This window comes from Arsenicicoccus sp. UBA7492 (assembly GCF_002479615.1).
Lineage (GTDB): Bacteria > Actinomycetota > Actinomycetes > Actinomycetales > Dermatophilaceae > Arsenicicoccus > Arsenicicoccus bolidensis.
Map to the genome: position 1 here is coordinate 39,919 of NZ_DLOE01000025.1, position 55,262 is coordinate 95,180.

56 protein-coding genes, 1 tRNA gene and 1 riboswitch (1 of these 58 running past the window's edge) are annotated in these 55,262 nt (G+C 72.7%); of the genes, 47 read left to right on the forward strand and 10 right to left on the reverse strand.

Going from position 1 to position 55,262, the window contains the following annotated elements:
* The 22 genes from B4E97_RS06870 to B4E97_RS06975 all read left to right on the forward strand — a co-directional run.
* A partial coding sequence (locus B4E97_RS06870; protein WP_286959175.1) for a UDP-glucose dehydrogenase family protein occupies positions 1 to 1,093 on the forward strand: 1,093 nt, incomplete at its 5' end.
* Between the two features lie 206 nt (positions 1,094 to 1,299).
* Positions 1,300 to 1,995: a 50S ribosomal protein L25/general stress protein Ctc gene (locus tag B4E97_RS06875; protein WP_019285465.1), complete on the forward strand. Its 696-nt coding sequence runs from the start codon at positions 1,300 to 1,302 to the stop codon at positions 1,993 to 1,995.
* Between the two features lie 117 nt (positions 1,996 to 2,112).
* The gene (gene pth / locus B4E97_RS06880) at positions 2,113 to 2,712 is read left to right on the forward strand and encodes an aminoacyl-tRNA hydrolase (protein ID WP_286959176.1); all 600 of its coding nucleotides are present in this window, start codon (positions 2,113 to 2,115) and stop codon (positions 2,710 to 2,712) included.
* Between the two features lie 118 nt (positions 2,713 to 2,830).
* The gene (gene mfd / locus B4E97_RS06885) at positions 2,831 to 6,430 is read left to right on the forward strand and encodes a transcription-repair coupling factor (RefSeq protein WP_286959178.1); all 3,600 of its coding nucleotides are present in this window, start codon (positions 2,831 to 2,833) and stop codon (positions 6,428 to 6,430) included.
* Positions 6,431 to 6,616: 186 nt separating this feature from the next.
* The gene (locus tag B4E97_RS06890; protein WP_019285468.1) at positions 6,617 to 6,871 is read left to right on the forward strand and encodes an acyl carrier protein; all 255 of its coding nucleotides are present in this window, start codon (positions 6,617 to 6,619) and stop codon (positions 6,869 to 6,871) included.
* Entirely contained in the window at positions 6,871 to 8,079 is a 1,209-nt protein-coding gene (locus B4E97_RS06895; protein ID WP_029211338.1) for an acyl-CoA dehydrogenase family protein, read from the forward strand. The genes B4E97_RS06890 and B4E97_RS06895 overlap by 1 nt, the downstream gene beginning before the upstream one ends.
* Before the next feature lie 12 nt (positions 8,080 to 8,091).
* Entirely contained in the window at positions 8,092 to 9,021 is a 930-nt protein-coding gene (locus B4E97_RS06900) for a hypothetical protein (RefSeq protein WP_286957866.1), read from the forward strand.
* A 6-nt stretch (positions 9,022 to 9,027) separates the two neighbouring features.
* Positions 9,028 to 10,035, forward strand: a complete 1,008-nt coding sequence (locus B4E97_RS06905; RefSeq protein ID WP_286959180.1) for a DUF1839 family protein — start codon at positions 9,028 to 9,030, stop codon at positions 10,033 to 10,035.
* Entirely contained in the window at positions 10,032 to 12,380 is a 2,349-nt protein-coding gene (locus tag B4E97_RS06910; RefSeq protein ID WP_029211340.1) for a glycosyl hydrolase 2 galactose-binding domain-containing protein, read from the forward strand. Before B4E97_RS06905 ends, B4E97_RS06910 begins: the two co-directional genes overlap by 4 nt.
* 63 nt (positions 12,381 to 12,443) lie before the next feature.
* A complete protein-coding gene (locus B4E97_RS06915) occupies positions 12,444 to 12,995 on the forward strand; it encodes a hypothetical protein (protein ID WP_019285473.1) in 552 nt (183 codons plus the stop codon).
* 1 nt (position 12,996) lies between these two features.
* Positions 12,997 to 13,659: a MazG family protein gene (locus B4E97_RS06920; RefSeq protein WP_019285474.1), complete on the forward strand. Its 663-nt coding sequence runs from the start codon at positions 12,997 to 12,999 to the stop codon at positions 13,657 to 13,659.
* A gap of 162 nt (positions 13,660 to 13,821) precedes the next feature.
* The gene (gene eno / locus B4E97_RS06925) at positions 13,822 to 15,111 is read left to right on the forward strand and encodes a phosphopyruvate hydratase (RefSeq protein WP_029211342.1); all 1,290 of its coding nucleotides are present in this window, start codon (positions 13,822 to 13,824) and stop codon (positions 15,109 to 15,111) included.
* A 277-nt stretch (positions 15,112 to 15,388) separates the two neighbouring features.
* The gene (locus tag B4E97_RS06930) at positions 15,389 to 15,904 is read left to right on the forward strand and encodes an FtsB family cell division protein (RefSeq protein WP_286959182.1); all 516 of its coding nucleotides are present in this window, start codon (positions 15,389 to 15,391) and stop codon (positions 15,902 to 15,904) included.
* A gap of 47 nt (positions 15,905 to 15,951) precedes the next feature.
* Positions 15,952 to 16,491 carry a DUF501 domain-containing protein gene (locus B4E97_RS06935; protein WP_286957878.1) on the forward strand — a complete coding sequence of 180 codons (540 nt, stop codon included), beginning with the start codon at positions 15,952 to 15,954 and terminating at the stop codon, positions 16,489 to 16,491.
* Complete coding sequence (locus tag B4E97_RS06940) at positions 16,488 to 17,501, forward strand: Ppx/GppA phosphatase family protein (RefSeq protein ID WP_286957879.1); 1,014 nt, start codon at positions 16,488 to 16,490, stop codon at positions 17,499 to 17,501. The genes B4E97_RS06935 and B4E97_RS06940 overlap by 4 nt, the downstream gene beginning before the upstream one ends.
* Before the next feature lie 37 nt (positions 17,502 to 17,538).
* Positions 17,539 to 17,670, forward strand: a riboswitch (FMN riboswitch).
* 127 nt (positions 17,671 to 17,797) lie between these two features.
* Complete coding sequence (locus B4E97_RS06945; protein WP_275442658.1) at positions 17,798 to 18,577, forward strand: ABC transporter permease; 780 nt, start codon at positions 17,798 to 17,800, stop codon at positions 18,575 to 18,577.
* A 64-nt stretch (positions 18,578 to 18,641) separates the two neighbouring features.
* Positions 18,642 to 19,703, forward strand: a complete 1,062-nt coding sequence (locus B4E97_RS06950; RefSeq protein ID WP_286959183.1) for an ABC transporter substrate-binding protein — start codon at positions 18,642 to 18,644, stop codon at positions 19,701 to 19,703.
* Positions 19,672 to 20,169, forward strand: a complete 498-nt coding sequence (locus tag B4E97_RS06955; RefSeq protein ID WP_286957884.1) for a hypothetical protein — start codon at positions 19,672 to 19,674, stop codon at positions 20,167 to 20,169. The genes B4E97_RS06950 and B4E97_RS06955 overlap by 32 nt, the downstream gene beginning before the upstream one ends.
* 233 nt (positions 20,170 to 20,402) lie before the next feature.
* Positions 20,403 to 20,735, forward strand: coding sequence for a PadR family transcriptional regulator (locus B4E97_RS06960; RefSeq protein ID WP_019285481.1), 333 nt, complete (start codon positions 20,403 to 20,405; stop codon positions 20,733 to 20,735).
* On the forward strand, positions 20,732 to 21,190 hold the full coding sequence (locus B4E97_RS06965) for an HAAS signaling domain-containing protein (protein ID WP_286957886.1): 459 nt from the start codon (positions 20,732 to 20,734) through the stop codon (positions 21,188 to 21,190). The genes B4E97_RS06960 and B4E97_RS06965 overlap by 4 nt, the downstream gene beginning before the upstream one ends.
* Entirely contained in the window at positions 21,160 to 21,876 is a 717-nt protein-coding gene (locus tag B4E97_RS06970; protein ID WP_286959184.1) for a hypothetical protein, read from the forward strand. The genes B4E97_RS06965 and B4E97_RS06970 overlap by 31 nt, the downstream gene beginning before the upstream one ends.
* Positions 21,877 to 21,990: 114 nt before the next feature.
* Positions 21,991 to 22,815 (forward strand): uracil-DNA glycosylase, encoded by an 825-nt coding sequence (locus tag B4E97_RS06975; RefSeq protein ID WP_029211348.1) that lies wholly within the window; start codon positions 21,991 to 21,993, stop codon positions 22,813 to 22,815.
* A 62-nt stretch (positions 22,816 to 22,877) separates the two neighbouring features.
* Here the strand turns inward: B4E97_RS06975 and B4E97_RS06980 are convergent, their stop codons facing one another.
* Positions 22,878 to 24,299, reverse strand: a complete 1,422-nt coding sequence (locus B4E97_RS06980; RefSeq protein WP_286959185.1) for a tyrosine phenol-lyase — start codon at positions 24,297 to 24,299, stop codon at positions 22,878 to 22,880.
* Between the two features lie 433 nt (positions 24,300 to 24,732).
* Between B4E97_RS06980 and pgi the strand changes: the two genes are divergently transcribed.
* The 4 genes from pgi to B4E97_RS07000 all read left to right on the forward strand — a co-directional run bounded on the left by pgi (position 24,733) and on the right by B4E97_RS07000 (position 27,893).
* Entirely contained in the window at positions 24,733 to 26,412 is a 1,680-nt protein-coding gene (gene pgi, locus B4E97_RS06985; RefSeq protein WP_286959186.1) for a glucose-6-phosphate isomerase, read from the forward strand.
* A 138-nt stretch (positions 26,413 to 26,550) separates the two neighbouring features.
* A tRNA-Leu gene (locus tag B4E97_RS06990) sits at positions 26,551 to 26,623 on the forward strand.
* 146 nt (positions 26,624 to 26,769) lie between these two features.
* A complete protein-coding gene (locus B4E97_RS06995; protein ID WP_029211351.1) occupies positions 26,770 to 27,579 on the forward strand; it encodes a Bax inhibitor-1/YccA family protein in 810 nt (269 codons plus the stop codon).
* A 2-nt stretch (positions 27,580 to 27,581) separates the two neighbouring features.
* Positions 27,582 to 27,893 (forward strand): hypothetical protein, encoded by a 312-nt coding sequence (locus B4E97_RS07000; RefSeq protein WP_239264387.1) that lies wholly within the window; start codon positions 27,582 to 27,584, stop codon positions 27,891 to 27,893.
* Here B4E97_RS07000 and B4E97_RS07005 read toward each other — a convergent pair.
* Both B4E97_RS07005 and B4E97_RS07010 read right to left on the reverse strand, forming a co-directional pair.
* Complete coding sequence (locus B4E97_RS07005; RefSeq protein ID WP_286959188.1) at positions 27,886 to 29,109, reverse strand: acetyl-CoA C-acetyltransferase; 1,224 nt, start codon at positions 29,107 to 29,109, stop codon at positions 27,886 to 27,888. The two genes, B4E97_RS07000 and B4E97_RS07005, sit on opposite strands and share 8 nt — an antisense overlap.
* A gap of 52 nt (positions 29,110 to 29,161) precedes the next feature.
* A complete protein-coding gene (locus B4E97_RS07010; protein WP_286959189.1) occupies positions 29,162 to 30,226 on the reverse strand; it encodes an SGNH/GDSL hydrolase family protein in 1,065 nt (354 codons plus the stop codon).
* A gap of 199 nt (positions 30,227 to 30,425) precedes the next feature.
* Here B4E97_RS07010 and B4E97_RS07015 point away from each other — a divergent pair, with 199 nt between their 5' ends.
* Positions 30,426 to 30,965 carry a hypothetical protein gene (locus B4E97_RS07015; RefSeq protein WP_286959190.1) on the forward strand — a complete coding sequence of 180 codons (540 nt, stop codon included), beginning with the start codon at positions 30,426 to 30,428 and terminating at the stop codon, positions 30,963 to 30,965.
* A gap of 150 nt (positions 30,966 to 31,115) precedes the next feature.
* Complete coding sequence (locus B4E97_RS07020) at positions 31,116 to 31,898, forward strand: enoyl-CoA hydratase-related protein (RefSeq protein ID WP_286959191.1); 783 nt, start codon at positions 31,116 to 31,118, stop codon at positions 31,896 to 31,898.
* A gap of 107 nt (positions 31,899 to 32,005) precedes the next feature.
* On the opposite strand, the gene B4E97_RS07025 is transcribed toward B4E97_RS07020, so the two are convergent.
* Entirely contained in the window at positions 32,006 to 32,533 is a 528-nt protein-coding gene (locus B4E97_RS07025) for a GNAT family N-acetyltransferase (RefSeq protein WP_019285490.1), read from the reverse strand.
* 22 nt (positions 32,534 to 32,555) lie between these two features.
* Positions 32,556 to 33,458, reverse strand: a complete 903-nt coding sequence (locus B4E97_RS07030) for a helix-turn-helix transcriptional regulator (protein ID WP_029211355.1) — start codon at positions 33,456 to 33,458, stop codon at positions 32,556 to 32,558.
* A 79-nt stretch (positions 33,459 to 33,537) separates the two neighbouring features.
* Here B4E97_RS07030 and B4E97_RS07035 point away from each other — a divergent pair, with 79 nt between their 5' ends.
* The 3 genes from B4E97_RS07035 to B4E97_RS07045 are packed head-to-tail and all read left to right on the forward strand — an operon-like array spanning position 33,538 to position 34,814.
* Positions 33,538 to 34,110, forward strand: a complete 573-nt coding sequence (locus B4E97_RS07035; protein ID WP_029211356.1) for a maleylpyruvate isomerase N-terminal domain-containing protein — start codon at positions 33,538 to 33,540, stop codon at positions 34,108 to 34,110.
* 51 nt (positions 34,111 to 34,161) lie between these two features.
* A complete protein-coding gene (locus B4E97_RS07040) occupies positions 34,162 to 34,419 on the forward strand; it encodes a type II toxin-antitoxin system Phd/YefM family antitoxin (RefSeq protein ID WP_029211357.1) in 258 nt (85 codons plus the stop codon).
* On the forward strand, positions 34,416 to 34,814 hold the full coding sequence (locus tag B4E97_RS07045; RefSeq protein WP_051274071.1) for a PIN domain-containing protein: 399 nt from the start codon (positions 34,416 to 34,418) through the stop codon (positions 34,812 to 34,814). Before B4E97_RS07040 ends, B4E97_RS07045 begins: the two co-directional genes overlap by 4 nt.
* 28 nt (positions 34,815 to 34,842) lie before the next feature.
* Here B4E97_RS07045 and msrA read toward each other — a convergent pair whose 3' ends face one another.
* On the reverse strand, positions 34,843 to 35,559 hold the full coding sequence (gene msrA / locus B4E97_RS07050) for a peptide-methionine (S)-S-oxide reductase MsrA (RefSeq protein ID WP_286959193.1): 717 nt from the start codon (positions 35,557 to 35,559) through the stop codon (positions 34,843 to 34,845).
* Positions 35,560 to 35,577: 18 nt separating this feature from the next.
* A complete protein-coding gene (locus B4E97_RS07055) occupies positions 35,578 to 36,543 on the reverse strand; it encodes an acyl-CoA thioesterase (RefSeq protein ID WP_286959194.1) in 966 nt (321 codons plus the stop codon).
* Between the two features lie 112 nt (positions 36,544 to 36,655).
* On the opposite strand from B4E97_RS07055, the gene B4E97_RS07060 reads away from it, so the two are divergent.
* Positions 36,656 to 37,981 carry a glutamate mutase L gene (locus B4E97_RS07060; protein WP_029211360.1) on the forward strand — a complete coding sequence of 442 codons (1,326 nt, stop codon included), beginning with the start codon at positions 36,656 to 36,658 and terminating at the stop codon, positions 37,979 to 37,981.
* Between the two features lie 4 nt (positions 37,982 to 37,985).
* Here the strand turns inward: B4E97_RS07060 and greA are convergent, their stop codons facing one another.
* Both greA and B4E97_RS07070 read right to left on the reverse strand, forming a co-directional pair.
* Positions 37,986 to 38,477 carry a transcription elongation factor GreA gene (gene greA / locus B4E97_RS07065; RefSeq protein WP_029211361.1) on the reverse strand — a complete coding sequence of 164 codons (492 nt, stop codon included), beginning with the start codon at positions 38,475 to 38,477 and terminating at the stop codon, positions 37,986 to 37,988.
* A 137-nt stretch (positions 38,478 to 38,614) separates the two neighbouring features.
* Complete coding sequence (locus tag B4E97_RS07070) at positions 38,615 to 39,037, reverse strand: DUF4307 domain-containing protein (RefSeq protein WP_019285499.1); 423 nt, start codon at positions 39,035 to 39,037, stop codon at positions 38,615 to 38,617.
* 105 nt (positions 39,038 to 39,142) lie between these two features.
* Between B4E97_RS07070 and mca the strand changes: the two genes are divergently transcribed.
* The 7 genes from mca (at position 39,143) to B4E97_RS07105 (ending at position 45,737) form a co-directional block, all read left to right on the forward strand.
* Positions 39,143 to 40,090, forward strand: a complete 948-nt coding sequence (gene mca / locus B4E97_RS07075) for a mycothiol conjugate amidase Mca (protein ID WP_037213412.1) — start codon at positions 39,143 to 39,145, stop codon at positions 40,088 to 40,090.
* The gene (locus B4E97_RS07080) at positions 40,090 to 40,389 is read left to right on the forward strand and encodes a hypothetical protein (protein WP_286959195.1); all 300 of its coding nucleotides are present in this window, start codon (positions 40,090 to 40,092) and stop codon (positions 40,387 to 40,389) included. The genes mca and B4E97_RS07080 overlap by 1 nt, the downstream gene beginning before the upstream one ends.
* A 75-nt stretch (positions 40,390 to 40,464) precedes the next feature.
* A complete protein-coding gene (locus B4E97_RS07085) occupies positions 40,465 to 41,232 on the forward strand; it encodes an isoprenyl transferase (RefSeq protein WP_019285502.1) in 768 nt (255 codons plus the stop codon).
* Between the two features lie 484 nt (positions 41,233 to 41,716).
* A complete protein-coding gene (locus tag B4E97_RS07090; protein WP_240483965.1) occupies positions 41,717 to 42,952 on the forward strand; it encodes a PhoH family protein in 1,236 nt (411 codons plus the stop codon).
* Between the two features lie 96 nt (positions 42,953 to 43,048).
* Complete coding sequence (locus tag B4E97_RS07095; RefSeq protein ID WP_051274072.1) at positions 43,049 to 43,300, forward strand: FeoA family protein; 252 nt, start codon at positions 43,049 to 43,051, stop codon at positions 43,298 to 43,300.
* On the forward strand, positions 43,297 to 45,402 hold the full coding sequence (gene feoB, locus B4E97_RS07100) for a ferrous iron transport protein B (protein ID WP_286959197.1): 2,106 nt from the start codon (positions 43,297 to 43,299) through the stop codon (positions 45,400 to 45,402). Before B4E97_RS07095 ends, feoB begins: the two co-directional genes overlap by 4 nt.
* Positions 45,399 to 45,737, forward strand: coding sequence for a FeoC-like transcriptional regulator (locus B4E97_RS07105; RefSeq protein WP_019285506.1), 339 nt, complete (start codon positions 45,399 to 45,401; stop codon positions 45,735 to 45,737). The genes feoB and B4E97_RS07105 overlap by 4 nt, the downstream gene beginning before the upstream one ends.
* 144 nt (positions 45,738 to 45,881) lie before the next feature.
* On the opposite strand, the gene coaA is transcribed toward B4E97_RS07105, so the two are convergent.
* The gene (gene coaA, locus B4E97_RS07110) at positions 45,882 to 46,862 is read right to left on the reverse strand and encodes a type I pantothenate kinase (protein ID WP_029211368.1); all 981 of its coding nucleotides are present in this window, start codon (positions 46,860 to 46,862) and stop codon (positions 45,882 to 45,884) included.
* Between the two features lie 82 nt (positions 46,863 to 46,944).
* On the opposite strand from coaA, the gene glmS reads away from it, so the two are divergent.
* The 8 genes in view from glmS to B4E97_RS07150 are tightly spaced (at most 44 nt apart) and all read left to right on the forward strand, a layout consistent with a single transcriptional unit that may run on beyond the window.
* Positions 46,945 to 48,798 carry a glutamine--fructose-6-phosphate transaminase (isomerizing) gene (gene glmS / locus B4E97_RS07115; RefSeq protein WP_286959198.1) on the forward strand — a complete coding sequence of 618 codons (1,854 nt, stop codon included), beginning with the start codon at positions 46,945 to 46,947 and terminating at the stop codon, positions 48,796 to 48,798.
* 31 nt (positions 48,799 to 48,829) lie between these two features.
* Positions 48,830 to 49,180 (forward strand): holo-ACP synthase, encoded by a 351-nt coding sequence (locus B4E97_RS07120; RefSeq protein ID WP_286959199.1) that lies wholly within the window; start codon positions 48,830 to 48,832, stop codon positions 49,178 to 49,180.
* Between the two features lie 44 nt (positions 49,181 to 49,224).
* On the forward strand, positions 49,225 to 50,775 hold the full coding sequence (locus tag B4E97_RS07125; protein ID WP_286959200.1) for a bifunctional ADP-dependent NAD(P)H-hydrate dehydratase/NAD(P)H-hydrate epimerase: 1,551 nt from the start codon (positions 49,225 to 49,227) through the stop codon (positions 50,773 to 50,775).
* A 3-nt stretch (positions 50,776 to 50,778) separates the two neighbouring features.
* The gene (gene alr, locus B4E97_RS07130; protein ID WP_286959201.1) at positions 50,779 to 51,942 is read left to right on the forward strand and encodes an alanine racemase; all 1,164 of its coding nucleotides are present in this window, start codon (positions 50,779 to 50,781) and stop codon (positions 51,940 to 51,942) included.
* Positions 51,927 to 53,216 (forward strand): alpha/beta fold hydrolase, encoded by a 1,290-nt coding sequence (locus tag B4E97_RS07135; protein ID WP_286957915.1) that lies wholly within the window; start codon positions 51,927 to 51,929, stop codon positions 53,214 to 53,216. The genes alr and B4E97_RS07135 overlap by 16 nt, the downstream gene beginning before the upstream one ends.
* A complete protein-coding gene (tsaE, locus tag B4E97_RS07140; RefSeq protein WP_286959202.1) occupies positions 53,206 to 53,694 on the forward strand; it encodes a tRNA (adenosine(37)-N6)-threonylcarbamoyltransferase complex ATPase subunit type 1 TsaE in 489 nt (162 codons plus the stop codon). The genes B4E97_RS07135 and tsaE overlap by 11 nt, the downstream gene beginning before the upstream one ends.
* Positions 53,695 to 53,699: 5 nt before the next feature.
* Positions 53,700 to 54,083, forward strand: coding sequence for a PPOX class F420-dependent oxidoreductase (locus tag B4E97_RS07145; protein ID WP_019285516.1), 384 nt, complete (start codon positions 53,700 to 53,702; stop codon positions 54,081 to 54,083).
* A gap of 33 nt (positions 54,084 to 54,116) precedes the next feature.
* Positions 54,117 to 55,262 carry the 5' portion of an MFS transporter gene (locus B4E97_RS07150; protein WP_286959203.1) on the forward strand. The gene runs 126 nt beyond the window's last position, so only the first 1,146 of its 1,272 coding nucleotides appear in the window; it begins with the start codon at positions 54,117 to 54,119; the stop codon falls past the right edge of the window.

Here is a 55,262-nt window from a genome sequence, read left to right on the forward strand (position 1 = left end):
GGGGACACCGCAGCGGGAGTCGGGGTATGCCGCGGACCTGTCGCACCTGGACGCGGCGATGGGGTCCTTGCTGGCGGTGATGGGTGAGCACCCGGTGGCGGGGGCGCTGGTGGTGGGCAAGTCGACGGTGCCGGTGGGGACGGCGGCGCGGCTGGCGGACTGGTGCGCGCGCGAGGGTGTGGACGCGACGGTGGTGTGGAACCCGGAGTTCCTGCGCGAGGGGTACGCGGTGCAGGACACGTTGACCCCGGACCGGGTGGTGTACGGCCTGCCGGAGGACCGGGTGGCGGGGGAGGCGGCGCGTGACCTGCTGGACGAGGTGTATGCGGGGGTGCTGTCGCACGGGATGCCGCGGCTGGTGACCAACTACCAGACGGCGGAGCTGGTGAAGGTGGCGGCTAACTCCTTCCTGGCGACCAAGATCAGCTTCATCAACGCGATCGCGGAGCTGTGCGAGGCGACGGGGGCGGACGTGACGCGGCTGGCGGAGGCGCTCGGGCACGACGAGCGGATCGGTCCGAAGTTCCTGCGGGCGGGGGTGGGTTTCGGGGGTGGGTGCCTGCCCAAGGACATCCGGGCGTTCATGGCGCGGGCCGGTGAGCTGGGGGTGGACCAGGCGTTGACGTTCTTGCGGGAGGTGGACGCGATCAACCAGCGTCGTCGTCAGCACGCGGTGGCGTTGGCTGAACGGCACTTCGGGGGGAGCGTGGAGCGTCGGCGGATCGCGATCCTGGGGGCGGCGTTCAAGCCGGACAGCGACGACCTGCGGGACTCGCCGGCGTTGTACGTCGCGACCAGGTTGGTGGGGCAGGGCGCGGACGTGGTGGTGACCGACCCGATCGCGTTGCCGGGCCTGCACGCGCGCTACCCGCACATCCAGACGGCGCCGAACGCGCGGGCGGCGTGCGTGGACGCGGAGCTGGTGATGCTGCTGACCGAGTGGAGCGACTTCACGAGCCTGGAGCCGGACCAGCTGGGCTCGGTGGTCAAGGAGCGGGCGATCATCGACGGCCGCAACGCCCTGGACCCGGGGCGGTGGGAGGCTGCGGGTTGGTCCTACCGCGGGATGGGCCGCGCCAGCACGACCTGGTGACCACGGGGCGGTTCCGGCATACGGCCGGGCTCGGCTATGCTGGTGCGGTTGCCTCGGCGAGGGACAGGGCACGGTGCGCAGCACCGACCAGGTCCGTGATCGACGCGGTGGTGGGAGTCGCCTCCTGCTGACGCGTCGTCGCGTCCGCGCCGTGTCCCGCGTCGAGGCCCGACCGATATCTCCCCACCACCCCCCGAGGAGTCGACATGTCCGACGCCACCGTCCTGCAGGCCGAGGCCCGTTCCGAGTTCGGCAAGGGCGCTGCCCGCCGCATCCGCCGCGCGGGCAAGATCCCCGCCGTCATGTACGGCCACGGCGCCGCCCCCGTGCACGTCACCCTCCCGGGTCACGACACGCTGCTGGCGCTCAAGAACCCCAACGCGCTGCTGACCATCGTCGTCGACGGCCAGGAGCAGTACGCCCTGGCCCGCGACGTGCAGCGCGACCCGATCCGCACCGTCGTCATCGAGCACGTCGACCTCGTCGTCGTCCGCCGCGGCGAGAAGGTCACCGTCGACATCTCCGTCTCCCTCACGGGCGAGGCCGCCAGCGAGACCGTCGTCCAGCTCGAGAACCCCGTCATCTCCGTCGAGGCCGAGGCCACCCACATCCCCGAGGGTGTCGAGGTCTCCGTCGAGGGCCTGGCCGCCGGCACGCAGATCCTGGCCAAGGAGATCGAGCTGCCCGCCGGCTCCACGCTGGTGTCCGACGAGGAGCTGCTCGTCGTCAACATCACCCAGCAGGTCTCCGCGGAGGCGCTGGAGGCCGAGCTCGCCGAGGCCGAGGCCGAGGCCGGCATCGAGCACGAGGAGTCCGAGGACGAGGCCGCCGAGGGCGAGTCCGCCGAGGGCACCGACGCCGCCGAGGGCGACGAGGCCAAGCCCGAGGGCGACGAGGCCTGAGCCTCGCCCCTCCCGCGGGCCCGTCCCGCAGCACGACCCGTATGACGCCGCGGCGCCCAGGCAGGACCTGGGCGCCGCGGCGTCGTGCCACCCCCTCGCTCTGGGAGACTTCCTGACATGACCACCTCGGACACCTGGCTCGTCGTGGGCCTCGGCAACCCCGGGACGCAGTACTCCAGGAACCGGCACAACGTCGGTGCCATGGCGGTCGACGTGCTCGCGGCGCGGGCGGGGGCGACGCTGAAGCGCCACAAGGCGCGAGCCGCCGCCGCCGAGGTGCGCGTGGGCGTCCTGCCGGGCGGGGCCCCCGGCCCGCGCGCGGTGCTCGCCGTCCCGTCTTCGTGGATGAACGAGTCCGGCGGCCCGGTCAAGGCGCTGACCTCCTTCTACAAGGTGCCGCCGCGCCAGCTCGTGGTGATCCACGACGAGCTCGACATCCCCTTCGCGTCCTCCCGGGTCAAGCTCGGCGGGGGAGAGGGCGGGCACAACGGCCTGCGGTCCATCAGCAAGAGCGTCGGCACCAAGGACTACGTGCGGGTGCGCATCGGCATCGGCCGCCCCCCGGGACGTCAGGACCCGGCCGACTTCGTGCTCAAGGACTTCGCCTCGGGCGAGCGGGCCGACGTGGGCGTGCTCCTCGAGGACGCTGCCGACGTCGTGGAGGACCTGCTGACCCAGGGCCTCACCTACGCCCAGGACCGCTGGAACGCCCGCTGACCTCGGAGCCGACGCCCTCGCGCTCCCGCAGGGAGCGGGTGTGTCGGTGCTGCGGCGTAGGCTGGCCCGCGGCCCAGATCCTCCTCGGACGCCACCTCCCCCGGAAGCGAGACTGCTCATGGCGCTGCCTGCCCTCCTCGACGTCCTCGGTCGCGACGCCACGGTGCGTCGTGTCCTGGAGTCCGTCGGCGTCGAGCAGCTCGTCGACGTGGCCGCGGCCGGCGGCTCGCGCGCCCCGCTGATCGCGCTGCTGGCCCAGCACCGTGGCGGCACACCCGTCCTGGCTGTCACGGCGACCGGGCGCGAGGCCGACGACCTGGCCGCGGCGCTGCGCTGCTTCCTGCCGCACGACGCCGTGGCGGAGTTCCCCAGCTGGGAGACCCTGCCGCACGAGCGCCTCAGCCCCCGCAGCGACACCGTCGGGCGGCGCCTGGCCGTGCTCCGGCGGCTCGCGCACCCGTCCGCCGAGGACCCGGCATACGGCCCGATCTCCGTGCTCGTGGTCTCCGTGCGGGCCCTGATCCAGCCGATCGCGACGGGCCTCGGCGAGCTCGAGCCGGTGGCCCTGGTCGCCGGCGACGAGCGCCCCCTCGAGGACATCGTCGAGGCGCTGGTGGGCGCGGCCTACACGCGCACCGACCTGGTCGAGCGGCGCGGCGAGTTCGCCGTCCGCGGCGGCATCCTCGACGTGTTCCCACCGACCGAGGAGCACCCGCTGCGCGTCGAGCTGTGGGGCGACACGATCGAGGAGATCCGGTGGTTCCGGGTCGCCGACCAGCGCAGCCTCGAGGTCGCCGAGCACGGGCTGTGGGCGCCCCCCTGCCGCGAGATCCTGCTGACCGACGCGGTCCGCGACCGGGCGCGCGCGCTGGCCGAGCAGCTGCCCGGCGTCCGCGACCTGCTCGACAAGGTCGCCGAGGGGATCGCCGTCGAGGGCATGGAGTCCCTCGGCCCGGCCCTGGTCGACGGCATGGAGAGCCTGCTCGACACCCTCCCCGCGGGTGCCCACGTCGTCGTGTGCGACCCCGAGCGGGTGCGCACCCGGGCCCGCGACCTGGTGGCGACGAGCGCCGAGTTCCTCGAGGCGAGCTGGGCCAACGCCGCCGCCGGCAACGCGGTGCCCGTCGACCTCGAGAGCGTGCTCGGCACCGCGTCCTACTGGCAGCTCGGGGACGTCCGCGAGCACGCCCTCGCCACCTCCCGGCCGTGGTGGACCCTGACGCCCTTCGCCGCCGACGAGGACCTCGCCGAGCTGATGGAGAGCGGCGATGACGACGCGCTCACCTTCACGGTGCCGACCGTCGAGACGCCGGCCTACCGCGGGGACCGGGACGCCGTGCTCGCCGACCTGCAGGGCTGGCTGCACGACCAGCGGCGGGTCCTGATGGTCACCGAGGGGCAGGGCCTCGCCAAGCGCCTCGTCGAGCTGCTCGGCGAGGGCGGCCTGCCCGCTCGGCTGCTCGCCGACGGCGCCGAGATCGAGGGCGGGGTCGCGTCCATCACCACCGGCCGGCTGGGCCGCGGGTTCGCCTGCGAGAGCGTCGATCTCGTCGTCCTGACCGAGGCCGACCTGACCGGCACGTCGGGCCAGGGCACCAGCACCAAGGACATGCGCCGGCTGCCCTCGCGGCGCCGCAACCAGGTCGACCCGCTGCAGCTGCGCCCCGGCGACTTCGTCGTGCACGAGCAGCACGGCGTGGGCCGGTTCGTCGAGATGATGCAGCGCACCGTCGGCGGCGCCACGCGCGAGTACCTCGTGCTGGAGTACGCCTCCTCCCGGCGCGGGCAGCCGGCCGACCAGCTCTTCGTCCCCACCGACCAGCTCGACCAGGTCACGCGCTACGTGGGCGGCGAGCAGCCGACGCTGTCCAAGATGGGCGGCTCCGACTGGCAGAAGACCAAGAGCCGCGCCAAGAAGTTCGTCAAGCAGATCGCGGGGGAGCTCATCCGGCTCTACAGCGCCCGCATGGCGACCACGGGGCACTCCTTCGGGCCGGACACCCCCTGGCAGCGCGAGCTCGAGGACGCCTTCGCCTACGTCGAGACGCCGGACCAGCTGTCCAGCATCGACGAGGTCAAGGCGGACATGGAGAAGCCCGTGCCCATGGACCGCCTCATCTGCGGCGACGTCGGCTACGGCAAGACCGAGATCGCGGTGCGCGCCGCCTTCAAGGCCATCCAGGAGGGCAAGCAGGTCGCCGTGCTGGTGCCGACGACCCTGCTCGTCCAGCAGCACTACAACACCTTCTCCGAGCGCTACTCGCAGTTCCCCGTGGTGGTCAAGGCGCTGTCCCGCTTCCAGTCCGACAAGGACGCGCGCGAGGTCGTCGCCGGGCTCAAGGACGGCAGCGTCGACCTCGTCATCGGCACGCACCGGCTCCTGTCCAAGGAGATCGCGTTCAAGGACATCGGCCTGGTCATCATCGACGAGGAGCAGCGCTTCGGGGTCGAGCACAAGGAGCAGCTCAAGGCGCTGCGCACCTCGGTGGACGTGCTCGCGATGAGCGCGACCCCGATCCCGCGCACCCTGGAGATGGCCGTCACCGGCATCCGCGAGATGTCCACCCTGGCGACCCCGCCCGAGGAGCGTCACCCGGTGCTCACCTACGTCGGTGCGTATGACGAGAAGCAGGTGGTCGCGGCCATCCGGCGCGAGCTGCTGCGCGAGGGCCAGGTCTTCCTCGTCCACAACAAGGTGTCCTCGATCGAGCGGGCCGCCTCCCGGCTGCGCGAGATCATCCCCGAGGCGCGCATCGAGACCGCGCACGGGCAGATGGGCGAGCACCGGCTCGAGCAGGTCGTGCTGGACTTCTGGGAGAAGAAGTTCGACGTGCTCGTCTGCACGACGATCGTCGAGACCGGCCTGGACATCTCCAACGCCAACACCCTCATCGTCGAGCGCGCCGACATGCTCGGCCTGTCCCAGCTCCACCAGCTGCGCGGGCGGGTGGGGCGTGGCCGCGAGCGCGCCTACGCCTACTTCCTCTACCCCCCCGAGAAGCCGCTCACCGAGACCGCCCACGACCGGCTGCAGACCATCGCCAGCCATACCGACCTCGGCGCCGGCATGCAGGTCGCCATGAAGGACCTCGAGATCCGGGGCGCCGGCAACCTCCTCGGCGGCGAGCAGTCGGGCCACATCGCGGGCGTCGGGTTCGACCTCTACGTCCGCATGGTCGGCGAGGCCGTCGCCGACTTCCGGGGCGACGACTCCGCGGCCCAGCCGATGGAGATCAAGATCGAGCTCCCCGTCGACGCCCACCTCCCGCACGAGTACGTCCCGGGGGAGCGGCTGCGCCTGGAGGCCTACAAGAAGCTCGCCGTCGTCGAGGACGAGGCTGCCCTGGCCGACATCGTCGCGGAGCTCACCGACCGCTACGGCACGCCGCCGCCGGCCGTCGACAACCTCATCGAGGTGGCCCGGCTGCGCACCGTCGCCCGCCGGGCCAAGGTCAACGACATCGGGGTGCAGGGCAAGTTCGTCCGGTTCGGCCCGGTGGAGCTGCGCGAGTCCCAGCAGATGCGGCTGATGCGGCTCTATCCCGGCACCCTGGTCAAGGAGCCGCAGCGGCAGCTCCTGGTGCCGGCGCCCATGACGGCCAAGGTCGGCGGCAAGGTGCTGCGCGACGACGAGATCCTGCGCTGGGCCAGCGATCTCATGCAGTCGGTGCTCCTGGATGACATCGCGACGGCGGCCGGGGTGCAGGGCCGCAGCTGACCGCACAGCGTCACCCCGATGTCACCGGACGTCAGGGTTCGACGCAATGTGGTGACGCACGTTGGGCAACAGGGCGAACGAGAGGTGGACGCCAGGGGTCCGCACTAGGCTCAAGGACGAGCGACCCGAGGGGGAACCTGTGGTCGCTCGTGCCATGTCATCGTCACCCGCGCACCAGAGGGCTCCATGTCTGTCGACTCGCTGACCACCACCATCCGTGACGCCCTGGCCGAGGCCGGCCGGCTCAAGGTTGATGCCCACCAGATCGGCGCCGACGCCGACCTCTACTCCGCCGGGCTGACCTCCCACGCGACCGTCAACGTGGTCCTCGAGCTCGAGGACACCCTCGACATCGAGATCCCGGACGAGCTGCTCGTCAAGAGCACCTTCGCGTCCGTCGACGCCCTCCAGGCCGCGCTCGCGCCGCTGGTGGAGGACTGATGACGGGCAGCGCCACCAGCACCAGCACCACGGGCACCGGCTCCGTCGGCTCCGCCGCAGCCACCGCCACGGACGTCGTCGCGGAGGCCCGGCGCATCGCCACCGAGGTGGCCGCCGTCCACGCCCCCGACGTCGACCGCGACGCCCGCTTCCCGCGCGAGGCCATGACGGCGCTGCGCGAGGCGGGCCTGCTCGGGGCCTGGATCCCCACCGACCTCGGCGGCCTCGGGGCCGACGTGGTGCAGATCGGGCTCGCCTGCGAGGAGCTCGCCAAGGGCTGCGCCTCGACCGCCATGATCTTTGCGATGCACCAGATCCAGGTGGGGTGCCTGGTGCACCACGGTCGCACCCCCTACCTCCAGGAGCTGATGCGGCGCATCGCCGCCGACCAGCTGCTCGTCGGCTCCGCCACCACCGAGATGGGCATCGGCGGTGACGTCCGACGGAGCCTGTGCCACGTCGACCGCGCCGACGACGGCACCTTCGAGCTGGTCAAGAAGGCTCCCGTCATCTCCTACGGCGTCGAGGCCGACCTCATCTTCGTGACCGCCCGCAAGGACGCGGAGGCGGTCGAGAGCGACCAGGTCCTCGTCGTGTGCGACAAGGCCGACCTGACGCTGGAACCCCTGGGCGACTGGGACACGATGGGCTTCCGCGGCACCTGCAGCCCCGGCTTCGTGCTCACGGCCCGCTCCCACCAGGACCGGATCTTTCCCGACGACTACGCCGACCTGTCGGCCCGCACGATGCTGCCGGTCGCGCACTCCCTGTGGTCCTCCTGCTGGCTGGGGCTCGCCGAGGGCGCGACGGCGACGGCACGTGGCGTGGTCCGGCAGGCCGCCCGCCGGTCGGGGCAGCTGCAGCCGGTGACGGGCCTGCGGATGGCCGAGCTGGAGGTCGTGCTCGAGACCTTCCGGGCCCGCGTGCACGGCGCCACGGCCGGCTACCTCGAGGTCGACCCCACGTCCCAGGCCGCGACGCTGATGGGCCGGGCGATCGGCTACAACACCCTCAAGGTCTACAGCGCCGAGACGGTCGTGGACATCGTGGCCAAAGCCCTGCTGATCGTGGGTATCGCGGGCTATCGTCGGACGGGGGCGGTGAGCCTGGATCGCCAGCTGCGGGACGCCTACGGCGCTCAGCTGATGGTCAACAACGACCGGATCCTCGGCAACACCGCCCAGCTCGAGCTCATCTACAAGGGCTGACAGGAGACCCACATGACCTCACGTCACGACCGCGAGCTGGCCCTGCGCCGGGACCTCGTCGAGGCCGGCCACATGGTCGAGCTGCCGCTGCGCGGGCTGTCCGCGTTCACCGGCACCTTCGAGGACGTCCTGGCCGGGGTGGAGCGACTCGTCCACGAGATGCAGCCCACCGAGGACGTGACGGTCATCTCCTTCCCCCCGCTGCTCACGCAGCCGGTGTTCGAGAAGACCGGCTACCTCGACTCGTTCCCCCAGCTCATCGGCTCGGTCGACGTGTTCACCGGCGACACCAAGGCGCACAAGGCGATGGTGGTCGACAAGAACGCCGGTGAGGACTGGACGACGCACCTCGTCCCCGCGCGCCTGGACCTGCTGTCCGCGCCCTGCCACCAGACCTACCCGCTGCACGCGGGCACGCGCCTGGAGCGGGGCGTGACCTACGAGACCGGCAACCGCTGCTTCCGGCACGAGCCGTCCGACGACCCCATGCGGCTCGTGTCCTTCCGCATGCGCGAGAAGGTCTGCATCGGCACGCCGGAGCAGGCCCAGGCCCACCGTGAGATCGGGCGTCGCGTCGGCCCCGAGCTGCTGACCTCCATCGGGCTGCAGATCGAGGAGGTGCCGGCCAACGACCCCTTCTTCGGCCGCGCCGCCAAGATCTTTGCCGCCGGCCAGCTGGACGCCGGCCTCAAGGTCGAGTTCGAGTGCAAGGTCTACGGCGAGGAGCACTCCGGCACCGCCCTCGGCTCGTCCAACTACCACAACGACCACTTCGGGCTGGACTTCGACATCACGACGGCCGACGGGCAGCTCGCCCACAGCTCCTGCATCGGCTTCGGCCTGGAGCGGGTCACTGTCGCGCTGTTCGCGACGCACGGCATGGACGTCCCGTCCTGGCCGACCGAGGTGCGGGCCCGGCTGGGGCTCGACGCGCAGGCCTGACCGAGGATGCCGCTCGACCACCTGCGGGCCGACACCTTCACGCCCCACCCGCTGCACCGCGACGACCGGGTCTGGACCCAGACCAACTGCTACCTCGACATCTGGATCGAGATCGCCGCCGCCCTCGGGCTCCCGCCCGAGCCGCTGGGCGTGTGCGCCTACAGCGCAGGCACCGTCCCCGGGGCGTGGGCCTTCCTCAAGGCGCAGACCGACGACCTGCGCGACCTCTACGGCATCGAGGTCGCCGAGATCAACCTGTGGCGCACGGTTGAGGAGCACGTGCTGGACCACCTCGGGGCCGGTGAGCTGCTGACCGTGGAGTCGGACGCCTACTACCTGCCGGACACCGATGGCGTGTCCTACGGCGCCGAGCGCGTCAAGACGACGATCGTGCCCGTCCGCGTGGACCCCGAGGCGCGCGCGATGACCTACTTCCACAACTCCGGCCTCTACGCGCTGCAGGGAGACGACTACGACGGCGCGCTGGCCCTGCGCGACCTGCCGACGTGCGCTCCGCAGCCCTACGTCGAGCGCGTCCGGCTCGACGGGCTGGTCAGGGACGAGGCCGAGATCCGCCGCCGGGCAACGGCGCTCGCTGCCCGTCACCTCGCGCGCCGACCCGCCGGCAACCCGGTGGCCGACCTGTGCGACTCGGTCCGCGAGGTCGCGCCGACGCTGCCCGATCGGGGCTTCGCGTTCTTCCACCTCTACTCCTTCACCGCCACCCGGCAGCTGGGGCTCACCGCCCAGGCTGCGGCGGACGCGACCCGCTGGCTCGCCGACGGTGCTGCCGACGGCGACGACCCCGACCGCGACTCGCAGCCTGGTCTCGATGCCGACGAGCTGCGCACGGCCGCAGACGACTTCGACGTCGTCTCGCAGGAGATGAAGAACCTCCAGTTCGCCCTCGCCCGCATCACGGGCGGCCGCGCGCGCGACCTCGAGCCCACCCTGCAGCGCGCCACCGAGCGGTGGGGGAGCGCCATCGACCGCGTCGCCGCCCAGCTGGGATGACCGTCCTCGCCGCCGGTGCGGACCCCGTCGAGATCCGTTGGCAGGTGAGGCGGTTCGATCCGGGCGAGCAGCCAGGGCCTGGCTCCTGGCCGCAGGACGGCTGGGTCGCGGCGGTCGTGCCCGGGTCCCTCGCGGCCTCGGCCGCCGTGGTCGAGGCGTATGGCGTCCCGGCGCTCGCGGAGGCCGACCACAGCACCTGGTGGCTGCGCGGCAACGTCATCCTCGACCAGCCGCTCCCGCGCGCCCGGCTGGTGCTGGACCGGATCGCCACGCACGCCGACGTCTACCTCGACGGTCAGCGGATCCTGCGCAGCGACAACGCCTTCCGCCGTCACGTCATCGATCTCGGCGCGCTCACGGCCGGACCGCACGAGATCGCCGTGCGGATTGCGTCCTTCGGCGAGACGCCCGTGCCCCGCAAGCCCCGTCCCCGCTGGCGCAGCTCGCTCCTGCCCGACCCGAGCCTGCGGTGGCGGCGGACCCCGCTGCTCGGGCGCATCCCCACCTGGGAGGGCGTCCTGCCCCCGGTCGGCATCCTCGGGGAGGCCGGCCTGCGCGCCCGTCCCCGCGCGGAGGTCGTGTCGATCCGCACGCAGGTCGAGCCGGCACCCGACGGCTGGACCGCCCGGCTCGCGCTGCACGTGCGGGCCGCGGAACCGCTCCCGGTCGAGGTGACCCTGGACGGGGAGCGGCTGACCGCCGAGCCCACCCTCGAGGACGACGGGGCATGGCACCTGCGCCTGTCGCACGACGTGGGCGTCGTGTCCGGCGACGACGGCGCGACCCTGTGGTGGCCGCACACCCACGGGCTGCCTCGGCTGCGCCGCCTGCACGTCCGGGTCGGGGGCGAGACGGTCCTGGACCGGCGGATCGGCTTCTCCCACATCAGGGCCCGCCGCGAGGACGACCGCTTCGCGATCGCCGTCAACGGCGTCGACGTCTTCGTCCGGGGGGTCGTCTGGGCCACCACCGACCCGCTCGGCTGGACCAGCGACCCGGCCGAGGTGGCCCGCGACCTGGACGCCCTCGTCGCCGCCGGCATCAACCTCGTCCGCATCCCTGGCACGGGCACCTATGCCGACCAGGTCCTGCGCGAGCTCGCCGCCGAACGCGGTCTGCTCGTGTGGCAGGACGCCATGCTCGCGACCTTCGACCCGCCCGAGGACGAGGCCTGGCTCGCCGAGCTCGAGGCCGAGCTCCGGGACCAGCTCGGCGCCTGGGGCGGCTGGCCGCACCTCGCCGTCGTCTGCGGCGGCACCGAGACCGAGCAGCAGCCCACCCTCATGGGTCTGCCCCCCGAGCGACGGCGGATGACGGCCCTGCACGACCTGCTCCCGCGCCTCGCGGACGAGCTCGTGCCCGGAGCGATCCACGTGACCTCGAGCCCGTCCGGCGGGCCCCGCCCGGTCAGCATCGAGCACGGCGTGAGCCACTACTTCGGCGTCGGGGCCTACCTGCGGCCGCTCGAGGACGCCCGCACCGCGCGCGTGTCCTTCGCGTCCGAGGCGCTGACGTTCGCCATACCGCCCGAGCCGTCGACCATGGCGGAGCTGGACGACCTGGGCCTGCTGCCGGCCCCCGACGACCGGGGCAGAGGATCCGCGTGGCGCCGGGCCGCCCCGCACGACCGGGGGACGTCGTGGGACTTCGTGGACGTCACCGACCACTACGTGCGGGCGTGGATCGGTCGCTACCCCGCCGGCGCCGACAACGGCGACACCGGCGTCGACACCGACGTCGACGCAGCCGCCAGGCAGCTCACCACGGAGGGCTGGGAGGACCTGCAGCGCCGGACCGTCGCCCGGGTCATGACCGAGAGCTTCGCCTGGTGGCGCAGCTCGCCCACCCCGACCGGCGGCGCGATCGTCCTGGCCCACCGCGACCTCGCACCAGGCCCGGGGTGGGGGCTGATCGACGTGATCGGCGCGCCCAAGGCGCCGCTGCTCGCGCTGCCCGAGGTGCTCGCGCCGGTGGCGCTGCTGCTCCTCGATCGTGGTCTGGACGGGGTGCTGCTCGAGGCGGTCAACGACACGGGGCGCCCGGTGCGAGGGACGCTCCGGCTGGAGGCCCTGGACCTCGAGGGCGACGCCGTCCTCGACGCGGAGCTCGAGCTCGCCGTCCCGGCCCGGGGGCACGCGCAGGTCGAGGTCGAGGAGGCGCTCGGGGGCTTCCGCGACCTCGGCTGGGCCTGGCGCTTCGCGTCCGCCCCGGCCTACTCGGCGGTCCGCGCCCGCTGGGTGACCGACGGGGCGGGTGAGGTCCGGGCGACGCGGCCGCTGCTCCCGCCGACGATCCCCACGCCGACGATCCCCACCCCGGTCGTGGCACCCACGACCACCGACTAGGCTGGGACCGCGTCGCCACGGTCCCCGAGGCGGACGATGCAGACCCTTTGCCGAGAGGACTTGATGGTGTTGGCTTCCAAGCGCGTGCTCACCGGGACGCTGGCCGCCGTGGTCGCGGCCACCGGACTCCTCACCGGGTGCGACCAGGGCTCCCAGTCCCGCGCCGCGGCGATCGTCGACGGCCAGCCCATCCTCGAGTCCGACGTGCAGACCGCGGCCCGCGAGTTCAACGGCGGATCCTCGCAGGTCACGCAGCCGGTGCAGCCCGCCAACGTCGTCAGCCTGCTGACCTTCGGCCGCTACGTCCTGCCCGCCGTGCAGCAGTCCGGCAAGGGCGTGTCCGACGACGCCGCCAGGAAGCTGCTGGACAAGGTCGAGAACCCGTCCCGGTCCACGCTCGACTTCGTCCGCACGGCGCTCGCCCTCAACAGCATGGACCCCGCCACCGAGGAGAAGGTCGTCCAGCAGCTGAAGCAGGCCGACATCGAGCTCAACCCGCGCTACGGCTCGCTCGACCGCAAGACCCTGCAGATCGGGCCCGAGACCCGCAACTGGCTCGTGGCGGACGCGGCCGGTGCGCCCAGCCCCGCGCCGACCCCGGCTCCCGCACCCTGACATGACGACGACCGACGAGGTCGAGCGGCCCCGCCCCGGCGAGCGGTTGCTCGACCTCGTGGCCGTCATGGACCGGCTCCGCTCCCCGGGCGGCTGCCCGTGGGACGCCGAGCAGACCCACGAGAGCCTCGCGCCGTATGCCGTGGAGGAGGCGCACGAGCTCGCCGACGCCATCGCCTCCGGCGACCGTGAGCACCTGGTCGAGGAGCTGGGGGACGTGCTGCTCCAGGTGGCCTTCCACGCCAGGGTCGGTCAGGAGCACGCCACCGAGCCGTTCGACGTGGACGACGTCGCGGACGCGATCATCACCAAGCTCCAACGGCGCCACCCCCACGTCTTCGCGGACGCGGTGGTGTCGGGTGCCGCCGACGTCGAGGCCGGCTGGGAGGCCATCAAGGCCCTCGAGAAGCCCGACCGGACCGGCCTGCTCGACGGCATCCCCGCGTCCCTGCCGGCGCTCGCCCTGGCGGCCAAGACGGCCTCGCGGCTCGAGCGGACCGGACGGGGCGAGCTGCTCGCCGCCGCCGCTGCGCCGCAGCCTGACGACGTCGGGGCCGCCCTGCTGGCCCTCGTCCTCGACGCCCGGGGTCGGGGCATCGACGCCGAGCAGGCCCTGCGGGGCACCGTCCTGCGCCTCGCCGCGACGGCCGACGGCGACGCCTGAGCGCCCTGCGAGAGGCCGGCGAGGGGCTGACCGGACGGCATACGGCAGGTGCCTGTCCACCGCTCGGACGACGGCACGGTTGGCCGCAGACCCCGGCGCGCCCCCTGCGGCGCACGGGATAGGCTCGAGCCGCACCGCTCACCATCGATCAGGAGAGTACTTGTGGCCAACATCGAAGCAGTAGGCGCACGCGAGATCCTCGACTCGCGTGGCAACCCCACCGTCGAGGTCGAGGTCGCCCTGGAGGACGGCACCATCGCGCGTGCCGCCGTCCCGTCCGGCGCCTCCACCGGAGCGTTCGAGGCCGTGGAGCGTCGTGACGGCGACAAGGGTCGCTACCTCGGCAAGGGCGTCGAGGACGCCGTCAACGCCGTGCTGGACGAGATCGCCCCGCGGGTCCTCGGCTACGAGGCGACCGAGCAGCGCCTCGTCGACAACGAGATGCTGTCCCTCGACGGCACCGACAACAAGGGCTCGCTCGGCGCCAACGCGATCCTCGGCGTCTCCCTCGCCGTCGCCAAGGCCGCCGCCGAGTCGGCCGGTCTGCCGCTGTTCCGCTACGTCGGCGGCCCCAACGCCCACGTCCTGCCCGTCCCGATGATGAACATCCTCAACGGTGGGTCGCACGCCGACTCCAACGTCGACATCCAGGAGTTCATGATCGCCCCCATCGGCGCGCCCTCCTTCAAGGAGGCCCTGCGCTGGGGCGCCGAGGTCTACCACGCCCTCAAGTCCGTGCTCAAGGAGCGCGGCCTGGCCACCGGTCTCGGCGACGAGGGCGGCTTCGCCCCCAACCTCGAGTCCAACCGCGCCGCGCTGGACCTCATCCTCGACGCCATCCGTGCCGCGGGCTACGAGCCCGGCAAGGACATCGCCCTGGCGCTCGACGTCGCGGCGTCCGAGTTCTACCAGGACGGTTCCTACGCCTTCGAGGGCGGCAGCAAGTCGGCCGACGAGATGATCGCCTACTACGCCGAGCTCGTCGCGGCCTACCCCCTCGTCTCCATCGAGGACCCGCTCAACGAGGACGACTGGGACGGCTGGAAGTCCATCACCGAGCAGCTCGGCGACAAGGTCCAGCTGGTCGGCGACGACCTGTTCGTCACCAACCCCGAGCGGCTGCAGCGCGGCATCTCCACCGACACCGCCAACGCCCTGCTGGTCAAGGTCAACCAGATCGGCTCGCTCACCGAGACGCTGGACGCCGTCGACCTGGCCCACCGCAACGGCTACCGCTGCATGATGTCGCACCGGTCCGGCGAGACCGAGGACGTCACCATCGCCGACCTGGCCGTCGCCACCAACTGCGGCCAGATCAAGACCGGTGCCCCGGCCCGGTCCGAGCGCGTCGCCAAGTACAACCAGCTCCTGCGCATCGAGGAGGAGCTCGACGACGCGGCCGTCTACGCCGGCGCGGGCGCGTTCCCGCGCTTCAAGGGCGCCAGCGCCTAGTCTGGAGCACATGCCATCCAGCACCTCCCGAGGAGGGACGTCACGCCCCGCGCGACGTCCCTCCTCCGGTGCTGCCGCGGGTTCGTCCCGGCGCCCGGCCGGTGCCGGCGACCGGCAGCGTCGGCCCGCGGAGGGTCCTCGTCGCCGGGTCGGTGAGGGTGGCGGCGGCGTCGGGGGATCCGGCGGGTCGGGCGGCTCGCGAGGGACCGGTGGCTCACGCGGGACTGGTCCCGCGCGAGGAGCTGGTGGGCCTCGCGGCCGGTTGCGACCGGCCACGGTGCGGCGCCTGCTGGGCCTCGCGGCCATCGTCGTGATGCTCGCGATCATGCTCGTCCCCACCCTGCGTCGCTATCTCGAGCAGCGCGACCAGATCGCGACCCTCGAGCACTCCATCGTCGAGCAGCAGCGCCAGGTCGACGACCTGATGCGCGAACGCGCCAAGTGGGACGACCAGGCCTTCCTCGAGCAGCAGATCCGCTCCCGGCTGCACTTCGTCAAGCCTGGCGAGACGTCCTACACCGTGCTCGACCCGCAGACGGGCCGGCGCACCTCGGTGGACGCCCAGGTGGTCGGGGTCGACCTGGAGGCGCAGCAGGTCCCGTGGTACTCCAAGGTCTGGACCTCCCTGTCCAGCGCGGACCGCCTCGGCCTCGACCCGACGGTGGCCCCGGCCGAGGGTGGCCCGACGCCCACGCCGCAGCCCACGATCTCGGACACCCCCCGCCCCGGCTCCACCCCGTCCGGCAGCGCCCCCGGCGGCCGCACCTCGCCCGGTGCCTCGCCCACGCGCTGACGCCGGGCTCCCGACATACCTCTCCTCCCGAAGGCCAAGGCCACCGCATGAGCAACGAGTCCACCACGCCCGCACCGGGTCTCACCGACGAGGACGCCGCAGCGGTCCACGCCCAGCTCGGGCGCGAGGCGCGCGGCGTCGTCGAGGTCGCCCACCGCTGCCCGTGCGGACGTCCTGACGTCCTGCGCACCCTGCCGAGGCTGCCGGACGGCACGCCGTTCCCGACCACCTACTACGCCACCTGCCCACGGCTGACCGGTGCCCTGTCGACCCTCGAGGCGCAGGGCGTGATGCGCGAGATGAGCGAACGCCTCCGGGACGACGAGGCGCTGGCGGGCGCCTACCGGCGGTCGCACGAGGCCTACCTCGCCGACCGCGCCGAGCTCGGCTCGGTCCCCGAGATCGACGGCATCTCGGCCGGGGGGATGCCCACCCGCGTCAAGTGCCTGCACGTCCTCGCCGGTCACGCGCTGGCTGCCGGGCCCGGCGTCAACCCCTTGGGGGACGAGGCCGTCGAGGCCGTGGGGGAGTGGTGGGCCCCCGGACCCTGCGTCGCCCCCACCGAGGACGGCTGGGAGCGCCGGTGACCGACGGGGCCGTTCGTCGCGTCGCGGCCGTGGACTGCGGCACCAACTCCATCCGCCTCCTGGTCGCGGACGTCGACGTCGCCGTGCCTGATGGGCCTGCCGCGCCTGCCGTCGGCGCGCTGCACGACGTGGTCCGCCGCATGGAGGTCGTCCGTCTCGGCGAGGGGGTCGACCGGACCGGGCGCATCTCCGAGGCCGCGATGGAGCGGGCTCTCGGACGGTCGCGCGAGTATGCCGAGCAGTGCGCCGGCCTCGGCGTCTCGGCCGTGCGCTTCGTGGCGACCTCGGCCGCCCGCGACGCCGGCAACGCGGAAGACTTCGCGGCCGGGGTGAGAGCCGCCTTCGCCGAGCACGGGCACGACGGCGTCGTCCCCGAGGTGATCAGCGGCGACGAGGAGGCCGAGCTGTCCTTCCTCGGCGCGACGGGTGACCTGGTGGCGGCCGGCATCCCCGGCCCCTACCTCGTCGTCGACCTCGGCGGCGGGTCCACCGAGCTGGTGCGCGGGACGGCTGAGGGTGTCGTCGAGGCGGCCCGGTCGGTCGACATGGGGTGCGTGCGGCACGCCGAGCGCTACCTGCACCACGACCCGCCGACGGCCGACGAGCTCGCCGCCGCCCTGGCGGAGGTCGACCGGCAGCTCGACCTGGCCTGCAGCACGGTCGAGCTCACCGGCGTGCGCACGCTGGTCGGCGTCGCCGGCACCGTGACGACGGTGACCGCGCACGCGATGGGGCTCGCGGCATACGACCCCGAGGTCATCCACCTGTCCCGGCTCCCGGCCGACGTGGTCCGCGCCGCCTGCGCGGACCTGGTGCGCCTGGACCGACCGAGCCGAGCGGCGCTGCCGTTCATGCACCCGGGCCGCGTCGACGTCATCGGGCCCGGGGCCCTGATCTGGGGCCGGATCGTCGAGCGCGTCGTGGGGGCGGGCGCCGACGACCTCGTCGTCTCCTCCGAGCACGACATCCTCGACGGCGTCTGCCTGCGCCTGGCGGGTTCGGTCGACTGACCGAGGGAGGCCGGCCACGGGCCTACACTGGGGGGAGCACGTGCTCCGGGGTCGGTGCAATTCCGAGCCGGCGGTGACAGTCCGCGACCCGACCACCTCTCGAGGTGGGCGGTTGACCTGGTGGAACTCCAGGACCGACGGTGAAAGTCCGGATGGGAGGCAGCACGCGGCGCCTCGTCGGCGCCCGCTCCGGTCGTCGCGACCGGGTCGGAGCCGCACCTGGCGCACGTCCGTCGACCGACGGTGACCCCGGCGCAGCCACGCAGCAACGGCACGGGAGTCGACCGGAGGTGAGGATGTCCCGACACGCGAGGCACACCTGGCTGGCGCCCCTGGCGCTCGGCGCGGTCCTGCTCGCCGTCTGGGAGCTGGTCGCCGCCTATGGCGGTCTGCCCGCCTTCCTGCTGCCCGGCCCGGTCGACGTCGCGACGCGGCTGGTGGGCATGCTCGGTGGACCCGTGGTGTGGCCCTATGTCGCGCTCACCCTCGCCGAGGCGCTCGGGGGCTGCGCGCTCGGCGCGGCCGTCGCCCTGCCGCTGGCCGTGCTGATCCACCGCTCGCGCTGGGTCGGCGCCGCCGTCACCCCCTTCCTCGGCGCCACCCAGGCGATCCCCGCCATCGCGCTCGCGCCGCTGCTGGTGCTCTGGGTCGGCTACGGCCTGACCGCGATCGTGGCGCTGTGCTCGCTCATGGTGTTCTTTCCCATCCTCATCTCCTCGGTCGTCGGCCTCACCCACGTGCCGCACGAGGTGGTCGACGCCGCCCGGATCGACGGCGCCGGCAGCTGGGACCTGCTGCGACACGTCGAGGCACCCCTGGCGCTCCCCAACGTCCTCGCCGGGCTGCGCAACGGCTTCACCCTGTCGGTGACCGGGGCGGTCGTGGGCGAGATGGTCATGGGCGGCGAGGGACTCGGCACCCTGCTCACCCTGCAGCGCGACGCCGTCGACACCGCCGGGATGGTCGCCGTGATCGTCATGCTGTGCGCCATCGCGGCCTCGGCATACACCCTGCTCCTGGTCGTCGAGCGACGCTCCTCGATCGTCGCCGACGTCCGCGAGACCCCGCGCGGCTGACCTCGAACCGTCCCCACCCCCCATCAGCCACCCCCCGCAGCACCCCTCGAGAGGACCACTCCCCGTGACCATCACCCGCCGATCCCTGCTCACCGCCGCCGGACTCACCTCGGTGCTGGCGCTGGCCGCGTGCGGCGGCGGCAGCGGCAGCGGCAGCGATCAGGTGGTCCGGTCGTCCACCGCTGCCACCCCCGCCGGCAGCAGCGCCGGGGGTGACAAGGCCACGGTGGGACTGACCTACATCCCCAACATCCAGTTCGCACCGTTCTACGTGGGGATCGAGCAGGGCTACTTCCGCAAGCGGGGGGCCGACGTGACGGTCCGGCACCACGGCGCGCAGGAGGGGCTGTTCACCGCGATCGCCTCCGGGCAGGAGGACCTCGTGATCGCGGGGGGCGACGAGATGGTCGAGGCGCGGGCCAAGGGCCTGGACCTCGTCGCGGTCGCCTCCTACTACCGGCGGTACCCCGTCGAGCTGATCGTCCCGGCCGACTCCCCGATCAAGACTCCGGCCGACCTCAAGGGCCGGTCCCTCGGGGTGCCCGGGCGGTATGGCGAGAGCTGGCTCGGGGCCCTGGCGATGTTCAAGGCCGCCGGGATCACGGACCAGGACGTGCGGGTCACCGAGATCGGCTACACCAGCCAGGCCGCCCTCGCGACCGACAAGGTCGACGCCGTCATGGGCTATGCCAACAACGACACCGTGCAGATGCGGCTCGCGGGGCTCGACGTGCGCTCGATCCCGCTCACCGCGACCGGTGAGGTCCCGCTCGTGTCCATCTCGCTCGTCACGACGAGGAAATATCTGCAGGCCAACCCGGCGCGGGTGCGCGCGGTGGCCGACGGCATGCTCGACGGCATCCAGACGATGGCCTCCGACCCGGAGCAGACCATCAAGGACTCGTCGCGGCACGTGCCCAACCTCGCGGACGCCAAGGCCGCCACCGCGGCCTGCGCCACGCTGGACGCCACGGTCAAGGTGATGCTCACCAAGGACGGGGCGGTCAGCGGTCGGCTGGACCCGGCGCAGTGGGCGTCGATGACGGCGTTCATGCGCTCGCAGGGCCTCATCGCCAAGGACGTCCCCGCCGCCGATGCGGTGGCGGCGGGCTACGTCTCGCGCTGACGCGACCTGCCGCGGACGTGAGGCCGTCAACGCGGCCGGTGGGGGCCTCGAGGCCCAGCTGGCCCGCAAGGCCTCCGGTGGCTCGCTGTTCCGCGAGCCGCAGATCAACGCCTGGTATGCCGTCAAGGGCGATCGCGTGCTGCCCCTCAACGACGAGGCGCGGGCAGCCGTCGGTGCCGGCATGGCGCTGCGCGACTACCAGCGCACCGTGCACGCCAAGTACGCCGACAAGCTGCCGGGCTCCGGCTACGACCGGTCCGGCACCGCAGGCGGATTCGCGGCGGGCGGTGCGCCGGCAGCGGCCCAGCCCGTGGCGGGGCAGCCCGCGGCGCAGAGGTCAGCCCAGACGTCCGACTCGCCCGCGCCGATGGTGGCCGGTGGTCTGGGGCTGGGGCTGGGGCTGGGGCTGGTGGCCGCGGCCGGTGCGGTGGTGGCCGCAGCCCGTCGCCTTCGCACCCACGCCTGACCCGACCGGCGGCCGCCGACCACAGCGTCGGGCGGCCTGCCACGAGTCAGCCCCGGTCACGAAGGGCCGTCCCGCCGTCGCGGGGCGGCCCTTCGTCATGCGCCGACGGTCCGGCATACCGACGACGAAGGTGCAGGTGCCGAACGACGCCACGAGACCGGACCGTGACTATCTCGCTGTGGACACTAGTGCGGATTGCGCGGTAGTGTGCGATGTGGAAGAAGGAGGTGCCCATGGAGACCACTCAGCTCGTCAAGGGCGTGCTCGACCTCGCCGTCCTGGCCGTGGTGGCGCGCGAGGACGGCTACGGCTACGACGTCGTCCGGCGCATCCGGGCGGCGGGTCTCGAGGACGTGGGGGAGGCCAGCGTGTACGGCACGCTGCGCCGGCTCTTCGCGGCCGGCGCGCTGACGTCCTACGTCGTGCCGAGCGACGAGGGCCCGCACCGCAAGTACTACGGCATCACCGGCGAGGGGCGCGCGATCCTCGAGCGCCAGGGCAAGACCTGGCGGACCTTCGCCGGGACCATGAACGACCTGCTCAAGGATGCGGAGGCAGTGGCATGAGCGACACGATCGTGCTGGGCGACAACGAGATCCGCGACTACGTGGCGCGGGTGAGGCGGGCGCTGGACGACCTGCGCGCCGACGACGTCGACGAGCTGACCTCCGGCATGGAGGCCGACCTGGCCGAGATCCGTTCGGAGGCAGGCTCGCTCGTCGCCCGTCTCGGCGAGCCCGAGACCTACGCCGCCGAGCTGCGCGCCGCTGCCGGCCTGCCCCCACGATCCGCCGTGGCCTCCCGCACCAGGGGGATGCGGGAGGCCACGGCTACCGTGCGGGAGTCGTATGACGCTGCGCTGCAACGGCATCCGTGGCTGCGTCACCCGCGCGACTATGTCAGGACGCTCCACCCGGCGTGGTGGCTGCTGCGGGCTTCCTCGCCGTGTGGTGCATCAACGCGATGCTGGGCCTGGGGCAGGTGGCGAGCGTGCTGCTGCTCCTCGCCGCCGTGCCCCTGAGCGTGTGGATCGGCTGGCGCGGCAGGGGGGTGCCCAGGGCTGCTCGGTTGGCGATCGGCCTGGCCAACACGATCGCCGTGGTCGCCTCGCTGGTATTCGGGGCGCAGCTGGTCGAGCGGTTCTACGGGGACGGGAACTACCTGCCGGCCGTGTACTCCCAGCCTGCGGCGCCGTCCGGACTGTCCAGGGAAGGTGTCGAGGTGGCCAACGTCTTCGTCTACGACGAGCAGGGCAACCCGGTTCCGCGGGCCCGGCTCTTCGACGAGGGCGGAAGCCCTTTGATCGTGCGGCCGCACGACGTGCAGGACCGGATCGCCTCCGTCGACAGCTATGGGCAGGCGCAGCGCAACGTCGTCCCCCGCAGCCTGCCGAGCACCGACGCCTGGCACCCCACCCAAGAACAGCTCGACGCCGAGGAGTACGCCTGGCGGCCGCCGGCCACCCTGCCGCCGCTGCTGCCCGTGCAGCCGGCGCCGACCGCCACCCCGTCGCCCGGCGCCAGCTCGGCGGCCGGTTCGAACCCGACGTCAAGCCTGAGCGCGACCCTTGGCCCGAGTGTGACGTCCAGCCCGAGCAGGCCGGGCGGTCCGAGCGGCGGCCCGACCATGACCTCCGGGCCCTCGACCGCACCTACGTCGACCGCCACGGCCCCGACGCCCACCCCGACCGGGACGACGACCCCCTGAGCGCGTCCGAAGCTGACCACTCGGCGGGGTCCCTCCTCGCCGAGTGGTCGGTCATGGGCGGGGTGTGGGTCGGTAAGTGACCGGTCGGCGGGGTGGGGTGGCATCCTGCGGGGCATGGACCTGCTCCTCCCGCACCCCGGCACCGGCGACCTCCACCCGTCGCCGGTGCCGCCGGGCACCGGCTGGCCGGGGGATCCCTCGCGGCCCCGCACCCCGCGTGCCGCAGCCCCGGAGGACGTCATACGGCTGGCCGGGTCGGCCCGGACCCTGGACCAGCTCGACGCGAGAGTGGCTGTCTGCCAGGCCTGCCCGCGGCTCGTCGCGTGGCGCGAGAGCGTCGCGGAGACCAAGCGGGCGGCGTTCGCCGACCAGCCCTACTGGGGCCGCCCGGCGCCGGGGTGGGGCGACCCGCACCCGCGCGCGCTGATCGTCGGGCTCGCCCCCGCCGCCCACGGGGCCAACCGGACCGGCCGGATCTTCACCGGGGACCGCAGCGGGGACTGGCTGTATGCCGCGCTCCACCGCGCGGGCCTGGCCAGCCAGCCCACCAGCGTGCACGCGGCAGACGGCCTCCAGCTGCACGGCGTGCGCATCACGGCCCCGGTGCACTGCGCGCCCCCGGACAACCAGCCCTCGACCCTGGAGAAGGCCACCTGCGCACCGTGGCTGGATCGTGAGATCACCCTCGTGGAGCGCGATCTCGAGAGCCTGCTCGCCCTCGGCGGCATCGGCTGGGCGCAGGCGATCGGCGCCGCGAGACGACTCGGCTGGACCGTGCCGCGTCCCGCGCCGAAGTTCGGCCACGGCGCCGAGGCCACCCTGATCACCGCGCGGGGCAAGGAGATCCGCCTCGTGGGGTGCTATCACGTCAGCCAGCAGAACACCTTCACCGGCCGCCTGACCGAGACGATGCTCGACGAGGTGATCGCTCGGCTGTGACCCCGAGCAGGGTGCTGCCCCCGGGTGATGGGGCCGGGGGCAGCGGGGGATGGGCGAGCAGGTCAGTGGGCGAGGGCGTGCTCCTCCTGCGTGCCCTCGTGGACGGGGAGGGGCGAGACCGGCAGCGGCTCGAACCGCGAGGTGAAGAACCGCAGCGTCGGAGACTCGTAGACGAACCGCAGACCGCGGATCGATGCGCGCCGCTGCCAGACGGCGATCACGGCGTCGGCGACGACGTCCATGTGGGCGTTGGTGTAGACGCGCCGGGGGATCGTCAGCCGGACGAGCTCGAGCTTGGGGTGGTTGTGCTCGCCGGTCTTGGTGCGGCCGGCCGAGACGATGCCGCGCTCCATGGCGCGCACCCCGGACTCGACGTAGATCTCGGCGGCGAGCGACTGGGCCGGGAGCTCGTCCTGGGGGACGTGGGGCAGGAAGGCACGCGCGTCGAGGAACACCGCGTGGCCGCCGATGGGCTGCACCACGGGGATGCCCGCCTCGATCAGACGCTCGCCGAGGTAGCGCACCTGGCCGATGCGGTGGGCGAGGTAGTCGTCGTCCAGCGCCTCGCGCAGGCCGACGGCCATGGCCTCCAGGTCGCGACCGGCCAGCCCGCCATACGTCGGCATGCCCTCGTAGAGGACGACGAGCTCGCGGGCCTTGATCAGGATGTCCTCGTCGCGCATGGCGAGGAAGCCGCCGATGTTGACCAGGCAGTCCTTCTTGCCGGACATGGTCAGGCCGTCGAAGTGGGACAGCATCTCCTTGGCGATCTGCGCGCAGGGCGTGTCGGCGTAGCCCTCCTCGCGCTGCTGGATGAAGTAGGCGTTCTCGGCGAGGCGGGTCGCGTCGGACCACATGATGATGCCGTGCTCATCGCAGATCTCGCGGACGGCCCTGATGTTGGCCATGGAGACGGGCTGGCCGCCGGCCATGTTCACGGTGACCGCGACGTTGATGTAGGCGATCTGGTCGGCGCCCACCTCGTCGATCAGGGCGCGGAGCTTGTCGAGGTCGACGTTGCCCTTGAAGGGGTGGATGGCGGACGGGTCGTGGGCCTCGTCGATGATGACGTCGTGGAAGGTCGCGCCGGCCAGCTCCTGGTGGGCGCGGGTGGTGGTGAAGTACATGTTGCCGGGCACGTGCTGGCCGGGCGTGATGAGGATCTGGGAGATGAGGTGCTCGGCGCCGCGGCCCTGGTGGGTGGGGCAGGTGTAGGGGAACCCGTAGAACTCCTCGACGGCGTTCCACAGGTTGTCGAAGGACCGCGCCCCGGCGTAGGCCTCGTCGCCCAGCATCATGGCGCTCCACTGCGCGTCGCTCATCGCGGAGGTGCCCGAGTCGGTGAGCAGGTCGATGTAGCAGTCCTTGCTCTTGAGCAGGAAGGTGTTGTGGCCGGCGGCCCGGATCGCCTCCTCGCGCTCGGCGCGGGTCGTCATGTGCAGGGGCTCGACCATCTTGATGCGATACGGCTCGGCGTTGACCACGGAGCTCACCTTCCTCGTCTCTGGTTGCGTCCTGGTTGCGTGCCGCCCACGCTGCTCCTGGGGCAGTGGCTACGCAACCCAGGCGGGTCCGGGCGCACAGAGTGTTCAATGTGCCGAGCAATCAGCCGTATGACGTGGGCAGTGTGACCATAAGTCACGGCGCGCGGTCGACAACAGCGAGTCCGCGACGGCCGACCTCAGGGTCTTCGGGAGGCGACGCGAGGGGACCTCCGGCGCGGTTTCGTTAAATCGTTCAAACGTTTCATCGCGGGTGACCGCACGGCGTGGACCTGCGACAAGATCGGGGGGTCCCGCTCCGGGCAGGTGCGGAGGTGATTAGATTCATAGGTGCGTGGCCCAGGCCGCGCAGCGATGACAACGGCGTCCTCGCACGACACCCTGACGTCCGCCATCACCGCAAGGAAGGCACCACATGCCCCATCCTGTCGATCCGACGACGACCGACGCCTGGCGCGAGCTCACCGACGCGCGCGACGACCTGGAGCCCGACCTGCGTGGCTGGTTCGCCGCCGACCCCGACCGGGCGCGCCGCCTGAGCCTGGACGCCGGTGACCTGCACGTCGACCTGTCCAAGAATCTGGTCGACGACCGGATCCTCGCCGAGCTGGTCCGCCTGGGCGATCAGGTGGGGCTGATCGAGCGTCGCGACGCGATGTTCGGCGGCGAGCGCATCAACGTCACCGAGAAGCGTGCGGTCCTGCACACCGCTCTGCGGGCACCCGAGGGCACGGTCGTCGAGCTCGAGGGTCACGACGTGGTCCCGGACGTCCACGCCGAGCTGGCCAAGCTCTACGCCTTCGCCGACGAGGTGCGCTCGGGACGCTGGACCGGCGTGACGGGTCGCCGCATCAAGAACGTCGTCAACATCGGCATCGGTGGCTCGGACCTCGGCCCGGTCATGGCCTACGAGGCGCTGAAGCCGTTCGGGCAAGAGGGGCTGGAGCTGCGCTTCATCTCCAACATCGACCCCACCGACGTCCACGAGAAGACCGCATACCTCGACCCCGAGGAGACGCTGTTCATCGTCGCGTCCAAGACCTTCACGACGCTCGAGACCCTCACCAACGCCCGCCTCGCCAAGAAGTGGCTGCTGGACGGCTTGGCCGAGCGCGGCGCCATCCGCGAGGGCGACAGCGACCAGGCGCTCTCGGCGATCGCGCAGCACTTCGTCGCCGTGTCGACGGCGCTGGACAAGGTCAGCGAGTTCGGGATCGACCCGGCCAACGCCTTCGGGTTCTGGGACTGGGTGGGCGGTCGCTACTCCGTGGACTCCGCCATCGGCACCTCGCTCGCCGTGGCCATCGGGCCGGAGCGGTTCGCCGAGCTCCTCGCCGGCATGCACACGATGGACGAGCACTTCCGCACCACCCCGCTGGAGCGCAACGTCCCCGCGGTCATGGGCCTGCTCAACATCTGGAACTCCAACTTCCTCGGCGCCCACACGCACGCCGTGCTGCCCTACGCGCAGTACCTCCACCGCTTCCCGGCCTACCTCCAACAGCTCACCATGGAGTCCAACGGCAAGAGCGTGCGGTATGACGGCACGCCCGTCACGACCGAGACCGGCGAGATCTGGTGGGGCGAGCCCGGCACCAACGGCCAGCACGCGTTCTACCAGCTCATCCACCAGGGCACCCGCCTCGTGCCGGCGGACTTCATCGCGTTCGCCAACCCGTCGCACCCCCTCAAGGACGGCGCCCAGGACGTCCACGAGCTGTTCCTCGCCAACTTCCTCGCCCAGACCGCGGCGCTCGCCTTCGGCAAGACCGCCGAGGAGGTCCGCGCCGAGGGGACCGAGGAGGCGCTCGTCCCCGCCCGCGTGTTCGAGGGCAACCGGCCCACCACCTCGATCATGGCGCCCGCCCTCACCCCGTCCACCCTCGGCCAGCTGATCGCGCTCTACGAGCACATCACCTTCGTCGAGGGCGTCGTGTGGGGCATCGACTCGTTCGACCAGTGGGGCGTCGAGCTCGGCAAGAAGCTCGCCAAGGAGGTCGGCCCGGCCATCGAGGGCGACGCCGACGCCCTGGCCGCGCAGGACCCGTCCACGCAGGGGCTCATCGAGTACTACCGCGAGCACCGCACCAGCTGAGGGGCACAGACGGAGGGGCACAGACCTGAGGGGCACTGACCTGGCTCCGGCACCACGCCGCAGCCACGAGAAGCGGGCCGACCCGAGGGGGCGGCCCGCTTCTCGGCATACGACCTGGTCGCGCTCTAGTCTGGGCCTGCCCTCGTAGCCCAACGGCAGAGGCAGGCGACTTAAAATCGCTCGAGTGCGGGTTCGAGTCCCGTCGGGGGCACGAGACGCGAACCGTCCGACCCAGCCGGGTGCGAGCCGCGCGCGAGACCTACGCCGCCTGTCGGGAACATTTCCGGCCGCTGTGGCGTCATGCTGAAGGAGACCGTCGCCACGAGCGTGACGGCCCGATCACTGGGAGAGACCACGATGAGCAACCCGATCTTCGATCGCGTCGACCGGGAGGCGCAGCGCGGCTACGCCGGCTTCGGCCAGCAGCGCACGCCCGACCTGTCCGCAGGCCAGCTGCAGGACATGTATGCCGCGCCGCCGGTCATCCCCGCGCACGAGCGCCGCCTCACGCTGGACGACGTGATGATGAAGGCCCTGCTGCTGTTCGGCATCGTCATCGGCGTGGGCGCCGTCAGCTGGTACGCCTCGGCCCTGATGCCCGCCACCAGCCTCGTCCTGCTCTTCGGCGGGATGATCGGCACGCTGGTCCTCGGCCTCGTCATCGCCTTCAAGAAGGCCATCAGCGTCCCGCTGATCGTGACCTACGCCGTGCTGGAAGGTGCCTTCGTCGGCGCCCTCAGCCAGAACTTCGAGCGGGCCTACGACGGTGCCGTCCCGACCGCCATCCTCGCGACGCTCTGCGTCTTCGGCGCGATGTTCGCGGGCTGGAAGGGCGGCTTCATCAAGGTCACCGACAAGTTCCGCCGCATGATGGGCATGGCGCTCATCGGCTACGCGATCTTCGCCCTCATCAACCTCGGCGCCGCGCTCCTGGGCGTCGGCGGCGGCTGGGGCTTCGGTGGCAGCGGTCCGATCGGCATCGGGATCTCGCTGTTCGCGACCGGCCTCGCGGCCTTCACCCTCGCGCTCGACTTCGACTCGATCGACAACGCCGTCCGCTCCGGCGCCCCGGAGAAGTACTCCTGGCTGCTGGCGCACGGTCTCGTCGTGACCGTCGTCTGGCTCTACATCGAGATGCTTCGCCTCATCGGGCGCTTCCGCGACTGAGCATGACCGCGATCCCTGACGAGGTCAGGGTCGAGCTGGAGCGCGTGGTCCGGCGGTGGCAGCAGCTGCCGCTGGACCACGCGCTTCGCGCGTCCGGACCGGTGCGCGAGCTCGCCCAGGCCCTGGCCGACGAGGTGGCCGACGCCGAGGCGCGACCCCGCGAGACGCTGCCCGAGCTCGGCCCGGCGACCCTGCTGCACCAGCTCCAGGTGTGCACCTACGACGCCGCCCGCCTGCACCCCGAGGGGCGGCAGGCGGGCGGCATACGGACGCTCGCGGAGCGTCTCGCGCAGGTGCGGCGCGAGATCAGCTGAGGCGCTCGTAGATGATGGCCATGCCCTGGCCGCCACCCACGCACATCGTCTCCAGGCCGTAGGTCAGGTCGCGGGCCTGCAGCGAGTGCAGCAGCGTCGTGGTGATGCGCGCGCCGGTCGACCCGAAGGGGTGGCCGAGCGCGATGGCGCCGCCGTTGACGTTGAGCTTGTCGAGGTCCATGCCGAGGTCGTCGGCGCTCGGGAGCACCTGCGCGGCGAAGGCCTCGTTGATCTCGTATAGGTCCAGGTCCCCGATGGTCATGCCGGCGCGGGCCAGGGCCTGGCGGGACGCCTCGACGGGGCCGAGGCCCATGATCTCGGGGGACAGGGCGCTGACGCCCGTGGAGACGATCCGGGCGAGCGGGGTCAGGCCCAGCTCCTTGGCCTTGTCGGCGGCCATCACGACCACGGCCGCGGCGCCGTCGTTGAGCGGGCAGCAGTTGCCGGCCGTGACCGTGCCGTTCTCGCGAAAGACCGGCTGCAGGGTCTGGACCTTGTCGAGGGTGACGCCGGCGCGGGGGCCGTCGTCGGTGGAGACGACCGTGCCGTCCGGCAGGGTGACCGGCGTGATCTCCTCGGCGAAGAAGCCGCTCTTGATGGCCTCCTCGGCGAGGTTCTGCGAACGGACGCCCCACTCGTCCTGACGCTCGCGCGAGACGCCGCGCAGGGTCGCGACGTTCTCGGCGGTCTGGCCCATCGTCAGGTAGACGTCGGGCAGCAGGCCCTCCTCGCGGGGGTCGCTCCAGGTGGTGTTGTCCTGGGCGATGCGCTTCATGCGCTCCTCGGCGTCCTTGAAGCGGGGGTTCTTGTCGCCGTCGTCCGAGCCGCCGGCGCCGGCGAAGCTCTTGTAGCGGGAGACGCACTCGACGCCGCCGGAGACGAACACCTCGCCCTCGCCGGCGCGGATCGCGTGGAAGGCCATGCGGGTCGTCTGCACGGAGCTGGCGCAGAACCGGTTGACGGTCGCGGCGGGCACGTGGTCGAGGTCGGCGAGGATCGCGACGACGCGGGCCATGTTGGCGCCGTGCTCGCCGGACGGCTCGGCGCAGCCGAGGTAGAGGTCGTCGATGAGCGAGCGGTCGAGGCCGGGGACCTTGTCGAGCGCGGCCCGCACGACGTGGGCGGCGAGGTCGTCCGGGCGGACGTCCTTGAGCGAGCCCTTGAAGGCCCGGCCGATCGGGGTCCGTGCGGTCGAGACGATGACGGCGTCCTGCATGCGGCACTCCTTCGTGTCGTGCGGGTTCACTACCCGCAGGTATGCCGAGAGGTTAGCCCGGCTGCGGCTCGTCGGTCACGCTCGCGCCAGGCGGGGTGGCCGACGTCACCTGGGGTCGCCGCAGCCGGCCCACGTCCGGGCGGCGCAGTCGACGCAGCACGGCGCGACGGGTGCGCGTGGTCCGCGACAGGCCCCCGCCGGTGTCCTCCGTCTCGGCCTCGGCGCTCACCTCGGTGCCGGGGTGGGCGACGGCGTGGACGGCGGCCACGTGCAGCGGTCCGACGCCCTCGCCGCGCGACACCTCCAGGGGGCGGTCCGACTCGGGCCACAGGCCGAGCGCGGACGCGACGGACGGCAGGATCGCCGACGCCGCCCGGGCGTAGCCCGCCGCCGAGGGGTGGAACTGGTCCTTGGAGAACATCAGCGCCGGCTCGGCGAGGAAGTCCGGACCGATGAGATCGCCGAGCGACACCGTGCGGGCGCCCGCCTCGACGGCGGCCACCGTCTGCGCGGCCGCGAAGTCCCGCGACCACCGGCTGACGAGCCACCGCAGCGGCTGGGGGAGGGGCTCGACCGTGCCGAGGTCGGGGCAGGTGCCGACGATGACGGTGGCGCCGCGCGACCGCAGCACCGTGATGGTCTCGGCGAGGTGTCCCACGGCCTCGGGCACGTCCTTGCGGTGGGTCACGTCGTTGCCACCGACGACCACGACCACGACGTGCGGCTCGGGCGCGCGGGCCAGGAGGTCCTCGAGCTGGGCGGGCAGGTCGGTCGACTCGGGGCCCACGACGGCGGCGTTGGTGAGACGGACCGGCCGCCCGGCGATCGCGGAGATGCCGTGGGCCAGGGTGGCGCCGATCGTCTGGCGGCGGTGGTCGACGCCGAGCCCTGCGGCCAGCGAGTCGCCCAGCACGCCGAGCTCGATGGGGTCGCCGAGGCCGGCGCCATAGACGTCGGAGTCCGGCGGCGCGGTCTCGAAGGGCTTGCCCACGACCCGCCGCACCATGCGCGCCTCGACCTTGAGGATGCCGTAGCCGGCCGCCCCCACCCCCGCCGCCCCGGCGAGGCCGTAGCCCCCGCCCCGCGCGATCCTCGTCCCCAGACCCAGTGTCCCCACCTCGTTCGCCGCGTCGATGTCCCTTCAAGGGTAAGCAAACTCGGTTACCTGTCGGTAATGCCCGAGGCGCATCACCTGGCTTCTCCGAGTTCGGCTTCCGTTCACGTCAGGGTGGCCGCGGTGATGCTCGGCACGAGTCGAATGGACGTCTGGCGCAGGCGACTCCCGCTGCTGCGCCGACGACGTGCAGGGGGCCCCGATGGACAGCGACGCACCTCCGCGCCGCCCTGACGAGCACGTCGCGGTCCTGCCGGGCTGGTGGACCACGGTGCAGCAGGCCGAGCAGCAGGCGCTGCAGCTGACGCGCGGCACCGACGTGGTCACTGCGGCCACCCATGTCGTCGACGGCATCGCCCTCGTGACCGCGCAGGTCGCGGGTCCGCACCGGTGGTCCAGCGCCTCGCACCGCGACCACGACCGTTGGGCCGTCATGGCGCGCGACGCCGTCGCCGACCACGAGGCGCGGTATGGCGGGCGGCTGTTCGTGTTTCCCGGCCAGTGCGCCCTCGCGGGGGCGATGACGGCGGGGCGGGTGCTGGCGGAGACCGTGATCGACGAGCTCGTCGTCCCCGGCCACCCCGGCCGGATCGACCCCGAGGCCCGGATCGAGGGCCTGGACTTCGTGCGGCCGGTCTATCGCCAGGGGCAGGTCGTCCTGACGCTGCGCCCGATCGGGCCGGGTCTGTTCACCCCGTTCGAGCGGCCGCGGACGGCCGGGGCGCTGCGCCCGAGCATCTGACGCGCCGGAGCATCTGACGCGCCGGAGCGTCTGACGCACCCGACCGCTCGGCGCGCGGGAGGGGCCGACGGTCGACGTGGGGCCACGGGGCCTGCCCAGGTTCGTCCCCCTTTGCCAGACTGCCAGGACACGCCCGATCGAGGAGGATCCATGGCAGACGAGCTCGTCCGCGTCGACCGCACCGGCGACGTCACGACGGTGACGATGACCAGCCCGAGGCAGCGCAACGCCCTGTCGGTCGACATGATGCGCGCGCTGCGCGACGCCCTCGCCGAGGCGGGCAGCACCAACACCCTCGCGGTGGTGCTGGCCGCGGAGGGCCCGGTGTTCAGCGCCGGCCACAGCTTCCGCGACATGGTGGGAGCCACGTCCGAGGACGTCACCGAGCTGTTCGAGCTGTGCACGTCGCTGATGGACACCGTCCAGGCCATGCCGCAGCCCGTGATCGCCCGCGTGCACGCCCTCGCCACGGCCGCCGGCTGCCAGCTCGTCGCGACCTGCGACCTGGCGGTGGCGGCCGAGACGGCGGGCTTCGCGCTGCCGGGAGGCCGCGGCGGGTTGTTCTGCCACACCCCGCTGGTGGCGGTGGCGCGCAACGTCGGTCGCAAGCGCGCCCTCGAGATGGCCCTGTCCGGCGACGTCGTGGACGCGGGCACCGCCCTGGAGTGGGGTCTGGTCAACGCGGTCGTCCCCGAGGACGAGCTGGACGAGGCGGTGGCCGCCCTGGTCGCTCGCGTCACCCGTGGCAGCGCCGCCCAGCGCGCCGCAGGCAAGAGGCTCTTCTACGCCCAGGTCGGCCGGGACCAGTCCGAGGCCTATGCGATGGCGATCGCCGCGATGGCGGACGGCGCGGTGGGGGTCGACGGCCAGGAGGGCATGACCGCCTTCCTGGAGAAGCGGCACCCTCGCTTCACCAGCACCCCGCAGGGTTGATCGGCCGCCTGGGTCTGGACACGTCAGGCCGGACCCCTCAGGTTCGACAGCTCTGGCCCGTCAGGTCAGGCCCGACGGCTGAGCGTCGACGGCTCAGGCCCGGCGGCTCAGACGCGCAGGTCGAGGAGCATGGTCTCGGCCGTGCCGTCGTGCCCCACCGTGCGATAGCCGAGCCGGCCATAGAGGTTGACCGCCTCGTTGCCGTCCTCCACCGACAGGCTGGCTCCGGCATACCCCGCGGTCCGGAGCCGGTCGGCGAGCCGCTCAAGCAGGGCTCGTCCGACCCCCTCGCGGCGGTAGTCCTCGAACACCGTGACGCTCACCTCGGGCACGGTGTCGGCGACGTAGCCGTAGCCCGGGTCCTGCGCCGAGAACGTCCGGGCCCAGGCGACGCCGACGGTCTCGGTGCGCGTCTGGGCGACCACGCCGAGGTCGCCGCCGCGGTGCCCGAAGTCGGCGAAGTAGTGCGCCAGCCGGGGGTTCTCGCGGACCTCCGCACGGCTGGTGCGGTGCCGCAGCCAGTTGACGTTGACCCACGTGGCGACCTCGAGGAGCTCCTCGTCGGCGGTCGTGGCGTCGCGCCACTCCAGCTCGTCCAGCAGGGAGGTCGGATCAGGCTGCGGGGCGTCGTCCATGGCGCGCACGATAGCCGAGGGTTCAGGCCCCTCCGCGCTGCAGCATGACGAACTCCCGCGGCGAGTAGCCCGTCGCCGTGCGGAAGTCGCGCGAGAAGTGCGCCTGGTCGGCGTACCCCAGGTCGGCGGCCACGTCGGCGAGGCTGCCCTCGTGGTGACGCAACCGGTCGGCCGCCTCGTGCAGCCGGCGACGACGGACGAGCCACAGCGGGGTGAGCCCTAGCCGGCGCTCGGTGAGGCGCTGCAGCGTCCGCTCGGACAGGCCCACCCGCTCGCACAGCTGGGTGACCGTGAGGACCGAGCCGTCCTCCTCGACGGTGCGGACGACGTCGTTCACCAACCGGTCCTCGACGTCCGGAGGGCCCAGGCGGGCGACCCGGTCCTCCACCAGCCGGCGGCCGACGGCGTGGGCTGCCTCGTCGCTCGGGTCCTCGCTCATCACGGCTCGCAGCGCCTCGGGCAGGTCCCCGAGCAACGGGACGGTGGCCAGGTCGACATACCGGTCGGTGATCCCGCTGACCGGCCCACCCAGGAGCGGCGTGCCGGCGGCGGGTGCGAGCATCACGCCGAAGGCCCACCCGCGTCCCTCCAGGACCGTGATCGACAGGCCTCGCCGCGGGCCGACGAACCGTGCGTAGACCGGCGACACGACGGCCAGGGTGACGGGGTACTGCAGGACCTTCTGCTCCCGGCGCCCTCGCTTGGGCCGCTCGGGCCGGTCGGGCTGGTCGGAGTGGTCGGGCTGGTCGGGATCCTCCGGCACGTCCCACACCGGCACCCAGTAGCGCCTGATCCAGCCCTGCAGCGCGTCCGGCGGGAGATAGCGGCTGATCACGAAGCTGTCGTCCGCCGGGTCGCGCAGGTGCGCCCGGTCGATGTCGTCGGTCGCCCGGCCCGGCTGTCGGGAATCGTCAAGACGGCCCATGCCCGCCGAGCCTAGCGTCGGGGTGTCCGGTCCAGACGTGCCCCGCCGTCTCGACTCCCCATCTGCCGAGGAGGCCCTCATGACCACCACCACCCACCCGACCACCAGGACCGACGACAACCCCACCCTCGCGAGCTGGCGGCAGCACGCCGAGCCCTTCACGGCGGTCGTCGTGGCGGCGACCGACTGGGACGCCGCCAGCCCGTGCGAGGGATGGACCGCCACCGACGTGGTGGATCACGTCGTCCAGACGGAGCGGGACTTCGTCGAGGGATGCGGCCTTTCCCTGCCGGTCACCGCCGAGGGATCCCCGGCCGACCGGTGGGCCGCGCACGAGACGGCCGTGGCCGCGCTGCTGGCGGACCCGGCCGTGGGGGACCAGGCGTTCGACGGCCACTTCGGCCCCACGACCGTGGGCGCCACCCTCACCCGCTTCTACGGCTTCGACCTGCTGGTGCACCGCTGGGACATTTCACGCTCCCAGGGCCGCGACGAGGTCCTCACGGATGCCGAGCTCGACGAGATCGACGCCGCCGTGGACGGATTCGGCGAGCACGCCTACGCACCCGGCATCTTCGCCCGACCCGTCGAGGTGCCCGAGGGGGCGGACCGGTGTGCCCGCGTCCTGGCGCGGACGGGCCGCCGAGCCTGAACCCGAGCCTCACCCGGTCCATGGTGTGCGCCGAGGGCTACGATTGCGCACATGACGACGATCGCCGCGCGAGAGCTGCGCAACCACACCGGCGCGCTCCTCGCCCGCGTCGCGGCGGGTGAGCGACTCACCATCACCCACCGCGGCGAGCCCGTGGCCGAGCTGACCCGGCCGGGACGTCGTCGTCGTGGCTACCTTCAGCGGGACGAGGTCCTTGCCGTCCTGGCACCCGGGCGGGGAGGGTCCTGGACGCAGGACCAGGCCTGGATCGGCGCAGGCAGCACCGACGACCTCGGTCCGATCCGGTGACAGCGGCGGGCCTGCTGGACACGAGCGTCTGGATCGCCGGCGAGGTCGGGCGCCCCGTCACCGCCGAGGCACTGCCCGAGCGCTCGTACGTCTCCGTGATCACCGTCGCGGAGATCGAGGCCGGCGTCCTCGCAGCCGGCGACGTCGAGACCCGAGCCGCACGCATGGCGACGGCCACGGCGCTCGCCATGGTCGAGGCGCTCCCGGTCGACGAGGCGGTGGCGCGGGAGTGGGCGCGGATGCGCGTCCTGCTCCGTGACGCCGGACGACGCGTCAACGTCAACGACCTCTGGATCGCAGCCACCGCCCGGGCCAACGACCTGCCCGTCTACACCCAGGATGATGACTTCGACGTGCTGGGCGAGGTCTGCGGGATCCGGGTGGTGCGCGTCTGACCCGTGGTCGGCAGTGGCCGCGTCTCGGTCAGGCGCGGGGCGGCTCGACGGTCGTCTGGGCGGGCAGGTCGTCCGAGGAGACCAGGCCGATGGGGCAGGTGTAGCCGTTGGGCCCGTGGTTGCAGTAGCCGCCGGGGTTCTTGTGGAGGTACTGCTGGTGGTAGTCCTCGGCGAAGTAGAACGGGCCCGCGTCCTCGGCCGAGCGCAGCTCCGTCGTCACGTGGCCGTGGCCGCGCGAGGTGAGCAGCCCGTCGAAGGCGTCGCACGCCGCGCGGGCCTGGGCCTCCTGCAGGGGGGTGGTCCAGTAGATCGCCGAGCGGTACTGCGTGCCGATGTCGTTGCCCTGGCGGTTGGCGGTCGTGGGGTCGTGGTTCTCCATGAGGGTGGCGACGATCCGGTCGGCGCCGACCTGCGCCGGGTCGTAGGCCACGAGCACCATCTCGGTGTGCCCCGTGCGACCGCTGCACGTCTCCTCGTAGGTCGGGTTGGGGGTGAACCCGCCCATGTAGCCCACCGCGGTGCCGACCACGCCGGGCAGCTTCCAGAAGATGCGCTCCAGCCCCCAGAAGCACCCGCCCGCGACATACAGGATCTCGGCGGGGGAGCCGTCGGCGGTGGTCCAGGGACCGGTGAGCGGGGCATCGAGGACCGTATGACGGGCCGCCAGCCCGCCCATCGGGGTGTCGCGCCCGGGCAGGGCCTCGGCGGGGGTGACCATCACGGGGGTGGAACGACCGAAGATCATCCCCCTATCCTCCCACGCTCAGTGCGGGGCGTCGGGCGCTGCCGCGGGGATGGGACGCCGCAGCCGCTCGCGGATGTCGATGAGCGCCTTGGCGTGCTCCTGCAGGGCGAGGTCCTCGGGGCGCTGGGGGTTCCACGAGCGGACGTGCTGCTTGTGGCCGTCCTCGTCGAGGGCCACGAGCACCATGGTGCAGTGGGTCGTCGTGCGCATCTCGCCGGTGCGCGGGTTGCCGGAGCGCACGTGCACGGACACGTGCATGCTGGAGTGGCCGGTGTAGATGAGGCGGGCCTCCACCTCGACCACGGCCCCGATGAGCAGGGGGCGGTAGAAACGGACGCCGCCGGCGTAGACCGCGATCACGCTGCCGCGGTGCCAGCGCTCGGCCACCAGCGTCGCCGCCTCGTCGATCCACCGCATGACGATGCCGCCGTGGACCTTGCCGCCCCAGTTGACGTCGGTCGGCGCCGCCATGAAGCGCAAGGTCTCGCGGCAGGCGTCCGTGTCCTCGGTGTAGCGCTGACGCTCCATGTCGGCCTCGATGGCCCGGCGACCCTCGATGCGGCTCTGCGCGAGGGCCTGCTGCTCCCGCTCCCAGTCGTCCTCGGGCACGAACTCCGGCACCGCCGCCGGTCGCCCGTCCTCACCCATCGAGACGAAGACCAGCAGGCACTGGGTGTTGATCGTGAGCGTCCCGTCGCGCGGGTCGCCGGACGAGACGGTCGCCACGATGTGCATCGACGAGCGCCCGGTGTGGACCACGCGGGACTGCACCTCCACCAGGTCGCCGACCTCGACGGGGCGGGTGAAGTGGATGTTGCCGACATACGCCGTCACGCAGTAGGTGCCGGACCACCCTGCGGCACAGGCATATCCGGACTTGTCGATCCACTCCAGCATGCGGCCGCCGCCCACCCGGTCGCGGACGTTGCCGTCGGTCGGTGCCGCCATGAAGCGGAGGGTCACGCTGCGCTGGGTGCCGGGCATGGCCCCAGGCTAGTGACCCGCACGCACAACGAGGTATCGGCCCAGGTCGATGTGGCGGCTGGCGCCGTTGTGCGTGTGAGCTCGTTCGATGCGGGTGGATAGCCTGGCGACCATGTCCCGAGTGCTGTGCGTCGATGTCGGCTCGACCTTCACCAAGGCGGTGGTCGTCGAGACGGGGACGGGCGAGCTGCTGGCACGGGCCGAGACGCCGACCACCGTCGGGACGGACGTGCTGGACGGCTACCGCACGGTCCGCGACCTCGCTGAGGCGCAGCTGCCGGACGGTTCAGGGGAGATCGACGACGTGCTCCTGTGCTCCAGCGCGGGCGGGGGGCTGCGGCTGGCGGTGGTGGGATACGAGCGGACGGTCACGGCCGAGGCGGGGCACCGGGTCGGGCTGTCCGCGGGGGCCAAGGTCGTGCACGTCAGCGCGGGGGAGCTCGACGCACAGGGCATACGTGACCTGCGGGATGCCCGCCCCGACGTGGTCCTCCTGGTCGGCGGGACCGACGGGGGCAACGCAGAGGTGCTGCGGCACAACGCGACTCGCCTGGCGCGGGCGCGCGTGACCATGCCGATCGTGGTGGCCGGCAACGCCGAGGCCCGCGACGAGGTGGTCGCCATCCTGCGAGAGCGCGGTCGGCGGGTGGTCGCCACCGACAACGTCGTCCCGCGCATCGGCGTCATCGCGCCTGAGGGTGCGCGCGCCGCCATACGCGAGGTGTTCCTCGATCACGTGATCGGCGGCAAGGGCCTGTCGAGAGGGCCGACGTTCGCCGCCCTGGTGCGTGCCGCGACCCCCGACGCCGTGCTCAGCGGGGTCGAGGTGCTCTCGGCGCTGCACGACGGGGACGTGCTGGTCGTGGACGTGGGTGGGGCGACGACCGACGTCTACTCCGTCATCGAGCCGCAGGGCGAGGACGCGACGCTGCGCAAGCACGTGGTCGGCCCGATGTGGGCGATGCGCACGGTCGAGGGGGACCTCGGGATGCGGTGGAACGCCCCCACCATCGTCGACGCGGCCCCCGCGGAGGGCCTCGCGGTGAGCGAGGGACTGCGCGCGTATGCCGAGAGGGTGCACGCCGACACCGGGCACCTGCCGGCCGACGCAGACGAGCGCGGGCACGACGCGGAGCTGGCCCGGCTGGCGGCGACGATCGCGGTGCGGCGCCACGCACGACCGGACCGCCCCACCGGTGACGTCGCCCTGGTCCTCGGGTCGGGCGGGGCGCTGAGGCACGGCGGCGGTGCGGGGGAGCGGGGCAGCGTCGCGGACGCCGTCCTCGGGGCGGTCACCGGCGACTGGGCCGGCGGGTGGCGGGTGCCCGACCACGCGCGGACGGCCGTCGACCGGGACTACCTGCTGTGCGCCGTCGGCCTCCTGGCCGGCGTGGACGAGGCGGCGGCGCGCCGCGTGGCCGCACGCCTGCTGGGGTAGGCGCTCAGGCGACGTAGGGCTTGGCGTCCTTGATCTTGACCGTGATGGTCTTGCCGTTGGGGGCCTCGTAGGAAGCCTGGTCGCCCTTCTTCTTGCCGTTGATGGCGGCACCGAGGGGGGACTTCTCGGAGTAGACCTCGAGGTCCTCGTCGCCGGCCATCTCGCGGCTGCCGAGGAGGAACTTCAGGTCGTCGCCGAACAGGTCGACCGTGACGACCATGCCGGGCTCGACGATGCCGTCGTCGGGCGGGGTGTTGCCGACCTTGGCGGTCTCCAGCAGCTGCTTGAGCTGGCGGATGCGGGCCTCCATCTTGCCCTGCTCCTCCTTGGCCGCGTGGTAGCCACCGTTCTCCTTGAGGTCGCCCTCGTCACGGGCGGCCTCGATGCGCTTGGCGATGTCGGTGCGGCCGGGGCCCGACAGCTGCTCGAGCTCACCCTTGAGGCGGTCGTAGGCCTCCTGGGTCAGGAAGCTCTGCTGAGCGGTCGTCTCGGTCACGATGATTCTCCTGGTCGGTATAAGTTCGGGTCCGGACCGCAGCGACGAGGCTCGAAAGAGCCGCGCGTCAGGTCCAGACCCGGCACGAGTAAGCCTCCATTGTACCAACTGGTCCCCGCGGTGGTGCTCGCCGGGGGCTAGACGCGCGTGCAGAGCTTGACGGTGCCGGTCACGGCCCGCGAGGTCGTGCGCAGGCTGGTCTTGGTGCGCGTGGTGTCCTGGCGGTCGTCCGCCGGCACCCGCACGTGGGTCGTGCCCACCGGAGCGAAACGCACGTCCAGGGCCTCCACCTCGCAGGACACGGTCCAGCCGCGGGGCCGGGTCACCTCGAAGTCCACCATCACCGACCGGTCGTCGGCGACGCGGTAGTTGATGACCCGGTGGGTGACCACGTCCGTGGCGTTCTGGACGCCGATCCAGGCGAGGAGCGCGATCGCCGGGACGAGGATGGCTGCCGCGATCCACCACCACCGACGCGTGCCGAGCCGGGGGACGACGGGCTGCTCGAGCTCCTCGTCGTAGTCCCGCTCGTCCACGTCCGGGTAGGCGTCGTCAGGCACGTCGGCTCCTGCAGGTGGTTCGGGGCACAATGGGGTTCGCCCACCACCGTAGTCCCGCCGGAAGGACCCCTCGTGACCGACACCGCCCGTGGCCCGCTGCGGCTCATGTGCGTGCACGCCCACCCCGACGACGAGTCCAGCAAGGGTGCGGCCACCATGGCCCGCTACCGCGCGGAGGGGCACGAGGTCCTCGTCGTCACCTGCACCGGCGGCGAGCGGGGGGACGTGCTCAACGAGAAGCTCAAGGACGACCCGCACATCCAGCGCAACCTGCCCGAGGTGCGCCGCCAGGAGATGGCCAAGGCGCGCGAGATCCTCGACGTGGGCCAGGTGTGGCTGGGCTTCGTCGACTCCGGTCTGCCCGAGGGCGACCCGCTGCCCCCGTTGCCGGACGGGTGCTTCGCGCTCGAGCCGCTGGACGTCACGACCGAGGCGCTGGTCCGCGTCGTCCGGGAGTTCCGCCCGCACGTGATGACCACGTATGACGAGAAGGGCGGCTACCCGCACCCCGACCACGTCATGACCCACGTGGTGGCGATGGCGGCGTTCGAGGCGGCGGGCGACCCTGACCGCTACCCGCACGCCGGCGAGCCGTGGCAACCGCTCAAGATCTACTACAACCAGACCTTCTCCAAGGCGCGCATCACGTCCTTCCACGAGGCCATGCTGGCCGGCGGGCACAAGAGCCCCTACGACGACTGGCTCAAGGGCTGGCGCGACCGCCCCGAGCGGACCGTCACCACCAAGATCCACTGCGCGGAGTACTTCCCCGTCCGCGATGCCGCCCTCATGGCCCACGCCACGCAGGTGGACCCGGACGGCACGTGGTTCCAGGTGCCCCTCGCGATCCAGGAGCAGTCCTGGCCCTACGACGACTTCGAGGCGGCGCTGTCCTACGTGCCGATCGAGGCGGGCGAGGACGACCTGTTCGCCGGCCTCGGCACGCCCGAGGAGGCCGACGCGTTGGGTCGGCGGACGGACCTGTCCATCGCCTACGACGGCCGCGTGGCCCTCGAGGCGGAGCACGAGCGCGAGCGCGAGGAGCGAGCCTGATGAACCCCGGTGGCGGCGGCAACGACCTCTACAACCAGATCGGCCCCGGCTTCGCGGCCTTCGTGGTCGTGTTCCTGCTGGCGCTCGCGATCTGGCTGCTCGTGCGGAGCATGAACGGCCACCTGCGCCGGGTGCGCTACCGCGAGGCCGCGGAGCAGCAGGCGCAGCGTGAGCGCAACGAGCGCAGTGAGAACAGCGGGAGCCGCGAGCTCAGTGAGTTCAGTGAGCTCAATGAGCTCAATGAGCCCCGTGAGCAGGACGGGCGGCGTCCGCAGACAGGGTCCGGACGACAGGAGTAGCCTCGGCACGGTTCGTGCCGCGCAGCACGTCGCCGAGCCCGCTGTCCGCCGAGTCACCGGTGAAGGAGGTCCCCCGTGCGCAGCTCAGTCGGCAACCCGCTGTACTCCGCCTACGAGCGTCGGCTGCTCAGCCAGCTCCCCACCGAGGGCCTGCCGCGTCACGTCGGCGTCATGCTGGACGGCAACCGGCGGTGGGCGCGGGCCAAGGGCGCTGACACGGCCGAGGGCCATCAGGCCGGGGCGGACCGGATCGAGCACCTGCTGGAGTGGTGCGACGAGGTGGGTATCGAGTTCGTCACGCTGTGGCTGCTGTCCACCGACAACCTCAACCGCCCCGAGGCCGAGCTCGCGCCGCTGCTGCGCATCATCGAGGGCGCCGTCGCCTCGCTCGCCGAGCAGCAGCGGTGGCGCATCCGCCTGGTCGGGGCGCTGGACCTGCTGCCGGCCGAGACCGCCGCGCCGCTGCGGTGCGCCGAGCAGGCCACGGCCGAGCTCGACGGCCTCGTCTGCAACATCGCCGTCGGCTACGGCGGACGCCGCGAGATCGCCGACGCCGTCAAGGACCTCCTGCGGGCCGAGGCCGACAAGGGCCGCTCGCTGAAGCAGATCATCGAGACGCTCGACGTGGACCAGATCGCCGACCACCTCTACACCAAGGGCCAGCCCGACCCGGACCTCGTGATCCGCACCTCGGGGGAGCAGCGGATCGGTGGCTTCCTGCTGTGGCAGTCCATCCACAGCGAGTTCTACTTCTGCGAGGCCTACTGGCCGGACTTCCGGCGGGTCGACTTCCTGCGGGCCCTGCGGTCGTATGCCGACCGCGAACGGCGTTACGGCTCCTGAGGTCTCGCGCGCGCGGCCGCCGGCATCGCCGGGCGCACCCCTGCCCCGAGCGGTCCGTCGTCCGCGACGCCAGGGGTCCGCGCGGGTGAACTTCGGCTGAACCCCGACGCGTCGCGGCGGGATATCCCGCGCGACCACCACCGGGCGCACGTAGCGTGGCGGCATCCGGCGCATCCAGCGCACGGATGGGAAGGCCTTGACGTTGAGGGAGCCACACGAGCTCCGGACGGGGGCCGGACCCGGCGCCCCGGCGCCAGGGTCGGCCTCCGGACCGAGAGCGAGCGCGACGGCACCGTCGCGCGTGGGAGTCAGCGTGACGCAGACCAGCCATGACGAGTCGTCGGTGGACCAGCGGGGCGAGGGCGCTCCGGACGTCCCGCACGCCGAGGCCGTCGGGGACGCCGGCGCCGGACAGGGCGCGGTGGCCGAGGGGTGCCGCACCTACGTGATCGACACCTCCGTGCTCCTGTCCGACCCCCGGGCGATGCTGCGGTTCGCCGAGCACGAGGTGGTGCTCCCGGTCGTGGTCGTGACCGAGCTCGAGGCCAAGCGGCACCACCCGGAGCTCGGCTACTTCGCCCGCCAGGCGCTGCGGCTGCTCGACGACCTGCGGGTCAAGGAGGGCCGCCTGGACCACGCGGTGGCGGTCGGTGACGACGGCGGCACCCTGCGCGTCGAGCTCAACCACACCGACCCGCGCGTCCTGCCCGACGGGTTCCGTCTGGGCGACAACGACACCCGGATCCTGGCGGTGGCCAAGCACCTGTCGGACTCCGGTCGGCACGTGACGATCGTCAGCAAGGACCTGCCGATGCGGGTCAAGGCGTCCGCGGTCGGCCTGGACGCCGAGGAGTACCGCCACGAGTGGAAGGTCGACTCGGGCTGGACCGGCATCGTCGAGCTGGAGGTCGCGCCGGAGCAGCTGGACGCGCTCTACGAGAACGGCCGCGCCGAGATGCCCGAGGCCAAGGACCTGCCCGTGCACACCGGCCTGATGCTGTCCTCGGCCCGGGGCAGCGGTCTCGGCCGGGTCGGCGCCGACGGCGCGGTGCGCCAGGTGCGCGGCGACCGGGACGCGTTCGGGCTGCACGGCCGCTCCGCGGAGCAGCGGATCGCCCTGGACCTGCTGATGGACCCGGACGTCGGCATCATCTCGCTCGGCGGTCGCGCGGGCACCGGCAAGAGCGCGCTGGCGCTGTGCGCCGGGCTCGAGGCCGTCATGGAGCGCCGTCAGCACCGCAAGGTCATCGTCTTCCGCCCGCTCTACGCCGTCGGTGGCCAGGAGCTCGGCTACCTCCCCGGCACCGAGAACGAGAAGATGGGGCCCTGGGCGCAGGCGGTCTTCGACACCCTGGGGGCCGTCGTCTCCACCGAGGTCGTCGAGGAGGTCATCGACCGTGGCCTGCTCGAGGTGCTGCCGCTCACGCACATCCGCGGACGGTCGCTGCACGACGCGTTCGTCATCGTCGACGAGGCCCAGTCGCTCGAGCGCAACGTGCTGCTCACGGTCCTGTCCCGCATCGGCCAGAACTCCCGCGTCGTCCTCACCCACGACGTGGCGCAGCGCGACAACCTGCGGGTCGGTCGGCACGACGGCGTCGCGGCGGTCATCGAGACCCTCAAGGGGCACCCCCTCTTTGCCCACGTCACGCTCACCCGCAGCGAGCGCAGCCCGATCGCGGCCCTCGTCACCGACCTGCTGGAGGGCCTCGAGATCTGACAACCGTGCGGGGACGGGGCGCCACGGGGCAGGGGTGTTCCGCTCAAGGGAACCCCGCACTGAGGCGTGCCTAACCTCGGGCGTAGCGTGGCCCGCATGAGGCCCACCGACACCCTGCAGTCCGTCCCCACGAGACGACCGGTGCGGCTGACCCTGGTCGACCTGCCGCTCGTGGCGCGACGACGCCTCGCGGAGCTGGGCCTGCGCGCCGGCGCCACCGTCGAGGTCGTCCACCGCACGGCGGGCGGCGGTCGCGTCGTGGCGGTGGCCGGCTCGCGGATCGCGCTCGACCGGGCCACGGCGCACGGCATACAGGTCCTCGTGGTCGAGGAGGCTCCGGTCGTATGACGCAGGCCCCGCCCCTCCCGGCCGCGCCCGGTGCCGGCGCGGCCGCCGCCGGCTCCACCACGGTCGCCCACATCACCGCGAGCAGCGTCCCGAGCTGCCACAGCGACGCAGGGGGCCCGGCCGCGGCCCCGGGCACGCCCGTCGTCGCGCTCGCGGGCTCGCCCAACGTCGGCAAGTCGACGTTGTTCAACGCGCTCACCGGCGCCCGTCGCCAGATGGGCAACTGGCCCGGGACGTCCGTCGAGGTCGGGCGCGGCGCCTGGCGGATGGGGCACGCCGCCGCGGGGGGCGGCACCGGGGGCGGGGACGAGCCCGCCGGCCCGGTCGCCGAGGTCGACCTCGTCGACCTGCCCGGCGCCTACAGCCTCGACCCCGCCTCGCCGGACGAGGAGCTCACCCGGGCGTTGCTGATCGACAAGCCTCCCGCCGAGCGCCCCGACGTGGTGGTCGTCGCGGCCGACGCGGCGCACCTGGCGCGCAGCCTCTATCTCGTGGCCCAGGTGCGCGAGCACGCCCTGAGGGTCGTGGTGGCCCTCACCATGGGCGACGTCGCCGAGCGCCGCGGGATCCACGTCGACGCCGACCGCCTTGCGGCGGCCCTGGGCGTGCCGGTCGTGGAGGTCGACCCGCGTCGGCGCACGGGGCTGGACCCTCTCGCGGAGGTCGTCGTCCAGACCCTGGCCCGGCCCGTGCCGGCGACCCGTCCTGGCGCCGCTTCCGGCATACGGCCTCGGCACCCCGACGACTCCGACGACTCCGACGACTCCGAGCTGATGCTCGCCGACGACCGGTTCGCGTGGGTCGAGGCCGCCGTGGAGGCTGCGGCCAGCCACAGCGGCGAGGTGAGGGTCGGGTGGACCGACCGCGTCGACGGGATCGTGACGCACCGCGTCTGGGGACCGCTGGTCTTCCTGGCCGCCATGTGGGTCGTCTTCCAGCTCACGACGACCGTCGCCGCACCGATGCAGGACTGGCTCGACGGCCTGTTCACCGGCCCGATCAGCGACGGCGCCGGCTGGCTGCTCGAACGGATCGGTCTGGGGGACAGCCCGGTTCGCGGCTTCGTCGTCGACGGTCTCATCGCCGGCGTCGGGATGCTCCTGACCTTCGTGCCGCTCATGGCGCTGATGTTCGCGCTGCTGTCGCTGCTCGAGGACTCGGGCTACATGGCGCGGGCCGCCGTCGTCACGGACCGGTTGATGCGGGCGATCGGCCTGCCGGGGCGGGCCTTCCTGCCGCTCGTGGTGGGGTTCGGGTGCAACGTGCCCGCCATCGCCGCCACCCGCACGCTGCCCAACGCGCACCACCGCACCATGACCGCACTGCTCGTGCCGCTCACCTCGTGCACGGCGCGACTCACCGTCTACGTCCTGCTGGCCACGACCTTCTTCCCGCAGCAGGCAGGCACCGTCGTCTTCGCGATGTACCTCCTGTCGATCGTCCTCGTCGTCCTGCTCGGCCTCGCGCTGCGCTCGACCGTGTGGCGGCGCGTGGGGGACGAGCCGCTGATCCTCGACCTCCCGCCCTACCAGCTGCCGCAGCTGCGGCTCATGACCTCGCAGACCTGGGTGCGGCTGCGCGGCTTCCTGCAGACCGCCGGCGGCATCATCGTCGCCACCGTGGTCGCGATCTGGCTGCTGCAGGCCACCCCGATGCCGGGCAAGGGGTCGTTCGGCGAGGTGGAGGCGTCGGACTCCGTCTACGCCGCCGGCGCCTCCGCGGTCGCCCCCGTCTTCGCGCCCGCGGGCTATGGCGAGTGGCGGACGTCGTCGGCGCTGGTCGTCGGCTTCGTCGCCAAGGAGGCCGTGATCTCCTCCTGGGCCCAGACCTATGCCGTGTCCGAGCCGGACAGCGAGCGGGAGCCGGGTCGGCTGGGCGACGTCATCCGGGAGGACTTCGAACGCTCGTCCGGCGGTCACGGCACCGCGGCGGCTCTGGCGTTCATGGTGTTCCTGCTGGCCTACACCCCCTGCGTCGCCACCCTCGCCGCGCAGAAGCGCGAGATCGGCTGGCGCTGGACGGTGTTCGGGATCGCGGTGCAGATGACGATGGCCTGGACGCTGTCGGTGCTCGTGTTCCAGGTCGGGCGGCTGGTCGTATGACGGTCCCGGGCTCCACCTCGCCCGCCGCAAGCCCGACCGTCTCGTCGGGCGGGCCGTTGCGGCAGGTGCTGGCGGCTTTCGCGTCGGGGGCGTCGTCCCTGGACGCGATCTCGCGCGCGACGGGGCTGTCGCGCGCGTCCGTCGACGCCGCCGTCGACCACCTCGTGCGGATGGGCCGCATCGAGGCGCGCGAGCTTGCGACGGGGTGCCCAGACGGCGGCTGCGGGTCGTGCGCCTCCGGCTCGTCCGACGGGGACGCCGGCTGCGGTGCGGACGGCCCGTCGCGGCGCCGATCCGGCCCGGTCCTCGTCCAGCTGACCCTGCGCCGCCGCTAGCCCCTCGCTGGCGCGGGGACCGGGAGGAGTCGAGGTGGTGGGGCGGTGGACGGGCGGGCCTGGCGGGAGCCGCGAGGGACGAGCGGCGGATGGAAGGCCGCCGCCCCGCCACCTCGGCTCCTGGGGCCGGCAGCGGGCGAGGTGTCAGAGCTTGCGCAGGAGCACGCGGCGCACCGAGTGGTCCTCGCCCTTGGTGAGCACGAGGCTCGCGCGCCCACGTGTGGTCACGACGTTGTCCTCGAGGTTGGGGCCGTTGATCTCCTCCCAGATCCGCAGTGCCGTGGCCCGCGCCTCGGCGTCCGACAGGTCGGCATACCGCCGGAAGTAGGACGCCGGGTCGGCGAAGGCCGTCTGCCGCAGCTTGAGGAAGCGGTCGACGTACCACTTCTTGATGTGGTCCATCCGTGCGTCGACGTAGACGGAGAAGTCGAAGAAGTCCGAGACGGCGAGGCCGAGGCGCCCGTCGCGGCGGGGCTGGGGGGCCTGCAGGACGTTGAGCCCTTCGACGATGAGCACGTCGGGCTGCTCCACGACGACCTGCTCGCCCGGGACGATGTCGTAGACGAGGTGGGAGTAGACGGGGGCCTGCACGGACGGCGCCCCGGCCTTGACGGCGGCCACGAACTTCAACAGCGCCCGCCGGTCGTAGGACTCCGGGAATCCCTTGCGGTGCATGAGGCCTCGCTCGGCGAGCACCGAGTTGGGATAGAGGAAGCCGTCGGTGGTGATCAGCTCGACCTTGGGGGTGGACGGCCACCGGCGGAGCAGGTCGCGCAGCAGGCGGGCGGTCGTGGACTTGCCGACCGCGACCGACCCGGCGACGCCGATCACGAACGGCGTCGGCGGGGGCGTCGACTCCATCAGGAAGCTGCTGGTGACGCGGTGCAGCTGGGAGGTGGCGTCGACGTAGAAGGAGAGCAGGCGCGACAGGGGGAGGTAGACCTCCTCGACCTCCTGCAGGTCCAGCGGCACGCCGGTGCCCTGGATGCGGGCGAGGTCGGCGGCGTCGAGCGAGAGGGGGTGCCGATCCCGCAACCGGGCCCACGCGGCCCGGTCCATCTCGACGTACGGGGTCGAGACCGGCGCGACGGCAGCGTTGGACGACACCCCGACATTGTGGCCCATGAGCAGGTATGACGCCCCGCCGCCTCGCGCACGTGGGGGTTTCTCGCGTGGTGAGGGCCTCCGGCCGGTTATCGTGTGCCGCATGTGTGGAATCGTGGGATACGTCGGCCCCCAGGTGGATGACAAGGCTCAGCAGGTCGTCCTCGAGGGGCTGGCCCGGCTCGAGTACCGCGGCTACGACTCGGCGGGCATCGCGCTGGTCGGGCCCGACGGGGTCTCGTCGGCCAAGAAGGCCGGCAAGCTCGTCAACCTCACGACCGAGCTGGAGGCGCACCCCCTCGGGGCCGCCAGCACCGGCATCGGCCACACCCGGTGGGCGACGCACGGTGGACCCACCGACCAGAACGCCCACCCGCACCGCGGTGGCGACGACCGCAAGATCGCGGTGGTCCACAACGGCATCATCGAGAACTTCCACGCGCTCAAGACCCAGCTGCTCGCCGAGGGTGCGGAGTTCCTGTCCGAGACCGACACCGAGGTCGCGGCCCAGCTGCTGGCCAAGGCCTACGACGGTGACCTGACGGCCGCCATGCTCGACGTGGTCAACCGCCTCGAGGGCGCGTTCACGCTGCTCGCCGTGCACGCGGACCACCCCGGCACGGTCGTCGCGGCCCGCCGCAACAGCCCGCTGGTCATCGGCCTCGGCGAGGGCGAGAACTTCCTCGGGTCCGACGTCGCCGCGTTCATCGGCTACACCAAGTCGGCCATGGAGGTCGACCAGGACCAGCTGGTCGTCATCACGCCCGAGGACGTGCAGGTCATGGGCTTCGACGGCACGCCGGCCCAGGGCAAGAGGTTCGAGGTCACCTGGGACGCCGAGGCGGCCGAGAAGGGCGGGCACTCGTCCTTCATGGAGAAGGAGATCCTCGAGCAGCCCAAGGCCATCGCCGACACCCTGCTCGGGCGCACCGACGAGGACGGCAAGCTCGTGCTCGACGAGATGAACATCGACCCCGAGCGCCTCACGGCCATCGACAAGATCATCATCGTGGCCTGCGGCACCGCGTTCTACTCCGGGCTGTCCGCCAAGTACGCCATCGAGCACTGGACCCGCATCCAGACCGAGGTCGAGCTGGCCCACGAGTTCCGCTACCGCGACCCGGTCGTGGACGAGCGCACCCTCGTCGTCTCGATGTCCCAGTCGGGCGAGACGATGGACACCCTCATGGCGGTCAAGCACGCCAAGGACCTCGGCGCGCTCACGGTCTCCATCTGCAACACCTACGGCGCGACCATCCCGCGCGAGTCCGACGCCGCGCTCTACACCCACGCCGGCCCCGAGATCGCCGTCGCGTCCACCAAGGCCTTCACCGCCCAGATCGCGGCCTGCTACCTGCTCGGCCTCTACCTCGCGCAGCTCCGCGGCGGCACGTATGCCGAGGACGCGCAGGCCGTCATGCGCGAGCTCGCCGAGATCCCGCAGCACGTCGACACGGTGCTGGGCTCCATGGACCGCGTCCGCGAGATCGCGCGCTTCATGTCCGACACCCGCTCGGTGCTCTTCCTGGGACGCCACGTCGGCTACCCGATCGCGCTCGAGGGCGCGCTCAAGCTCAAGGAGATCGCCTACATCCACGCCGAGGGCTTTGCGGCCGGCGAGCTCAAGCACGGCCCGATCGCCCTGATCGAGCCCGGCCAGCCGGTGTTCATCGTCATGCCCGCGCAGGACAGCCCCTACGACCTGCACGCCAAGGTCGTCTCCAACATCCAGGAGATCCGCGCCCGCGGTGCCCGCACCCTGGTCATCACGGAGGAGGGCGACGAGGCGGTCCGGCCGTTCGCCGACGAGGTCATCGAGGTGCCCCGCACCAGCGTCATGATGATGCCGCTGCTGTCGATCATCCCGCTGCAGGTCTTTGCCTGCGAGCTCGCCACCGCCAAGGGGCTGGACGTCGACCAGCCGCGCAACCTCGCCAAGTCCGTCACCGTCGAGTGACGGCGGGCGTCGGCATACGAGCAGGTCGTCCATGATCCTGGGCGTGGGGATCGACGTCGTCGACGTCGAGCGCTTCGCGCGCACCCTCGAGCGGGCTCCCGGCCTGCTCGAGCGGTTGTTCACGCCCGAGGAGCGCGGACTGCGCACCGAGTCGACCGCCGCCCGCTTCGCCGCCAAGGAGGCACTGGCCAAGGCGCTCGGATCGCCCGGCTCGCTCAGCTGGCAGGACGCGACGGTCGTGCGGGGCGAGCACGGCCGACCCTACTGGCAGGTACGCGGCAGCGTGCAGGACCGGATGGACGACCTGGGCGTGACTAGGCTGCACCTGTCCCTGTCCCACGACGCGGGCGTGGCCTCGGCGTTCGTCATCGCCGAGAGGTGACACACCCGGCCGGTCCCGCTCCGGCGATCGCAAGGAGGCCCGAGATGATCCACGCCTGGTCGGTCGACGACGTCCGTGCCGCGGAGGCGCGTGCCATGGCGCAGCTCCCCGACGGCGAGCTGATGCAGCGGGCCGCCACCGGTCTGGCCCAGGTCGTCGCCGCGCGCCTCCCGGACGACACCAGCACTCAGCCGCTCGTCGTCGCGCTCGTCGGCGGCGGCAACAACGGCGGGGACGCCCTGTGGGCCCTCGCGCACCTCGCGGACCTGGTGGGGGAGCCGCTCGACCTGGTCGCCGTGCTCACCACCGAGACGCCGCACGAGGAGGGCCTGCGCGCCGCGCGCCGGGCCAAGGTCGAGGTCCTCGACGCCACGGGCCAGGGGAGCAGGGGCAGACGCAAGGCCGAGCCCAAGGGCCGGGCCAAGGCGGTCGAGGCACTGGGCGTCGCCGACGTGGTCCTCGATGGCGTCCTCGGCATCGGCGGGCGGCCCGGGCTGCCCGACCTGGTCACCGAGCTGCTCGACGCCGTCGGTGACGACGCCCACGTCATCGCGGTGGACGTGCCCTCCGGCACCGACCCCATGGGCGAGCTGGTCGGCGGCACAGGGGTGTTCGCCGACGAGACGGTGACCTTCGGGTGCGCCAAGCCCGTCCACGTGCTCGGCACGGCCGGCCGTTGCGGCATGCTCACGGTGGTCGACATCGGCCTCGACCTCGACACGCTCCCCGCGGCGGAGCGGCTCGACCACGACGACGTGGCCGCGCTGTGGCCCACGCCGGGTCCCGAGGACGACAAGTACTCCCGCGGGGTGGTCGGCGTCGTGGCCGGCGGCGAGGTCTACACCGGCGCACCGCTGCTCAGCGTCACGGCCGCGGTCTGCGCGGGGGCGGGGATGGTGCGCTACGTCGGTCCGCCCGGTCCCACGCAGCTCGTCCGCGCCGAGGTCCCCGAGGCCGTGCACGGGCCCGGCCGCGTGCAGGCCTGGGTCGTCGGGCCCGGTCTCGACGCGCACCCGCACTCCTGGGACCAGCTGGGCCTCGCGCAGGTGGAGGCCGCCCGCCGAGCCCTCGACAGCGAGCTGCCCTGCCTCGTCGACGCCGGCGGGCTGGACCTGCTCGACGGCCCCCGCACCCAGGCCGGCGCCCGCATCCTGCTGACGCCGCACGCCGGCGAGCTGGCCCGCCTGCTCGCCCGTCTCGACCCCGACGCGTCCGAGCTCGACCGGGCCGGGGTCGTCGCCGAGCCGCTGCGCTGGGCCCGCCGCGCCGCCGAGCTGCTGCGAGCGACGGTGCTGCTCAAGGGATCCACCACGTATGTCGTCGCGCCCCCCGCCTCCGGCCTCGCCGTCCGGGCGCAGGCCGACGCCCCCGCGTGGGCGGGCACGGCGGGGTCGGGCGACGTCCTTGCGGGGCTCGCCGGCACCCTGCTCGCGTCCGGGCTGGACCCCGTCGACGCCGGGTCCCTCGCCGCGCTCGTGCACGGGGTCGCCGCCCACGACGCCAACCCAGGCGGCCCGGTCCGCGCGCTCGAGATCGCCCAGCAGGTGCCTGCCACCGTCGCGCGGCTCCTCGCCCGCGCCTCGGAGGTGGGGTGAGCGGTGACCGGGCAGAGCTTCGCCGGTGAGCTGCGGATCGACCTGGCGGCCATCAGCGACAACGTCCGCCGGCTCGACGAGCTCGCCGGGTCCGCCGGGGTCATGGCGGTGGTCAAGGCCGGTGGCTACGGCCACGGTCTCGTGCCGTCCGCCCTCGCGGCCCTGCGCGGCGGCGCGACCTGGCTGGGGGTCGCCCAGCTGTCCGAGGCGCTCGAGCTGCGCGCGGCCGGGCTGACCTGCCCCGTCCTGTCCTGGCTGCACGCGCCCGGGGCCGACTTCGCCGCCGCGGTGCGCGAGGACGTCGACCTCGCCGTGTCCGCGCCCTGGGGGCTCGAGGCCGTCGCCGAGGCGGCGCGCGCCGTCGGCCGCGCCGCCCGCGTCCACGTCAAGGTCGACACCGGCCTGGGGCGCAACGGGGTGCTGCACGGCCCCGCCCTGACCTCCCTGCTCGACCGCACCCGGGCCCTCGAGGCCGAGGGAAGCGTGCGGGTCGTCGGGATGATGCAGCACTTCGCGTATGCCGACGCGCCCGACCACCCCGAGGTGCGGGCCCAGGTCGCGCGGTTCGACGCGGCGGTGGCCGAGGCGGAGGCCGCCGGCTGCCGGCTCGAGGTGCGCCACCTCGCCAACTCCGCCGCCACGCTGACCAACCCGTCCCTCGCCTACGACCTCGTGCGCCCCGGGCTCGCGGTCTACGGCCTGTCGCCGGTGCCGTCGCTGGGCGACCACGAGCACGACGGCCTGACCCCCGCCATGACCTGGTCCGCCCCGCTGGCGCAGGTCAAGGACGTCCCCGCGGGCCAGGGCATCTCCTACGGCCACACCTATCGCACCGAGCGGGCCACGCGGGTCGGGATCGTGCCCGTGGGCTACGCCGACGGCGTGCCCCGGGCCGGCAGCGGCGTCGGTCCGCTGTGGGTGGCCGGCTCCCGGCATACGGTCGCCGGTCGGGTCTGCATGGACCAGCTGGTCGTCGACCTCGGTCCCGGCTCGGGCGCCCGCGAGGGCGACCCGTGCGTCCTCTTCGGCCCGGGGACCCAGGGCGAGCCCACCGCCCAGGACTGGGCCGAGGCGATCGGCACGATCTCCTACGAGCTCATCACCCGCGTCGGCGACCGCGTGCCGCGCCGGTATGTCGGAGGTGAGCCCGCGTGGCACCTGGCGTGACCCCCATGGGGCGGCTGACCGGGCTGGGCCTCGGCCTCGGCGCCGTCGCCGCCGGAGCCCTCGCGGGCGTGCTCTCGCGCGCGCACGCGACCGCCCCCGAGACGGACGAGACCTACGAGCACGTCCCGACCCACGAGACCGTCGTCGTCGCCGAGGACGGCACCGTGCTGCACGTCGAGGTGGACGAGCCGGACGAGCCGGACGAGCCGGCAGGCGACACGGCGATCGGGCGACCAAGCATCGTCATCTCGCACGGCTACACCCTGTCGACCAAGGCCTGGATCTTCGTGCGGCGCCGGCTGGTGGCGGCCGGCTATCGCGTGGTGCTGTGGGACCAGCGCGGCCACGGGCGGTCCGGCCCGGGGGCCCGCGACTCCTACCGCATCGAGACGCTCGGCCGGGACCTCAAGTCCGTCATCGACGCCACCTGCCCCGAGGGGACGTTCGCGCTCGTCGGGCACTCGATGGGCGGCATGACGCAGATGGGGCTGGCCCGGCTCTATCCGACCCTGGTCCGCGAGCGGTGCGTCGCGGTGGCGTTCGTCGCCACCAGCTCCGGCGGGGAGGGGGAGCTGCGGGTGCAGCTCGGCGACCTGCTCGGTCGCGCGGCCCAGCGCGTCGGTCCGTTCGCCCTCGCCCCGCTGACCGGCCGCCAGGAGGCCGTCGAGCAGGCCCGCCGCCTCGCGCGACAGGCCGAGGACTTCTTCACCTACCGCTACTCCTTCCACTCGCCCGTGCCGCCGAGCCTGCTGCGCTACGCCGCCGACATCATCATGTCGACGCCGATCGAGGTGATGCACGGCTTCCTGCGCACCCTGTCCGAGCACGACGAGCGCCAGGCGCTGGCGACCTTCGCGGGCATCGAGGCCCTGGTCATCAACGGTGCGGACGACCTGATGACCCCGCCGCGCCACAGCGAGGAGATCGTGCGGCTGCTGCCGGGCGCCGAGCACGTCGTGGTGACCGACGCGGGGCACCTGATCATGCTGGAGTACCCCGAGCTCGTCACCGACCAGATCCTCGAGATGCTGGACCGCGCCGAACGCCATGCCGACGGGACGCCACGGGGCCGGCGGCGCGAGGTCACCGACCTCGGGCACAGCCGCGCCACGCTCCGGCGCGAGCAGCAGGTCCGACGTCGTGAGCAGCAGGCCCGGCGCCGCGAGCAGGTGGCCCGCGCGACCGAGGAGGTCGGGCGCCAGGCGCGCAAGGTCCGGTCCGTCACCACACCCATCACCTCCGCCCGCTCCGGGAAGGACCGCCGTGAGTCCTGACGACGCCGTGCCGCACGCGATCTCGCTGCCCACCGCCGAGGCCACGCAGGACCTCGGCCGCAGGCTCGCCACGGTCCTGCACGCCGGCGACCTGCTCCTGCTGACCGGCGACCTGGGCGCGGGCAAGACCACCCTCACGCAGGGGCTGGCCGAGGGGCTCGGGGTGCGGGGGCCGATCACCTCCCCGACCTTCGTCATCGCGCGCGTGCACCCCTCCCTCGTCGGGGGTCCGCGGCTGGTGCACGTCGACGCCTACCGCCTCTTAGGGGCGCTGGACTTCGACGACCTCGACCTGGACGCCACCGTGGACGAGTCGGTCACGGTGGTCGAGTGGGGCCACGGGGTCGCTGAGCTGCTGTCCGAGGACTACCTCGAGCTGGAGCTCACCGGCGAGACCACCCGCACCGCCCGGCTCACCGGCCACGGCCGTCGGTGGACCGGTCCGGACGCCCTCGGGGCGGTCCGGGACCCAGTCTGAGCCGTATGACGACCCTCACCGCCCTCGGCCACGAGCGCTTCGTGTCCCTCACGACCTTTCGCCGCAACGGGGAGGGCGTGGCGACCCCCGTGTGGGTGGCCCGCGACGGCGACGCCCTCGTGGTCATCACCCCGGAGGGCACCGGCAAGCTGCGCCGCCTGCGCCGCGACGACCGGGTGACCCTGCGTCCGTGCGACCGGCGTGGTCGGGTGGCCCCGGACGCCCCCACCGTCGAGGCGCGCGCGACCGTCCACGACGACCCCTGGACCGTCCAGCGCGTCATGAGCACCATGACGGCGAAGTACGGCCTGGAGTTCAAGGTCTTCATGCTCGTCGAGCGAATCATCAGGCGCGGCAACCCGGCTCGGCTCGTCATCGAGATCCGTTGAGGTCAAGCGTGCTTGATGTAGCAGGCTGACACCATGCTCAGCCGCCTCGACTTTCCCCCGGTCGGCGACCACCGTCGGTTCGTCGTCGCCATCGGCGTGGACGCGATCGGCAGCGGCGTCTTCATGCCCATCACCGTCCTCTACTTCCTGCGCACCACGGACGTCCCGCTCGAGCAGGTCGGGCTCGCGCTGTCGGTCGCCGCCGCCGTCGCGCTGCCCGTGGTCCTGCTCGTCGGGCACCTGGTGGACCGCTTCGGCGCCAAACGGATCCTGCTGGCCGCCAACGCGATCCAGGCGGTGGGCTATCTCGCCTACCTGACCGTCGACGGCTACCTCGGGGTGCAGCTGGTGACCACGCTCGTCGCCACGGGGCAGGCGGCCTTCTGGGCGTCCTACTCCCCGATGGTCGCCGCCATCACCCGTCCCGGGGAGCGGGAGCTGTGGTACGGCTTCCTCGGCGCGTTGCGCAACGTCGGCTTCGCGATCGGGGGCCTGGTGGCGGGCGTCGCGATCTCCGTCGGCACCCCGGCCGCGTTCCGCGCGATGGTGGCGGCCGACGCGGCGTCATACCTGCTCGCGCTCGTCCTGCTCCTCGCCGTCCCGGCCCACGACCGGGGTCCCGGCGGTGCGCAGCCGGCCGGGGACGCCGATGCGCACGCGGCGGGCGAGCGGTCGGGCGCCTTGGCCGGGCTGTCGATCGTGCTGCGCGACAAGCCCTTCCACGCCCTCATCGTCGCCAACACCGGCTACGCGCTCGCGTGCCTGGCGCTCAACTACGCCATGCCCGTCTACGCCGTCGAGATCCTCGACCTGCCAGGCTGGGTGACCGGCGCGATCTTCACGCTCAACACCGTCATGGTCGGGTTCGGGCAGGGGCTGGCCGTGCGGTCCATGACCGGGCACCGTCGGCACCGGGTCGTCGCCGCCGGGAACCTCGCGTTCGCAGCGGGATTCGTGCTCATGGCTGCGGCCGGGATGCTGCCGGTCGCCGTCGCGGTGACCGGGGTGCTCGTGGCGGCCGCCGTCTACACCGTCGGGGAGCTGCTCGGCGGCCCGGTCCTCACGACCGTCGCGGTGGACAGCCGCCCCGAGCACCTGCGGGGGCGCTACCTCGCCGCCTACCAGCTGTCCTGGAACGTCGCGTCCATCATCGGGCCGGTGGGTTTCTCCTGGCTCCTC

Excerpts from the sequence above, each read along its gene's own strand:
- B4E97_RS06875 (WP_019285465.1), top strand. The coding sequence starts at position 1,300 with ATGTCCGACGCCACCGTCCTGCAGGCCGAGGCCCGTTCCGAGTTCGGC.
- pth (WP_286959176.1), top strand. The coding sequence starts at position 2,113 with ATGACCACCTCGGACACCTGGCTCGTCGTGGGCCTCGGCAACCCCGGG.
- mfd (WP_286959178.1), top strand. The coding sequence starts at position 2,831 with ATGGCGCTGCCTGCCCTCCTCGACGTCCTCGGTCGCGACGCCACGGTG.
- B4E97_RS06890 (WP_019285468.1), top strand. The coding sequence starts at position 6,617 with ATGTCTGTCGACTCGCTGACCACCACCATCCGTGACGCCCTGGCCGAG.
- B4E97_RS06895 (WP_029211338.1), top strand. The coding sequence starts at position 6,871 with ATGACGGGCAGCGCCACCAGCACCAGCACCACGGGCACCGGCTCCGTC.
- B4E97_RS06900 (WP_286957866.1), top strand. The coding sequence starts at position 8,092 with ATGACCTCACGTCACGACCGCGAGCTGGCCCTGCGCCGGGACCTCGTC.
- B4E97_RS06905 (WP_286959180.1), top strand. The coding sequence starts at position 9,028 with ATGCCGCTCGACCACCTGCGGGCCGACACCTTCACGCCCCACCCGCTG.
- B4E97_RS06910 (WP_029211340.1), top strand. The coding sequence starts at position 10,032 with ATGACCGTCCTCGCCGCCGGTGCGGACCCCGTCGAGATCCGTTGGCAG.
- B4E97_RS06915 (WP_019285473.1), top strand. The coding sequence starts at position 12,444 with ATGGTGTTGGCTTCCAAGCGCGTGCTCACCGGGACGCTGGCCGCCGTG.
- B4E97_RS06920 (WP_019285474.1), top strand. The coding sequence starts at position 12,997 with ATGACGACGACCGACGAGGTCGAGCGGCCCCGCCCCGGCGAGCGGTTG.
- B4E97_RS06935 (WP_286957878.1), top strand. The coding sequence starts at position 15,952 with ATGAGCAACGAGTCCACCACGCCCGCACCGGGTCTCACCGACGAGGAC.
- B4E97_RS06945 (WP_275442658.1), top strand. The coding sequence starts at position 17,798 with ATGTCCCGACACGCGAGGCACACCTGGCTGGCGCCCCTGGCGCTCGGC.
- B4E97_RS06955 (WP_286957884.1), top strand. The coding sequence starts at position 19,672 with ATGCGGTGGCGGCGGGCTACGTCTCGCGCTGACGCGACCTGCCGCGGA.
- B4E97_RS06960 (WP_019285481.1), top strand. The coding sequence starts at position 20,403 with ATGGAGACCACTCAGCTCGTCAAGGGCGTGCTCGACCTCGCCGTCCTG.
- B4E97_RS06965 (WP_286957886.1), top strand. The coding sequence starts at position 20,732 with ATGAGCGACACGATCGTGCTGGGCGACAACGAGATCCGCGACTACGTG.
- B4E97_RS06975 (WP_029211348.1), top strand. The coding sequence starts at position 21,991 with ATGGACCTGCTCCTCCCGCACCCCGGCACCGGCGACCTCCACCCGTCG.
- pgi (WP_286959186.1), top strand. The coding sequence starts at position 24,733 with ATGCCCCATCCTGTCGATCCGACGACGACCGACGCCTGGCGCGAGCTC.
- B4E97_RS06995 (WP_029211351.1), top strand. The coding sequence starts at position 26,770 with ATGAGCAACCCGATCTTCGATCGCGTCGACCGGGAGGCGCAGCGCGGC.
- B4E97_RS07000 (WP_239264387.1), top strand. The coding sequence starts at position 27,582 with ATGACCGCGATCCCTGACGAGGTCAGGGTCGAGCTGGAGCGCGTGGTC.
- B4E97_RS07005 (WP_286959188.1), bottom strand. The coding sequence starts at position 29,109 with ATGCAGGACGCCGTCATCGTCTCGACCGCACGGACCCCGATCGGCCGG.
- B4E97_RS07015 (WP_286959190.1), top strand. The coding sequence starts at position 30,426 with ATGGACAGCGACGCACCTCCGCGCCGCCCTGACGAGCACGTCGCGGTC.
- B4E97_RS07020 (WP_286959191.1), top strand. The coding sequence starts at position 31,116 with ATGGCAGACGAGCTCGTCCGCGTCGACCGCACCGGCGACGTCACGACG.
- B4E97_RS07025 (WP_019285490.1), bottom strand. The coding sequence starts at position 32,533 with ATGGACGACGCCCCGCAGCCTGATCCGACCTCCCTGCTGGACGAGCTG.
- B4E97_RS07030 (WP_029211355.1), bottom strand. The coding sequence starts at position 33,458 with ATGGGCCGTCTTGACGATTCCCGACAGCCGGGCCGGGCGACCGACGAC.
- B4E97_RS07035 (WP_029211356.1), top strand. The coding sequence starts at position 33,538 with ATGACCACCACCACCCACCCGACCACCAGGACCGACGACAACCCCACC.
- B4E97_RS07040 (WP_029211357.1), top strand. The coding sequence starts at position 34,162 with ATGACGACGATCGCCGCGCGAGAGCTGCGCAACCACACCGGCGCGCTC.
- msrA (WP_286959193.1), bottom strand. The coding sequence starts at position 35,559 with ATGATCTTCGGTCGTTCCACCCCCGTGATGGTCACCCCCGCCGAGGCC.
- B4E97_RS07055 (WP_286959194.1), bottom strand. The coding sequence starts at position 36,543 with ATGCCCGGCACCCAGCGCAGCGTGACCCTCCGCTTCATGGCGGCACCG.
- B4E97_RS07060 (WP_029211360.1), top strand. The coding sequence starts at position 36,656 with ATGTCCCGAGTGCTGTGCGTCGATGTCGGCTCGACCTTCACCAAGGCG.
- mca (WP_037213412.1), top strand. The coding sequence starts at position 39,143 with ATGTGCGTGCACGCCCACCCCGACGACGAGTCCAGCAAGGGTGCGGCC.
- B4E97_RS07080 (WP_286959195.1), top strand. The coding sequence starts at position 40,090 with ATGAACCCCGGTGGCGGCGGCAACGACCTCTACAACCAGATCGGCCCC.
- B4E97_RS07090 (WP_240483965.1), top strand. The coding sequence starts at position 41,717 with ATGCTGCGGTTCGCCGAGCACGAGGTGGTGCTCCCGGTCGTGGTCGTG.
- B4E97_RS07095 (WP_051274072.1), top strand. The coding sequence starts at position 43,049 with ATGAGGCCCACCGACACCCTGCAGTCCGTCCCCACGAGACGACCGGTG.
- feoB (WP_286959197.1), top strand. The coding sequence starts at position 43,297 with ATGACGCAGGCCCCGCCCCTCCCGGCCGCGCCCGGTGCCGGCGCGGCC.
- B4E97_RS07105 (WP_019285506.1), top strand. The coding sequence starts at position 45,399 with ATGACGGTCCCGGGCTCCACCTCGCCCGCCGCAAGCCCGACCGTCTCG.
- coaA (WP_029211368.1), bottom strand. The coding sequence starts at position 46,862 with ATGGGCCACAATGTCGGGGTGTCGTCCAACGCTGCCGTCGCGCCGGTC.
- glmS (WP_286959198.1), top strand. The coding sequence starts at position 46,945 with ATGTGTGGAATCGTGGGATACGTCGGCCCCCAGGTGGATGACAAGGCT.
- B4E97_RS07120 (WP_286959199.1), top strand. The coding sequence starts at position 48,830 with ATGATCCTGGGCGTGGGGATCGACGTCGTCGACGTCGAGCGCTTCGCG.
- B4E97_RS07125 (WP_286959200.1), top strand. The coding sequence starts at position 49,225 with ATGATCCACGCCTGGTCGGTCGACGACGTCCGTGCCGCGGAGGCGCGT.
- B4E97_RS07145 (WP_019285516.1), top strand. The coding sequence starts at position 53,700 with ATGACGACCCTCACCGCCCTCGGCCACGAGCGCTTCGTGTCCCTCACG.